The 57,671-nt window shown below is 48.5% G+C and carries 50 protein-coding genes and 2 rRNA genes (1 of these 52 running past the window's edge); 28 read left to right on the forward strand and 24 right to left on the reverse strand.

Annotated elements, in window-relative coordinates:
- Together BWI97_RS16620 and rrf are read left to right on the forward strand one after the other, a co-directional pair.
- Positions 1-266 (forward strand): 23S ribosomal RNA (locus tag BWI97_RS16620); the annotation flags it as partial.
- A gap of 100 nt (positions 267-366) precedes the next feature.
- Positions 367-478, forward strand: a 5S ribosomal RNA gene (rrf, locus tag BWI97_RS16625).
- A gap of 201 nt (positions 479-679) precedes the next feature.
- On the opposite strand, the gene BWI97_RS16630 is transcribed toward rrf, so the two are convergent.
- The 4 genes from BWI97_RS16630 to BWI97_RS16645 all read right to left on the reverse strand — a co-directional run bounded on the left by BWI97_RS16630 (position 680) and on the right by BWI97_RS16645 (position 4,777).
- Complete coding sequence (locus tag BWI97_RS16630; RefSeq protein ID WP_233207879.1) at positions 680-1,693, reverse strand: glycosyl transferase; 1,014 nt, start codon at positions 1,691-1,693, stop codon at positions 680-682.
- A gap of 2 nt (positions 1,694-1,695) precedes the next feature.
- Complete coding sequence (locus BWI97_RS16635) at positions 1,696-2,487, reverse strand: methyltransferase, TIGR04325 family (RefSeq protein ID WP_094815280.1); 792 nt, start codon at positions 2,485-2,487, stop codon at positions 1,696-1,698.
- A 211-nt stretch (positions 2,488-2,698) separates the two neighbouring features.
- Complete coding sequence (locus BWI97_RS16640; protein WP_102201938.1) at positions 2,699-4,321, reverse strand: NADP-dependent glyceraldehyde-3-phosphate dehydrogenase; 1,623 nt, start codon at positions 4,319-4,321, stop codon at positions 2,699-2,701.
- A 150-nt stretch (positions 4,322-4,471) separates the two neighbouring features.
- Positions 4,472-4,777: a DUF4286 family protein gene (locus BWI97_RS16645; RefSeq protein ID WP_094815276.1), complete on the reverse strand. Its 306-nt coding sequence runs from the start codon at positions 4,775-4,777 to the stop codon at positions 4,472-4,474.
- A 228-nt stretch (positions 4,778-5,005) separates the two neighbouring features.
- On the opposite strand from BWI97_RS16645, the gene BWI97_RS16650 reads away from it, so the two are divergent.
- Entirely contained in the window at positions 5,006-6,322 is a 1,317-nt protein-coding gene (locus tag BWI97_RS16650; RefSeq protein ID WP_102201940.1) for a deoxyribodipyrimidine photo-lyase, read from the forward strand.
- On the opposite strand, the gene cdaA is transcribed toward BWI97_RS16650, so the two are convergent.
- The 4 genes from cdaA to BWI97_RS16665 all read right to left on the reverse strand — a co-directional run bounded on the left by cdaA (position 6,319) and on the right by BWI97_RS16665 (position 8,749).
- A complete protein-coding gene (gene cdaA, locus BWI97_RS16655) occupies positions 6,319-7,116 on the reverse strand; it encodes a diadenylate cyclase CdaA (protein ID WP_094815272.1) in 798 nt (265 codons plus the stop codon). The genes BWI97_RS16650 and cdaA overlap by 4 nt on opposite strands.
- A gap of 153 nt (positions 7,117-7,269) precedes the next feature.
- A complete protein-coding gene (locus tag BWI97_RS16660; protein WP_102201942.1) occupies positions 7,270-7,611 on the reverse strand; it encodes a hypothetical protein in 342 nt (113 codons plus the stop codon).
- Positions 7,608-7,769, reverse strand: a complete 162-nt coding sequence (locus BWI97_RS27695) for a hypothetical protein (protein ID WP_158242777.1) — start codon at positions 7,767-7,769, stop codon at positions 7,608-7,610. The genes BWI97_RS16660 and BWI97_RS27695 overlap by 4 nt, the downstream gene beginning before the upstream one ends.
- A gap of 68 nt (positions 7,770-7,837) precedes the next feature.
- A complete protein-coding gene (locus BWI97_RS16665; protein ID WP_102201944.1) occupies positions 7,838-8,749 on the reverse strand; it encodes a hypothetical protein in 912 nt (303 codons plus the stop codon).
- 193 nt (positions 8,750-8,942) lie between these two features.
- Here BWI97_RS16665 and dnaA point away from each other — a divergent pair, with 193 nt between their 5' ends.
- Together dnaA and BWI97_RS16675 are read left to right on the forward strand one after the other, a co-directional pair.
- Positions 8,943-10,382 (forward strand): chromosomal replication initiator protein DnaA, encoded by a 1,440-nt coding sequence (dnaA, locus tag BWI97_RS16670; protein ID WP_102201945.1) that lies wholly within the window; start codon positions 8,943-8,945, stop codon positions 10,380-10,382.
- Positions 10,383-10,417: 35 nt separating this feature from the next.
- Positions 10,418-11,380 (forward strand): GNAT family N-acetyltransferase, encoded by a 963-nt coding sequence (locus BWI97_RS16675; protein ID WP_102201947.1) that lies wholly within the window; start codon positions 10,418-10,420, stop codon positions 11,378-11,380.
- Positions 11,381-11,386: 6 nt separating this feature from the next.
- Here BWI97_RS16675 and BWI97_RS16680 read toward each other — a convergent pair whose 3' ends face one another.
- Entirely contained in the window at positions 11,387-12,199 is an 813-nt protein-coding gene (locus tag BWI97_RS16680; protein ID WP_094815262.1) for a DUF3108 domain-containing protein, read from the reverse strand.
- A 94-nt stretch (positions 12,200-12,293) separates the two neighbouring features.
- Complete coding sequence (locus BWI97_RS16685) at positions 12,294-13,319, reverse strand: aminopeptidase (protein WP_233207880.1); 1,026 nt, start codon at positions 13,317-13,319, stop codon at positions 12,294-12,296.
- A 231-nt stretch (positions 13,320-13,550) separates the two neighbouring features.
- Between BWI97_RS16685 and recA the strand changes: the two genes are divergently transcribed.
- Entirely contained in the window at positions 13,551-14,621 is a 1,071-nt protein-coding gene (gene recA / locus BWI97_RS16690; protein ID WP_094815260.1) for a recombinase RecA, read from the forward strand.
- Between the two features lie 49 nt (positions 14,622-14,670).
- Here recA and BWI97_RS16695 read toward each other — a convergent pair whose 3' ends face one another.
- Genes BWI97_RS16695 through BWI97_RS16705 form a run of 3 tightly spaced genes read right to left on the reverse strand, consistent with a single transcriptional unit; the run spans position 14,671 to position 17,115 of the window.
- On the reverse strand, positions 14,671-15,441 hold the full coding sequence (locus BWI97_RS16695; protein WP_233207881.1) for an SDR family NAD(P)-dependent oxidoreductase: 771 nt from the start codon (positions 15,439-15,441) through the stop codon (positions 14,671-14,673).
- Between the two features lie 33 nt (positions 15,442-15,474).
- A complete protein-coding gene (locus BWI97_RS16700) occupies positions 15,475-16,083 on the reverse strand; it encodes a DUF4230 domain-containing protein (protein WP_102201951.1) in 609 nt (202 codons plus the stop codon).
- 12 nt (positions 16,084-16,095) lie between these two features.
- A complete protein-coding gene (locus BWI97_RS16705; RefSeq protein WP_102201953.1) occupies positions 16,096-17,115 on the reverse strand; it encodes an acyl transferase in 1,020 nt (339 codons plus the stop codon).
- Positions 17,116-17,303: 188 nt separating this feature from the next.
- Between BWI97_RS16705 and BWI97_RS16710 the strand changes: the two genes are divergently transcribed.
- Positions 17,304-17,828: a hypothetical protein gene (locus tag BWI97_RS16710; RefSeq protein ID WP_094815255.1), complete on the forward strand. Its 525-nt coding sequence runs from the start codon at positions 17,304-17,306 to the stop codon at positions 17,826-17,828.
- 118 nt (positions 17,829-17,946) lie between these two features.
- Here BWI97_RS16710 and BWI97_RS16715 read toward each other — a convergent pair whose 3' ends face one another.
- Entirely contained in the window at positions 17,947-19,182 is a 1,236-nt protein-coding gene (locus tag BWI97_RS16715) for a PAS domain-containing sensor histidine kinase (RefSeq protein WP_233207882.1), read from the reverse strand.
- Positions 19,183-19,433: 251 nt separating this feature from the next.
- Between BWI97_RS16715 and hemA the strand changes: the two genes are divergently transcribed.
- Positions 19,434-20,702: a glutamyl-tRNA reductase gene (gene hemA, locus BWI97_RS16720; RefSeq protein ID WP_102201955.1), complete on the forward strand. Its 1,269-nt coding sequence runs from the start codon at positions 19,434-19,436 to the stop codon at positions 20,700-20,702.
- A gap of 80 nt (positions 20,703-20,782) precedes the next feature.
- On the opposite strand, the gene BWI97_RS16725 is transcribed toward hemA, so the two are convergent.
- A complete protein-coding gene (locus BWI97_RS16725) occupies positions 20,783-21,646 on the reverse strand; it encodes an AraC family transcriptional regulator (protein ID WP_094815251.1) in 864 nt (287 codons plus the stop codon).
- Positions 21,647-21,780: 134 nt separating this feature from the next.
- On the opposite strand from BWI97_RS16725, the gene BWI97_RS16730 reads away from it, so the two are divergent.
- From BWI97_RS16730 to BWI97_RS16740, 3 genes are all read left to right on the forward strand, one after another.
- Complete coding sequence (locus BWI97_RS16730; RefSeq protein WP_233207883.1) at positions 21,781-22,638, forward strand: sugar phosphate isomerase/epimerase; 858 nt, start codon at positions 21,781-21,783, stop codon at positions 22,636-22,638.
- 34 nt (positions 22,639-22,672) lie between these two features.
- Positions 22,673-23,797, forward strand: a complete 1,125-nt coding sequence (locus BWI97_RS16735) for a Gfo/Idh/MocA family protein (protein ID WP_094815247.1) — start codon at positions 22,673-22,675, stop codon at positions 23,795-23,797.
- Positions 23,798-23,864: 67 nt separating this feature from the next.
- Complete coding sequence (locus BWI97_RS16740) at positions 23,865-27,617, forward strand: PVC-type heme-binding CxxCH protein (RefSeq protein WP_102201957.1); 3,753 nt, start codon at positions 23,865-23,867, stop codon at positions 27,615-27,617.
- 93 nt (positions 27,618-27,710) lie between these two features.
- Here the strand turns inward: BWI97_RS16740 and BWI97_RS16745 are convergent, their stop codons facing one another.
- The 3 genes from BWI97_RS16745 to BWI97_RS16755 form a co-directional block, all read right to left on the reverse strand.
- Positions 27,711-28,313: a thymidine kinase gene (locus tag BWI97_RS16745; RefSeq protein ID WP_094815243.1), complete on the reverse strand. Its 603-nt coding sequence runs from the start codon at positions 28,311-28,313 to the stop codon at positions 27,711-27,713.
- A 103-nt stretch (positions 28,314-28,416) separates the two neighbouring features.
- Complete coding sequence (gene gmd, locus BWI97_RS16750; protein ID WP_094815240.1) at positions 28,417-29,529, reverse strand: GDP-mannose 4,6-dehydratase; 1,113 nt, start codon at positions 29,527-29,529, stop codon at positions 28,417-28,419.
- A gap of 121 nt (positions 29,530-29,650) precedes the next feature.
- Positions 29,651-30,196 carry an SPOR domain-containing protein gene (locus tag BWI97_RS16755; protein ID WP_158242778.1) on the reverse strand — a complete coding sequence of 182 codons (546 nt, stop codon included), beginning with the start codon at positions 30,194-30,196 and terminating at the stop codon, positions 29,651-29,653.
- A 185-nt stretch (positions 30,197-30,381) separates the two neighbouring features.
- Here BWI97_RS16755 and murB point away from each other — a divergent pair, with 185 nt between their 5' ends.
- On the forward strand, positions 30,382-31,392 hold the full coding sequence (gene murB, locus BWI97_RS16760) for a UDP-N-acetylmuramate dehydrogenase (protein ID WP_102201959.1): 1,011 nt from the start codon (positions 30,382-30,384) through the stop codon (positions 31,390-31,392).
- Between the two features lie 99 nt (positions 31,393-31,491).
- Here murB and BWI97_RS16765 read toward each other — a convergent pair whose 3' ends face one another.
- From BWI97_RS16765 to BWI97_RS16775, 3 genes are all read right to left on the reverse strand, one after another.
- Positions 31,492-32,280 (reverse strand): PhzF family phenazine biosynthesis protein, encoded by a 789-nt coding sequence (locus BWI97_RS16765; RefSeq protein ID WP_102201961.1) that lies wholly within the window; start codon positions 32,278-32,280, stop codon positions 31,492-31,494.
- Between the two features lie 84 nt (positions 32,281-32,364).
- On the reverse strand, positions 32,365-34,371 hold the full coding sequence (locus tag BWI97_RS16770; RefSeq protein ID WP_102201963.1) for a helix-hairpin-helix domain-containing protein: 2,007 nt from the start codon (positions 34,369-34,371) through the stop codon (positions 32,365-32,367).
- Positions 34,372-34,503: 132 nt separating this feature from the next.
- A complete protein-coding gene (locus tag BWI97_RS16775; RefSeq protein ID WP_199182025.1) occupies positions 34,504-36,504 on the reverse strand; it encodes an OmpA family protein in 2,001 nt (666 codons plus the stop codon).
- Between the two features lie 430 nt (positions 36,505-36,934).
- Between BWI97_RS16775 and BWI97_RS16780 the strand changes: the two genes are divergently transcribed.
- Positions 36,935-38,374, forward strand: a complete 1,440-nt coding sequence (locus BWI97_RS16780) for a pseudouridine synthase (protein WP_233207884.1) — start codon at positions 36,935-36,937, stop codon at positions 38,372-38,374.
- Between the two features lie 60 nt (positions 38,375-38,434).
- Here the strand turns inward: BWI97_RS16780 and BWI97_RS16785 are convergent, their stop codons facing one another.
- Positions 38,435-38,749, reverse strand: coding sequence for a DUF721 domain-containing protein (locus tag BWI97_RS16785; RefSeq protein ID WP_102201967.1), 315 nt, complete (start codon positions 38,747-38,749; stop codon positions 38,435-38,437).
- 265 nt (positions 38,750-39,014) lie between these two features.
- Here BWI97_RS16785 and BWI97_RS16790 point away from each other — a divergent pair, with 265 nt between their 5' ends.
- From BWI97_RS16790 to BWI97_RS16815, 6 genes are all read left to right on the forward strand, one after another.
- On the forward strand, positions 39,015-40,229 hold the full coding sequence (locus BWI97_RS16790) for a glycosyltransferase family 4 protein (RefSeq protein WP_102201968.1): 1,215 nt from the start codon (positions 39,015-39,017) through the stop codon (positions 40,227-40,229).
- A gap of 111 nt (positions 40,230-40,340) precedes the next feature.
- Complete coding sequence (locus BWI97_RS16795; RefSeq protein ID WP_102201970.1) at positions 40,341-40,880, forward strand: AAA family ATPase; 540 nt, start codon at positions 40,341-40,343, stop codon at positions 40,878-40,880.
- 118 nt (positions 40,881-40,998) lie between these two features.
- Positions 40,999-41,631, forward strand: coding sequence for a DUF4136 domain-containing protein (locus tag BWI97_RS16800; protein WP_094815217.1), 633 nt, complete (start codon positions 40,999-41,001; stop codon positions 41,629-41,631).
- 66 nt (positions 41,632-41,697) lie between these two features.
- On the forward strand, positions 41,698-42,387 hold the full coding sequence (locus tag BWI97_RS16805; protein WP_094815215.1) for an OmpA family protein: 690 nt from the start codon (positions 41,698-41,700) through the stop codon (positions 42,385-42,387).
- 196 nt (positions 42,388-42,583) lie between these two features.
- Positions 42,584-43,435, forward strand: a complete 852-nt coding sequence (locus BWI97_RS16810) for a UDP-2,3-diacylglucosamine diphosphatase (RefSeq protein WP_102201972.1) — start codon at positions 42,584-42,586, stop codon at positions 43,433-43,435.
- Positions 43,436-43,438: 3 nt separating this feature from the next.
- Complete coding sequence (locus BWI97_RS16815; RefSeq protein ID WP_102201974.1) at positions 43,439-44,527, forward strand: glycosyltransferase family protein; 1,089 nt, start codon at positions 43,439-43,441, stop codon at positions 44,525-44,527.
- Here BWI97_RS16815 and BWI97_RS16820 read toward each other — a convergent pair.
- Positions 44,524-45,417: a polyphosphate kinase 2 family protein gene (locus BWI97_RS16820; protein WP_102201976.1), complete on the reverse strand. Its 894-nt coding sequence runs from the start codon at positions 45,415-45,417 to the stop codon at positions 44,524-44,526. The genes BWI97_RS16815 and BWI97_RS16820 overlap by 4 nt on opposite strands.
- 193 nt (positions 45,418-45,610) lie before the next feature.
- Here BWI97_RS16820 and msrA point away from each other — a divergent pair, with 193 nt between their 5' ends.
- The 4 genes from msrA to BWI97_RS16840 all read left to right on the forward strand — a co-directional run bounded on the left by msrA (position 45,611) and on the right by BWI97_RS16840 (position 47,993).
- A complete protein-coding gene (gene msrA / locus BWI97_RS16825; RefSeq protein ID WP_094815209.1) occupies positions 45,611-46,291 on the forward strand; it encodes a peptide-methionine (S)-S-oxide reductase MsrA in 681 nt (226 codons plus the stop codon).
- Between the two features lie 145 nt (positions 46,292-46,436).
- Positions 46,437-47,255, forward strand: coding sequence for a 3-methyl-2-oxobutanoate hydroxymethyltransferase (panB, locus tag BWI97_RS16830; protein WP_094815206.1), 819 nt, complete (start codon positions 46,437-46,439; stop codon positions 47,253-47,255).
- A 13-nt stretch (positions 47,256-47,268) separates the two neighbouring features.
- Positions 47,269-47,493 carry a DUF2905 domain-containing protein gene (locus BWI97_RS16835; RefSeq protein ID WP_094815204.1) on the forward strand — a complete coding sequence of 75 codons (225 nt, stop codon included), beginning with the start codon at positions 47,269-47,271 and terminating at the stop codon, positions 47,491-47,493.
- A gap of 83 nt (positions 47,494-47,576) precedes the next feature.
- On the forward strand, positions 47,577-47,993 hold the full coding sequence (locus tag BWI97_RS16840) for a Dabb family protein (RefSeq protein WP_094815201.1): 417 nt from the start codon (positions 47,577-47,579) through the stop codon (positions 47,991-47,993).
- A gap of 67 nt (positions 47,994-48,060) precedes the next feature.
- On the opposite strand, the gene BWI97_RS16845 is transcribed toward BWI97_RS16840, so the two are convergent.
- The gene (locus BWI97_RS16845; RefSeq protein ID WP_102201978.1) at positions 48,061-50,373 is read right to left on the reverse strand and encodes a TonB-dependent receptor; all 2,313 of its coding nucleotides are present in this window, start codon (positions 50,371-50,373) and stop codon (positions 48,061-48,063) included.
- A 349-nt stretch (positions 50,374-50,722) separates the two neighbouring features.
- On the opposite strand from BWI97_RS16845, the gene BWI97_RS16850 reads away from it, so the two are divergent.
- The 5 genes from BWI97_RS16850 to BWI97_RS16870 all read left to right on the forward strand — a co-directional run.
- Entirely contained in the window at positions 50,723-51,235 is a 513-nt protein-coding gene (locus BWI97_RS16850) for an RNA polymerase sigma factor (RefSeq protein ID WP_094815197.1), read from the forward strand.
- A 119-nt stretch (positions 51,236-51,354) separates the two neighbouring features.
- On the forward strand, positions 51,355-52,833 hold the full coding sequence (locus BWI97_RS16855; protein WP_094815290.1) for an NAD(P)/FAD-dependent oxidoreductase: 1,479 nt from the start codon (positions 51,355-51,357) through the stop codon (positions 52,831-52,833).
- A gap of 56 nt (positions 52,834-52,889) precedes the next feature.
- Complete coding sequence (locus BWI97_RS16860) at positions 52,890-53,720, forward strand: phytoene/squalene synthase family protein (RefSeq protein WP_102202045.1); 831 nt, start codon at positions 52,890-52,892, stop codon at positions 53,718-53,720.
- 599 nt (positions 53,721-54,319) lie between these two features.
- On the forward strand, positions 54,320-57,520 hold the full coding sequence (locus BWI97_RS16865; protein ID WP_102202046.1) for a TonB-dependent receptor: 3,201 nt from the start codon (positions 54,320-54,322) through the stop codon (positions 57,518-57,520).
- A 14-nt stretch (positions 57,521-57,534) separates the two neighbouring features.
- Positions 57,535-57,671: the start of a RagB/SusD family nutrient uptake outer membrane protein gene (locus tag BWI97_RS16870; RefSeq protein WP_102201980.1), read on the forward strand. 1,318 nt of this gene lie beyond the right edge of the window; the window shows 137 of its 1,455 coding nt (coding positions 1-137); its start codon is at positions 57,535-57,537; its stop codon lies beyond the right edge, outside the window.

Below are 57,671 nucleotides of genomic sequence, written 5' to 3' on the forward strand. Positions count from 1 at the left end.
GGTGGGCGTTGGAATTTTGAGAGGGCTTGACCTTAGTACGAGAGGACCGGGTTGAACCGACCGCTGGTAGACCAGTTGTTCCGCCAGGAGCACCGCTGGGTAGCCACGTCGGGTGAAGATAAGCGCTGAAAGCATCTAAGTGCGAAACTTGCCTCAAGATGAGAATTCCTATGAGAGCCGTCAGAGACGATGACGTTGATAGGCTACCGGTCTAAAGCGAGTGATCGCAAAGCCAAGTAGTACTAATGCCTCCAAGACTTCTTATTTACTTTTATTATCGCTTGAATACGACTATTGTCTTTTCCACATCACATCAAAAACCTTGAAGGTATTGATTGTTGCGTTCGGGCGACAATCTGAAAGACCAAGGGCGATCATAGGGCGGGTGTTCACCCCTTCCCATCCCGAACAGGGCCGTTAAGCCCCGCTCCGCCGATGATACTGGGTTCACCCCCGGGAAAGTAGGTAATCGCCTCCCCTTTACTCCAAAGAAGCTCCCCCCAAAGGAGCTTCTTTTTTTTGCTAGCTACCCTACACACCAAAGCTGTAGCTAAAGAATGCAATAGCTAAAAAGAAGCCTTCTGATCACTCAGAAGGCTTCTCTTGTTTTATGCCTCCAGCCCGAAGATGGGCTTGTTCGTCTTCCACTTGCCCCGTGTAAAATCAGTAGACTTTTTCGTTACCTCGAAATGATTAAACCATGCATGAATCGAAATTGATGGTAGTGATTCGCATAATGCCCCTTAATCCAGAATAAAATCGTCTTCTTCCAGGATCGGCCTAGCCAGGAAATGTTATTGGCTATTTCATGGCTTACTGCTCGTTCATTAACCCATCTAATGTTCTCGTATGATTGTATTAATGCCTTGATATAGAGGGCGTAGATATGTTTAATGCAGCTATCGGGTAATAGATACGATGAATTGCATAGTCTCAAAATATTACTCTTGCTATAGCTAAAGGAATGAAAGTGGTAAAATATAACATTGAATGATTCATCCGTTAGTAGATCCTTACCGTGAATCAATCCCTCTTTTTTAGTAAAAGCGTATTGTTGTACATTCCAGGGAGCTACGCCTCCACCTAAATGCTGAAGTTCATGCACGCCCGAAAACCGCTCAAGCCAATCGTCCAGGTATTTTTGGTCACCAAACTTCCCCTCTTCGAATCGATTATAACACCAGTCGATACAAGCCTTCTTCCACCAAGCTAGTGCCTCTAGACCCTGGGCATCCCGTTTAAACGTGACGAACTGCACACAGTACTTGCCGCTCGTTTCTGTTTGATCATAGGCGGGCGTATACCGATGGGGCGTGATAAGAACCGATGCTTCCCCCATTTCTTTAATCAAGACGTCTGGATTACTCAAAAAGAGTAAGTCAGCATCTACATACGTACAATGGGGTAGGTGGTACGCCTGGATGGTGTGCCAGATTGTCGCTGGTGTACAGGTCCAGCAATATTCTCCTGCCGTTCGGACTGTCTTTACCTGAAGCAATTCGTCATCTTCCCATTCGTCGAAGCTAATTATTGTTGCCTGCGAAAGATTTAGCCGTTGCAGTACTTCGTAGCTATGGTCATCAAAGGCGTAGATGTACAGATGAAACCTGGGACAGTGTTTTTTGAGCGATTCATACATCGCGACGCCACGCGTCAGATACGTGGCATTGAAAAGCGTACAGAAGTAAAGCACTGTTATTTTTTGGTTAGGTAAAATCCCTTATCGTAGCCAACGGGTTGTTGATCAATTCGCATAATTTCTTCTCCGGGAACATAGGAAGTGAAATCCGCTACAACCGTGTAGGCTTTTTGAAAGTGAGCAAGAAATGTGGGTTCGTGGAAAAACCAGGCCGGATAAGAAGCCAAATAAATTTCAGCAGGAACCTGTTGTAAGGTCAACCGATCCTGGTTTTCCTGAATAAATGCTGTACGATCAAAAAGAATAAATTCAAAGTCCCAACGTACCAGTTCATCCAAAAAGGCATGCGGCTCGGGTAGATACTGCACTACACTGGAGAGAATAATAAAATCAACCGGATGTGCCTCTACGCAGGCCTCGATGGAAGGGAAAAAGTGCAGAAGATCATCCGCGAAGTTTTCGCTTCCACACGCAACGTAATGCGATTGCTCAACGACGTTCCAGCTTTGACAGACTTCAGAGGTCAAAAATTCCTTAACCTGATAATACGTGCTTCCGAGCGAGCCGCCAAAGTCAAGCACGTGCAAAGGCCGTTTCTTTTGATGAGCACTGTGCAACAGAAAGGTTAAAAGTGGGAATGGATACTGCTTCTGATTAAAAAGAACGGAGTCCCGCTCATACACTGCTTTACCATTTTTGACCTGTAACAACGCCTGTTTCGTCTTTTCCAGAATAAGCTCAGCGTCGTATCCCGTGGTTTGTTGAAGTACCTGATTCCAGGAATCATAACGGCCAAACCACCCAGCGGCCTGAGTAGCGGCTTTCTTTTTGAACAAGCCTTGAAGCATATTGTAGTTAAAGTTGGGGGCGTATCGACATTAAAGATAAAAGGTAAGAAAAGACTATAATAATAATTAGATAATTTTAATTATTGATGAAACGTAAGCAAGAATGCCAGCGATAGGTAACGAATATATAGCGATGGAATTAGTTAAAAAAGCGAAGAACACCCTCCTGGATTAGAAAGGTGCTCTTCGGTGTGGATGCGAAAAAGGATGCTTACAGAATATACCGGGTTGACAGGAAATTCGATTCGTTTTCCCGTAAAATTTCGTTAACAATGCTCTTGTTTTCCATAGTCTCTTTAGTAGCGACAATCGTGCGGATGGAGAATGAGCGTAGGGCATCGTTTACCGAAAGGGTACCTTCCGCCGAATCTTTGCGGCCCGTAAAAGGGAACATATCCGGTCCCCGCTGACACTGGGCGTTAATATTGACCCGGGAAACCTGATTGACGAGTTGATCAACCAAACTGGCAATTTCCAACGGATTTGTACCGAAAATACTGACCTGCTGCCCGTGCTGCGAATCAATCAAATACTGAATCGGTTCTTCCTCACTTTTAAAGGTAGCTACCGGAATCAACGGGCCAAACTGCTCTTCCCGGTAGACTTTCATACCTTCCGTAACGGGGTACACAATAGCCGGGTAGACAATCGATTTGTAATTTTCGCCACCGTGGGGATTCACGACCCGGGCTCCTTTCAATTTTGCATCTTCAATACACTCAATGAGATACGACGGCTTATTGGGCTCGGGTAGGGGTGTCAGGTTTACGCCTTTTTCCCAAGGCATGCCTAGTTTCAGATGACTAACGGCTTCGCTGAGCTTACTTAAAAATTCCTCGGCCCGACTTTCGTGTACCCAAAGCATTTTGAGAGCAGTACAACGTTGACCATTAAAAGATAAAGCTCCCAGCACGCATTCTTTGACAGCTAGATCCAGATCAGCGTTTTCCAGAATAATACCTGCGTTTTTGGCATCCAATCCCAGAATAGCCCGCAGGCGATTCGTCTTAGGGTGCATCTTCTTCAAGTCCGAAGCTACCCGGCTGGAACCAATCAAGCCCAGAACGTCAATTTTACCGGATTGCATCAGGGTTGGGATTACCGTATTTCCCCGACCGTATACGGTATTGACGACACCAGCGGGGAAGCTCTCTTTAAAGGCTTCCAGTAAAGGATAGTGCAGCAAAGTTCCGTGCTTGGGAGGTTTGAACAGGACGACGTTACCCATAAGAATCGCCGGAATCAACATCGTATACGTCTCGTTGAGTGGGTAATTAAACGGCCCCATACAAAGGACGACGCCCAGCGGCGAACGACGAATTTGCCCAATGATTCCCTCTTCAATGATGAATTTTGAATTCTCCCGGTCAATTCGTTTCAATTCATCCATCGTATCATGAATGTATTGAACGGTACGATCAAATTCTTTTTCGGAATCAGCCAGTGATTTGCCGATTTCCCACATGAGTAGTTTCACCACCTCCGCTTTCTTCTGCACCATTTTCTTGGTGAACGTTTCCATACAGGCAATGCGATCGGCTATAGACATGGTTGGCCATTCGCCCCGACCATTGTCATACGCTTTTACCGCTGCGTACAGCACTTCCATCGCATCGGGAGCATCTACTACAGGATAGCTACCAATGCGAATTTGCTGTGATCCTTCGGCCGTACGGGTATAAATAGGTGAATACACGGCCTGCGTGTTGCCGTTCCAGGCTTTCATAATACCGCCCACGAGGTATTCCCGTTGTTCCAGGGGTTCAGTAAGGGCGTATTCCGCAGGAATTTGGTCGGAAAGGGGAAATAAGGACTCCAGTTGTAGAGAACTCATGAAAAGGGATAGTTGAAGTGAGCTACGAAGAAACGCTTTATTGTGACCGTTTCCAGAAGATAGACGAAAACTTCGAGGTGTTTACCTCATTAATCACAATGCCAGCTGAATAGCCAGGCAGAAAACGAAAGTTCGGCTCACTTAAACTAGTTACACGACTTCCTGAAGAAGCGTACGGAAGACTACATACTGATTGCCGTATCGCCGGTCTACTTCGGCAGCAAGACGGGACGAATGTTCAGTAATATACGTATTGTAATCCTCCTGATCGGCGAAGAAGAATTGAAACGAGTACGTAACTCCTCCATTGTCAATTTCGGTAAGCAGTTTGAAAATACGATTCCCGATGGGCAGATTCGTGGCCAGTACCGCTGGAACATGGGTATGTTTCATCCAGTGAATCCATTCATCGTGAGCGGCATGTTCGATATTATACGTGATGTTATAGAGAAACATAAGATTAAAATAAAGCAGTGTGCTGCGAATAAAAATTTTGGTGTAAAGTGCGTTCGAATCTATACCTCGAAAGAACGGGCAGCGAAAAACAGATTCGGAAACTGATTCAATAAATCAGGCAAAAACATAATGCCATTTGCGAACGTATCAGGAAAAGCTTACAAAGCCAAAGGAATAATAGATTCTTTCCCATCTTCTCTGGCCTGTTTTTTGTAAGAAAAGTCCGTTATGAAGGAAAAAATTACCATTTGTTGGCTCCGTCGGGATTTGCGTCTAAACGACCAGGCAGCCCTGTATCATGCCCTGCGGAGTGGCCACCCAGTGGTTGTACTCTTTATTTTTGACCGGGAAATTCTGGATGATCTGGAAGATCGCCGGGACCGCCGGGTAGAGTTTATTCACCAGACCGTTACCCAACTGCAAGCCGATTTACATCAGCATGGTTCGGACTTGCTGGTCTACTATGATCGGCCCTTGCCGGTATGGAAACAGATCCTGAAGCAGTACGAGGTCGCTCAGGTACATATCAATCACGACTATGAACAATACGCGATTGCTCGCGACGCAACGGTTCAGGAGCTATTAGAAAGTCAGGATATACCTTTGTATACGTACAAAGACCAGTGCATTTTTGATCGGGATGAAGTACTGAGCAAAGCAGGCAAGCCTTACAGCGTTTTTACGCCGTACAGCAAGGCCTGGAAAGCTAAAGTGAATGATTTTTACCTTCGTTCGTATCCTACTGAGAAGTATTTCAAACAATTCTATCAGGGGTCATTTTCCGGAATTCCTACGCTGGAATCCATGCATTTCGAAGCAGTAGGTGAACCCTTCCCCGCTCAGGAAATCCCTGCGGACAAAATCGAAACTTACGCCGAAAAACGCGATTATCCAGCCCTCGATGCCACCTCCCGCATGTCCATTCACCTGCGATTTGGAACCGTATCGATTCGTGAGCTGGCTCGGGAAGCACAGCAGTTAAGCCCGACCTACTTGAATGAATTAATCTGGCGGGATTTTTATTTTCAGGTTCTTCATCACTTTCCACACATTAATACGGGCCATGCGTTTCGGATGGAATATGACCGTATTCAGTGGCGGAATAATGAAGCTGAATTTGAGGCCTGGTGCGAGGGGCGTACGGGGTATCCGCTGGTCGATGCAGGTATGCGGCAAATGAATGAAACTGGTTTCATGCACAACCGGATCCGAATGGTAACGGCCAGTTTTCTTTCCAAGCATCTGCTCATTGACTGGCGTTGGGGAGAAGCATACTTTGCTAAGAAATTACTGGATTATGACTTTTCTGCCAATAATGGGGGCTGGCAATGGGCCGCCGGAAGTGGTTGTGACGCCTCGCCTTATTTCAGAGTATTCAACCCAGCTTTGCAGGCGAAGAAGTTTGATCCGAAAGGAGAGTATGTGCGGAAATGGGTACCCGAGGTAGATCAGGTTGATTATCCCGCCCCCATCGTAGAGCACGAAACAGCCCGAGAGCGGGCCATACAGACCTACCGCCGAGCTGTGAAGAAAAATGCCGATTAGTGTTGGCGTAAGTAAGCGACCAGGTGATTCTGTAGTTCATGAACTGGAAGGTGGCGACGGAGTTCACCACCTTCCAGAGCGAGTGAAATTTCACCGCGTTCTTCCGAAACAATAATAATCGCTGCGTCGGAGTGCTCGGAAAGACCGATAGCTGCCCGATGGCGAAAGCCCAGAATGGCTGGCAAATCCGGGTTTTCGGAAATGGGTAGCATACAGCGGGCCGCTTTGATCCGATGATCCGAAATAATGACGGCTCCGTCGTGCAAAGGTCCGTTTTTCTGAAAAATAGCCAGTAAGAGCGAACGGGATAACTGAGCATCCAGGGCATCGCCTGACTCAATGTAACGCTTCAGCGAATCTTCTTTTTTTATGACAATCAATGCTCCGGTACGCGTAGCGGCCAGCTTCTTCACTGCATCAATCACAGGTTGTAATTCCCAATTGCTCTGCTTTTCGGATTTCTGATTAAAAATACGGTGGAGAATAGGGTACTGCTGCAAATTGGTCGAACGACCAACGAAAATGAGAAACCTTCGAATTTCGGGCTGAAAAATAATCACCAGAGCCAGTACTCCGATTTCCATAAATTGCCCAAGAATGGTGGATAACAATTCCATTCTTAAAGCCCGTACAATCAGATAAATCCCGTAGACCAGCAGATAACCCAGAAAAACGCGACTCGCAATACTTCCTTTAATGAGAAAATAGACCTGATAGAGTAGGAATGCTACCAGTCCAATATCAATCAGGTCGAGAAAACTAATATCTAGAAAACCAAGCCTTAATCCCAGCATTTGATCTACGTAAACGGTTGAAGTACGCTTCAATAAGGTAAATTAGAAAACTCAAAAATAAAAAAAAGGCTGCCAGTTCCTGCGTTTTGAACTCTAGTTTACTTGAAATGATATAAAAAAATATAAGAATAGTTATTGAATGAAAACGAGTTTTTAGCGATTAGCAATTGACTGCTGCAGTATACCGTCTTTAGAAAGTCGTTTAAAAATAGCCGTCACGGGTACTGCACCATTACCTTCGGCTTTGATCTCTGCTTTCCAGAATGGTTGGAGTGAAGGGAACTGTTGCAGCTCGACCTGATATACCTGTCCGGTCACCCGCGTACGATTGTAGGAATCGGTTCGTAAAATCGGACGGGTACGACGAACCACCATAGCAACGTCTGCCTGACAGGTCTGATTTTCCTTCGTGATAAAGGCTGACAGCGAATCAAACGCCAGAGCCGATTGAAAGGAAGCCGTACAAAGGGTATAACTGGGAGGACATTCCTTCAAAAATCGTCGAGCCTCTGCCTTTCCCGGGGCGTATCTTCCAGAACTACTAGCAATCGCTGAAATGCGGGCACATTACCCGCTTTGGTATTAGACCGAACCGATACACAATTCGAGAATAAGACGGTGAACAACAATACTACTAATAAGAAGCGAAGCATAGGATACCGTTTAAGAGGTTAAAACTGTGTCGTTGCCGACGTATGTATAACGCCTATAAAAATCGGCATCATTCCAATGGAATCATCACTTGAGCCCATACTTTTTGAGCTACATACCAGGTTAGGGCCTGTAAAAAAGCTTCTGCGTACGCATCAACGGGTTCAGCCTCTTCCGTACCGACCGTATAGGAATTGATTTGAGCCAGCAACCAGTCTGGATAGGGACCTTGGGATACGTGAATGAACAGAGATGTTGGAGTTTCCTGTTCGAAGGCCTCCTGCCACTGAGCCAGCAGTAGGCGGAAGGCCCGGATGCAAACGCAGTCAAGCAGAATATCGGCACTGCGTTCAAAGGAAAACTGGACTTTCGAAAGGAGTTGTGCCGTCGGGTAGTCTGTATCCGTAAAAGCCTGTAACCAGCGATGTATACTTAGGAACCCATGACTCAGGCCCGCAATACCATCCGCAGTCACCATTAACCGAAAAGGACGGAACTCCGGCCAATGGTCGGTTTTGCGTAATAGTCCTAACTCGAAACCGGGAAACTCAGGTTGGGGCTTGGCAGCAAAACCGCCGTGGATAGGATAAGGGAAAGAAGCGTCCAGGGTTTCGCACAAAGCCAGAAAATCGACATTACCTGAAAAATAAAGAGCGAGGCGTTGAGCATCGATGGGTTGCAGATACGTTTCGATGGGGTCTTGCAGGGGCTGATCCATGCGTAATTCCAAAGCGTCTACATATTCCAGATCGCTTGGCGGCAGGGCGGGCGTATGCCATTCCAGTCGTTTTTCGCGGGCCAGAATGGGTTCCTGGGCCAGCACCTCAAAGGGAATACCCGCCTGCCAGGGGTCGGTATCCGGCACCAGTTGCCACGCAAACAAGGTTTGGTTCAAGGTTGCCTGAAGAAAATCAGGTACGGGCTGTAACGAACGTCGGGATGCGGGAAGTTCGGTAAAAAGTTCGCTTGGGCGATTTTTCATAGGGCTAGGTTGTAAATCCAGAGAATCAATAAAAATATTCGTTCGTATACCCGAAATTTTCTAATTTGTGAAACGACTTTCCCAAAAAGAGTATGCTTAAAATTTTTTAAGGAAATTGCTCGAAGACTACCCGAGGCAGGATGGGTTTTTTTATCTTTGCCTCCCCTTATGAAAAATCCAGCCTGAAATAGCCTTGCAGACTGTCGTTCGTGATGCCAAATCCGTTTGGCAAGAGTGTTTACGGATCATACGTGAGTACGTGCCTGAACAAAGTTTCAAAACTTGGTTCGAGCCGATCGTGCCCGCACGTCTGGTTGGAAGCACGCTAACGATTCAGGTACCCAGTGAATTTTTCTACGAATGGCTGGAGGAAAATTACGTTCACGTGCTCCGTCGGGCGATTGATCATGCCATTGGTCGTCAGGGGATGCTGGAGTATTCGGTGATTGTAGACCGGGGTGATGACAAGAAGCCACCCATGGGCTATACCGTACCGAACCAGCGGCCTGCTCCCCAGAATTCGGCTCCTCCTGCCAAGAAGGCTTCGGAACCGGAACAGCTTCGCAATCCTTTCGAATTACCGGATCTGGATGGTCTGGAACTTACTTCCTATCTCAATCCGATTTATACCTTCGAAAATTACGTCGAGGGTGACTTTAATCGACTGGCCCGTTCAGCAGGACAGGCTGTAGCGAGTAAGCCCGGCGTAACCTCTTTCAATCCACTGATGATCTACGGTGGCGTAGGTTTGGGGAAAACGCACCTCGCCCAAGCCATTGGTAATCAGATCAAGGCTTCTAATTCGGGGAAATTTGTCCTATTTGTTTCCACGGAGAAATTCATGAATCAATTCGTGATGGCCGTGCGGAACAACTCGATTCAGAACTTTACCAATTTCTACCTCCAGGTGGACGTGTTGATTCTCGACGACGTTCAGTTCCTGGCCGGAAAGGAACGTACGCAGGAAACGTTTTTCCATATTTTCAATCACCTGCACCAGACGGGTAAGCAGATCATCATGACTTCTGATCGCCCGCCTAAAGATTTGCAGGGCTTACAGGATCGTCTGCTGTCGCGGTTCAAGTGGGGTCTGTCGGCGGATTTGCAAATGCCGGACCTCGAATCCCGGATTGCCATCATCATGAAGAAATTGCATGGTGACGGCGTTGATATTGATTACGAAGTGATCGAGTATCTGGCTCATTCGATTGATACCAACGTACGGGAACTGGAAGGAGTCGTCGTGTCGCTGATTGCTCAGGCCACGTTACTGCGGCGGGAAATTGACATGAATCTGGCCCGGCAGGTACTCCGCAACATTGTCCAGGATTCCGAACGGGAAGTCACCATCGAAACCATCATGGAGACGATCTCCCAGCATTACCGAATCAGTTTGCAGGATATGAAAGGCAAAAGCCGGAAGAAAGAGATCGTCTTTCCCCGGCAGGTAGCCATGTATTTTGCCAAAGATTACACTGATTTATCCCTCAAATCCATCGGATACCATTTCGGCGGCCGCGATCACTCAACGGTCATTCACGCCATTCAGACCATCTCCGAACTTAAGGAGCACAATGCTGAGGTAAAAGCACAACTGCAGGAATTACAGAAAAATTTCGGCAAGAAAAGTTAAGACTGCTTTTCTTTGTGGCTTTCAACCCTCATTGAATGATTCATCATCTTCGCCGTTCCCAGGTCGATGTGTATGCCTACGATGCCTGCGTTGAGCAGTCTGAATGGGGCACCATCTACGGACTTTCCTGGTGGCTGGATCAGGTCTCGCCCAATTGGGAATGTCTGGTCTGGCAGGAACAGCCCACTACTCCGTACCGGGCTGTTTTACCCGTACCCGTCCAGCGACGCTATGGCCTATACCTGGTGCATCAGCCGCTATTTTGTCAGTTCCTGGCTCTGTATTCGGCTGAATCTCTTCCAGTAGCCGTCCAGAAGGATTTTATAAAGGCCCTTCTAGCAAAATACGCTCTGATTGCCAGCTATCAGCTCAATTTTCCTGAAGCTTCGGTATTGAGCAGCTTCACAGAACTAAACCTTCGTCAGATGCATACGCATGTTTTATCGCTGGATGCTCCGTATGAAACCCTTCATCAGGGCTACAACCGGGATCGTAAGATGAATGTCAAGCGGGCGTATCAGGCGGATTGGACCTGCCGGAAAGGAAGTGATATTATTCCATTAGCGGAATTTTTCAGACAGCATCACGCCCATCAGATCGAAGGTGGGGCTCACCCAGGAGCCTATGCATTACTGGAAAGCTTATTTCAGGCCTGTGAAGAACGGGGCTACTCGGATTTGTGGTACGCTGAAAAGCACAATCGGGTAGAGGCAGGAGCCTGGTTTGTCACCTTCCGGCAACGGACCCTGTACCTCTTTAACGCGGCTACGCCGGAAGGCAGGAAAGGAAATGCCCGGACGTTTTTAATCGATCAGTTTATTCGGCAGCGGGCAGGGACGCAGGCGTTGTTTGACTTTGAAAGTGCCAACGTAACCAGCATTGCTGAGTTCTACGCCAGTTTCGGAAGCCAGGTGGCAGCCTATTATGAACTGCGGAGCAATCGGCTACCGAAAATCATTCAATGGCTATGGAAACTGAAAAATCGCCTGTTACGGTAGGGCTCGTTACTGCCAGTTAAAGGTCTCTTTCATTCCCCGGTAATCTTTCAAATCCATGGCTACCGATCCAACCACTAAATCGAACTCTACTTTAACCGGTACTTTATTGGCGTCATCCGACACCCAGATGCGGATGGCTTCTTTACCATCAAACAACTGATTATTGGGCATCTGAGGGATAATTCGGTGCGTATTGAGCTTGCCGTATTTCGTCTTGATGACTTCTTTGCCGGCGTACCGAATTCGAAGATCGATAAACTCATTGTCATAAAACATCTTGACGGCCGTCAGCTGTCCGGTTTTCATTTTGTTGAAATCCAGACCCCGTACGTAGAAATACGCACTCACTACATCGTATACATCTCCCGGTACTTTAAAATCTTTAACGACTTCGGCTGAGTTTTTCCCTTTGGAAACCGAAGTAAGTTTATTGCCTTCCTGATCAAAAGAGACGCGTTGCTCCTTGTAGTAGCGACCCTCCTGTTGTTTCATGGCAAAGTCAATCGGCAGCATGGTCTGGGGGTCCAGGTACGAAGTCCAGCTATCACGGATTTTAGTAACCAGATCAAAAGCCCCCGTCGTTCGTCCGGTGGCCGTTACCCGGTAACAGGCTTTTCCCTTCACCCGGTGAAATTTATCACTCACATCCACGATGGCCTCGGCGGCATTGATAAACCCGTAATGCACCCGATATTCCAGATGTTCGCCCTGATTGATAACCGAGTCTACCTTAGGCTCTGGTTGTCTGAACGCCAGTAAACACCCTACGAGACAACTACCTACCAACGTAAAAAATGTATAACTACGGAACCTCTTCATGCAATAGTGGGGATAGGATCAAGTCGTCAGGTTTCTGGCCTGCAACTTTAAATCTTTTCAGTAGGGTTTCAAAGTGGCACGGCGATGTTCTTGCTTAGCGGCCGTATTTTGCTTTTAAATGCTGTAAATAACGTTTAAAGTCGCTATTAAATTTTTCCCGGAAGTCTACTTCGAATTCATTCCTTCGGGAATTATACGTTGCAAAACCAACGAAAAAAGCATTGTTCACGTCTCTGGGCCAGGTTCGCTTTTTCACATGGGACAAATTCTGATACAGAGAATCCGACTGCTGTAGGATTTCCCCGATCAGCGTTTTTTTAAGCTGATCCTTACGGGCCTTGGGCAGGTTGTCCGGAAAGCTTTCGTATAGACGATCCAGCAGTACTTTTCCGCGATTGAAATGCTGGATATACCGTTCACGAAATACTTTTCCTTCCTGATAACTGCGATACTGCGGTGAATCGGTTCCAAAACGCTGTGCCAAAAAACGTACGGCTCCGTAATCGCCAATAAAGTTGGCCAGGTTTTCATTGAATTCATGCTGATTCTTGATGAATAAGGTAGAATGCGTCATTTCATGCATAATCAGGCTTGCCAACCGTCCTTCCGACAATTGAAGCATACCCGAGAGAATGGGATCATGAAAGTAGCCCAGTGTACTGTAAGCGGAAACGGGACTAATTTCGGTATCATATCCCTTCCAGAGCTGGGCTTCCTGTTTGGCTTTTTCCAAATCGAAGAAACCTTTATACGTAAACGAACCGATGAGTGGAAACGAAAACTCAACGGCTTTAATCCGATACGGTTCTGCTACCGTAAGTACGTAACAGATGGGCTTATTTTGCTGATCGTAGTAGGTCTGGTAGTTGGGAGTAGCGTTGAGGCCGAGGGAATCAATGGCAAACTGCCGAATTTCCTCGATGAAGCGAAGTTTGGCTTTTACCGAATCCGGTATTGCCGGATCCGTCAGGACTTCTTCGACGGGCTTGGCCTCAAGGATAACCCGGGCTCCGCCGCTGAGCTGGCCATAGCCATACCGAACCCAATCCCATTGCCAGATGATCAGTATCAGCATTAATAGGCTTAAAATCAGAAAGACTCGTTTCAAAATACGTTTCATGGAAAAATTCTAGGGGAAACCGGAAAATCAATAATATTTCTTTTTTTGTAAACGGTTATGGCCGCAATGGTGTTTTGAAAGTAACTATGTTTCTGGATTAACGAAGTAGCGAAGTATCTTTTGCGGATTGATTAAAAAAATACAACAATTTTTAGTCAATGGTTAGGATATTTGCCCGAAAAGCAGTAATTTTAGATCATATTCTTCACCCAATAGCTCGTTTTTTGATACATGGCACAAGCAACCGGTACTGATGCAGGACAGAAATTGAAAGCTCTGCAAACGACCATTGAAAAATTAGACAAAGCCTACGGTAAAGGTACGGTCATGCGTCTTGCTGACGCTAAAGTGCTCGATATTCCCGTGATTTCAACGGGGTCACTGGGCCTTGACCTGGCCTTAGGCATCGGTGGCGTGCCCCGGGGACGGGTCGTAGAGATCTACGGACCTGAATCATCCGGTAAGACGACCATCGCCATGCACTGCATTGCGGAGGCACAAAAGAAAGGAGGCCTAGCCGCTTTCATTGATGCTGAACACGCCTTTGACCGTAGCTATGCGGAAAAATTAGGTATTGACACGGGCAATTTGTTGATTGCTCAACCCGACAACGGGGAGCAGGCTCTGGAAATTGCCGAGCATCTGATTTCTTCAGGTGCCATTGATATTATTGTGATTGACTCCGTAGCCGCTCTGGTACCCAAAGCCGAAATTGAAGGCGACATGGGAGATTCCAAAGTGGGTCTGCAAGCCCGTTTGATGTCGCAGGCGTTGCGTAAAATGACGGGTATTATTAATAAAACGTCCTGCTGCTGTATTTTCATCAACCAGTTGCGGGAAAAAATCGGTGTGATGTTCGGGAACCCCGAAACGACTACCGGTGGTAACGCTTTGAAGTTCTATGCTTCGGTTCGGTTGGATATTCGCCGGGCTGGACAAATCAAAGAAGGAGCCGATAGTATCACGGGTAACCGTACTCGTGTGAAAGTGGTGAAAAACAAACTGGCTCCTCCATTCAAAGTCATCGAGTTTGACATCATGTACGGTGAAGGTATCTCCAAGGTAGGCGAGGTGCTTGACTTAGCCGTTGAACTGGAAATCGTTAAGAAATCCGGTTCCTGGTTTAGCTACGGTACCAACCGTTTGGGTCAAGGCCGTGATGCCGTGAAAGAATTGTTGAAAGACAATCCGGAACTGCTCGACGAGCTGGAAGCCAAAATCAAGGATAAGGTGAAAGGGGATGACGAAGCACTCGTTGATACGCTGGAGCCGAACGTAGTAGATGATGGCAAAGAAGAGTAATATGTTAATAAAAAACCCGCTGACTCAGTTAGCGGGTTTTTTATTGAATTTACACGTAAATCATTTTCCGGGTCATACCGCCGTCCACGAAGAAATTCTGACCCGTGATGAAAGAGTTGTCGGGGTTGAGTAAAAAGAGAACCATGCGAGCAATGTCCCCGGCTTGTCCCACGCGGCCCGCCGGATGCTGCTCATGATCGGCTTCGCTAAGTTTTTCAGGTTGACGGACAGATGATTTCTTCAACGAAGAAACATCAATCCAGCCCGGAGAAATGCAGTTCACCCGTACATCAGGACCTAAGCTGATAGCTAAGGAATGGGTTAGGGCGAAAATACCGCCTTTCGACGCGGAGTAGGCGAAAGTCCCTGGCTCCGACTGAAAAGCCCGCGTCGAACACAAATTGATAATTGATCCTTGGGTCTTTTTCAGATGAGATGCTGCAAGCTTGCTGGCATAAAAAGGACCCGATAAATTGATTCCCAGGCCCTGATCCCAGTCTTCGAACGACCATTCTTCAATGGGTTTAGCTTCAAAAACAGCTGCATTATTGATAAGGACGTCCAACTGACCATAGTGGTTGAGAGTAGCCTGAAAGGCCTGTTCCACTTCGGCTGCCTTCCCTACATTGCAACGTAACGCCAGTAAGGGGCCGAGTGGTTGCAAAGTCTGTTCCGTTTCGGTAAGAGCTTCCTGGTCCGAATCCCAAATCGCTATCGAGTAACCTTGTTGTAATAAGGTCTGAGCCAGTTCCCGGCCAATGCCCTGAGCTCCACCGGTTATAATTGCTACTTTTTCCTGCATGCTTGATTCATTAGTCATGAAAGAGAGGGCTCAAAAAAGTATACGATGCGTTTAGCGGGGATCGTCAATCTGCCCTTTCATGCGATACCGAAGCAGTACCTTTTTGCCGGAAACTTTTTCCAACATCGGACGAAGGATTTTAGTAGCGTTCAGTTTGGTTTGTTCCAAAATGCCCTGCTGAATAGCGGAGGTCTGTACCTGCTCTTCTGCCTTTTTGAATGCCTGATCAATCAAAAGAGCTTCATCATTGAAAGCAAATTCAGTATTGTATACCTTGGATTTGGAGTGATCGACCCGGGCCAGGCAGATTTCCGGATCGGGCAGGCGTACAATCAGAGTGTCTCCCATTTCTCCGAGATCGGTAACCGTCATTTTGGTTAGATCCAGACAACCGACGGCTTCGCCCTGAATAATGAGCAATGCTTTTGCATCCGGTAGAAACTGCCGGGTAATCTGCTGATCAACAACATCACGAAAATTGTATTTAACCAGCTCCAGTTTACCCAGCGAAGTAATTTCGCGTAGCACAATATTGTGATTGGAAATCACCTCAGGCTCTGCTCGTTGTAAAAAGAACTTTTGCGATTTAAGTTTTTCCCAGCCGTAAATGGCAGCAGCCAGGAGCAGAACCAGAAAAAGAATACGAATCAGGAAACGCATAGACTTATCGTGCTAAAGTACCATCAGATTACAACCTCGAATATCGGAGTTATCGAAGCGACCGAGAACCCGAAAGCTATTCGCCTCGGAACCATAACTGCCTAAATCTTTCGTTTCTAAAAAACTGCACGAGTCAATATTAGCCAGGTCGATTACATTGAGTCCGCCCGAACGCCGCGAAGGTTCATTGCGGGGATAATACGTAAACGGATCATTGACATCCCGCAGACTGATCTGCAAACTGGGCGGTAAATGAAAAATACCTTCACCAAAAGAGTATCCCTGTGACAGTAATTCCGTCATGCCGTATTCGGAGTGAATGACAGGAACGTGAAAAGCTTTCGTGAGCAATTGGTGTACTTCTTCCCGAAGCAGTTCCTGTCGCCGGCCTTTCATACCGCCCGTTTCCATGACAATCAGTTGAGGCATATCTTCCAGAAACGATAAATCGGCAGTTTCCGCCAGATCAAGCAATGCAAACGTGACTCCGATTAGAAGTACTTTACGCTGCCGATCCGGCTGGAGGGCCCGAAGGCGTTCGAGCAGTTCATTCGTATTGTTCAGATAAAAACCCGAATACGCCGACTGATTCTTTTCCACAAAATGCCGGACCATATGGACCAGCGAAGAGTTACTCCTTTCGAGGTAGGAGGGTAACAGAGCCAGTAGGTGGAAATCCTGCAGGGAACCGTAAAAGCGTTCAAAAATCTGCTCACTAATCTGGTCATAAAAAGCCGGATCCGCCACGTAATGCTGACTCGTTACCTGACCGGTAGTACCGCTACTGGCAAACACAAGGGGTGTGGAAGCCTGGGTAGAAAGTACTCGATGAGATTTGAAAAACTCGATGGGCAGGTATGGAATCTGTTCTACCGCTTTCACCTGAGCGGGGGAGATTCGCAAATGCCGTAAATATTCCTGATAAACCGAATTCTGGGCCGCCTGAAACTGGAAAACTTCCAGGGCTAGGGCTGGAAAAGAAGCCTCTTCCAGCGACAATACGCGGTCTTTAAGCTCCTGCTGAATGGACATGATGATTACTAAATAGCAGTACGTAGGTAAAATGCTACGGGTGTGATCGAAGACAAGGCCGGACCAAGCGATTGGAAAAATTCCTTTCTGAAAGGCAAAATGCAGAGCAATTTTAATTTACCAAAGGGCTTATGTAACTTTCCGCCCGTCTCGTCGTTTATGACAGAGACGAAATGATTTAGGTTCCTATGAAACGATTATTATTTATCTTTTCCATAACGACAGCCGTACTGGCCCTAGCCAGCTGTACGGCTGAGCCGGATTTTTCGGACGTCCCTTTTATTTCGGATGCCACCCTAACGAAATACGCGAGTGGTAGGGATCGTTTGGGCAACGTCAATGATTCGCTGGTTGTGTCTTTGAAGTTTCAGGACGGGGATGGTGATTTAGGCGTATCTCCCACCAGCTACCCGGAAGACGATACCCTTTCTAAAATCAACAATAATTACGAGGTTCGAACCTTCCAGCGGAAAAATGGACAGTTTCAGGATATCACGGGTTCGCAAACCGTATCGAATTCCGGTAACTTTCCTCGCTTGCGAACGGATAACAAACGGGGACCTATTGAAGGTACGCTGACTCGATCCATTACGGTATTTCGCATTCCACAAAATAGAAACGATACGCTAAAATTTATGATCAGGATCCGGGATCGGGCCATGAACGTTAGTAATGAAATCGAAACGCCCGTTGTAGTGGTAAATTCGAACTAGAAGCGGTAACGCCTGTACGCCTCTATCGAATAGCTCAAAAAGGCCCGTTTTGTAAGGGATAAATGTCTTGGACGATTCCTTACTGAAACGGGCCTTTTCTATGGTAGGGATAGAAGGTTTAGGAGGGCAGCGTAATCCGAAAGGTAGTGCCCTTGCCGGGTTCTGAGGCTTTTACGAATAGACGACCCCGGTGGTAGTTTTCGATGATGCGTTTGGCCAGCGTTAGACCTAAACCCCAGCCGCGTTTCTTGGTACTAAACCCGGGATTGAACACCTGTTTCCACTGCGATTTTGGTATGCCTTTACCCGTATCGCTAATGTCGATATACGTTTGTCCCGCTTTTTCCCAGAGGTGGATCCGTAGTTCGCCTACGCCTTCCATGGCATCAACGGCATTTTTGCAGAGATTTTCAACCACCCATTCAAATAGGTTCCGGTTTACGGGGATCATCTTACCAGCGGGGATTTCATTATTGACGTTCCATTTGATCTTGGAAGAAACCCTTCGCTTCAGATAATCCACAAACTGCTCGACGTGCTGAGCCAGGGGTTCGGGATGTAGCGTAGGTACGGAACCAATGTTGGAGAAACGGGCCGTAATAGTTTCCAGCCGTTCCACATCCTTTTCCACTTCCAGTACAAATTCGGTTTCGTAGCGGTCCGGGTCCGTTTTGAAGTATTCCACCCAGCCTTTCAAACCTGAAAGCGGCGTACCTAGCTGGTGAGCGGTTTCTTTGGCTAAACCTACCCAAACCCGGTTTTGCTCCGAGCGACGAGAGGCACTGAACGCCAGATAAGCCAGATAGCCAAAGACCAGTAAGCCCAGCAACATCATTACGGGATAGTACTGAAGCTGCGTAAAGAGAAAGGAGTGACTGAAATAGATGTACCCTTTGCCTAACCCTCCGTCGATTTCAATAGGGGGGTGAGCCGTTTCAAACTCCTGAGCCTTTTGTTTAAGAAAAGCTATTTTCTCCGCTGGGTTTTCAGGCTCCGCGATGTTCTTAGCCTGATATTGACCTTGATATTCATAAATAACAGGAATCTCGGTATTGATCTTTACTACCTTATCAAAAAAGAAATTAACGTCTGTTTCCACCGGACTAGTCAAGGCGTACTCTAAGCTTTCCGCATATAAACGCACCTCTTCTTCTTCATGAGCTTCCAGTCGGGCAATGAGAGTGTTGGTATAATAAAACCAGGCTCCTGAGAAAGCCATCAGTATTAGCAAAATACCAATTTTAACCTGATTTTTTTGCTGGTATAAATCACCGGAAAGCATCCGGGCGGGTAGACTTCCCAGACGATTTTCGGAACGTAATTTGGGGGGGGCAGGAGCCGTACTGTTCTTCATTTCATAAGTGCCAACGTCGAAACAATTAACGTCGGTATACAGAAGGGATGCAAAAATTAAAGACGAGTTAAAACCGTGGAGATCAGACTACAAATCTCGACTATTTCAATGATTTTCATCAGCTTTTCCAATGAGTAAATTGGAGATTTCAATCAGTAATTTTGATCGATTCTAAATAAAAAAGAATGGGATTTATTACGACCTAGTGTAAGTTATCCTGACGTATTTTTGTGTGTTTTTAGTGAAAGCAGATGGCTAATACGTTTCGAGCAATCAGTTTATCGTACAAAACCGCTCCACTGGCAGTCAGGGAGTTGGTAGCATTAGATGAGAGCGAGGCCAAAACGTTTTCCTTGAAATTGAAAGAACTCTTCGGTTTTCAGGATATTTTGGCAGTATCAACGTGCAACCGTACGGAAATATACTACACGGCTGAGGCAGACTATGCCGAGTCGATCATTAAGTTACTGGCTATTGAAAAAGGTCTGGAAAAACCCGCAGACTTACCGGATTACTTCGTCAATCTAAACGATCAGACGCAGGCCATTCGGCATTTATTCGAAGTGGCTACCGGATTGCATTCGCAGGTGGTCGGTGATCTTCAGATTCCTAATCAGGTAAAACATTCATACCAGTGGGCAGTTGATGCCGATGTGGCGAGTCCCTTCCTGCATCGCCTGATGCACACGATTTTCTTCGCCAGCAAACGCGTATCTCAGGAGACCAGCTTCCGTGACGGAGCGGCTTCGGTATCGTACGCAACGGTGGAGCTGATCGCTGACTTAACGCAAAATCATAACTTACCCAAAGTGCTCGTTGTAGGCCTGGGTGAGATCGGTACGGATGTGGTGAAAAACCTGGCCGACAAAGGGTTTGCCCAGATTACACTACTCAACCGTACGTATGCCAAGTCAGTAAGTCTGGCAGAAGGTACCGATTTTCGGGTAGCGGATTGGGAGAATTTGGAAGCCGAAGTAGCTCAGGCGGATGTGATTGTTTCGTCTCTTCGCGTAGCGACTCCTCTATTTACCAAAGCGTTTGTGGAGCAACTCAATATTCTAACCTTCAAGTACTTCATTGATCTTTCCGTGCCGCGTAGCGTAGCTCCGCAGGCGGAAGAAGTGCCCGGAGCTCTGGTATACGCCATCGATGACATTCAGGCCAAAGCGAACGCAGCTCTGCAACGCCGTTTGGAGTCCGTTCCGCAGGTACACCGCATCCTGGACGAAGCTATGGCTGGTTTCCAGGATTGGTCGAAAGAAATGGTGGTATCGCCCACGATTCAAAAATTCAAACAGGCCCTGGATCAGATTCGTAAGGAAGAACTGGCCCGTCAGCTCAAACATCTGACGCCTCAGGAAGCCGAAAAATTCGATAAATTGACGTCTAACATCGTGAATCGCATTTTACGTTCACCGGCCGTCAATCTGAAAAACGCCTGTCGTCGCGGCGACGCCGATCAGTTGGCCGATGTGCTTTCGGAACTATTTGATTTAGAACGGCAGGCTGAACATAAATAAGAGTACACTCTCTTTCAAAAGTGTCATATCAACGAGCGAAAAACGGAAGGGCGGAGATTTCTCCGCTCTTTTTTTGTGCCTTATCGGTAAGCTTTCTGATACTGGGCAGGGGTGAGGCTGGTCAAATCTTTAAACTGACGGTTGAAATTGGAAATGGTATTGAAACCGCTTTCGTAACAGATTTGCGTAATCGTCAATTTCCCTTCCATGAGTAGTTTGCAGGCGTAGCCAATCCGTACTTCACTGACAAACTCGGAGAACGTACGGTTGGTCCGGGTTTTAAAATACCGGCAGAAAGCGGAAGCACTCATACCCGCCAGCGAAGCCATCTCGTCCAGGCGAATCTCCTGCTGAAAATGGTCCAGTACATAGTCGTGTACTTTCTGCATGCGTTCGGTTTCCGAGACTTTGTGGGTATTCACGTAGCCCAGACTGGCAATGGCCTGACATTCCTCACTATGGGCCAATTCGTCCAGCAACGTCAGGAGGTGTAAAATAGCCTGAAAGCCCGTCGCCCGGAGTAGTTGCTTCATGCTTTCCCGAATCTGCTCCCGCAGGCGGCCTTTGATTTCCACGCCGCGAACCGCGTGCTGAAAAAAGCTCTGGAGTACGTGCATCTCCGGCCGCTGGAAAAAATCAGTACCCAGAAAATCTTCCGTGAAGTACACGACGATCCCTTTGGTTTGCAGCTCCGAATGCGTTTGAAAATACGGCGGGTCGCTTCGCCAGAGGTGCGGAATGTTAGGTCCCAGAAATACCGTATCACCCGGTTCAAAAGGTTGTATATTGTCTCCAATGAATCGTGTACCGGTCCCTTCCTCTACTGTGAACAACTGGTAATGCGGATGGAAATGCCAGTTCGGGTCAAAGTGAGGTGAGACCAGTTCCTGCATCGTAAACGAAGCAACGGGGTTCTCAATGGTCTTCCGAAGTGCAGATTTCATACGGTCGATCTAATCTGTATTTTGCAGAATAAATAATCAGAAATACAAAATAGGTCAAAATTCAGTAGATGTTGGTCAAAGATGACGGAGTTTTTATCATTTTCCCGACATAAAATTGTACCATGATCTACAGCATGAATCTGCTCCTGTGGGGGCCTACTCTGGACGAATCGTTTTTTCCCACCCTGGAAGAAATCAGAAGCATTGGTTTTGGTGGCGTAGAAGTGCCGATCTCTTCAACCAAACCCCAATTTTACCGTAGCTGGGCCAATCGCCTGGATGAGCTGGGACTCAAGCGGCAGGCCGACGTGATTTGCGGACCGGACCAGAATCTGATCAGTCCGGACGCAGCCATGCGGAAAGCTACGCTGGAACACCTGCACCGTAGTGTGGATTGTGCCGTAGAGCTGGGAGCCACGCACCTGATGGGACCGTATCATTCGGCCCTGGGCGTATTCACGGGTCAGCCCGCTACGGCCGATGAGTGGAAATGGGGGGTAGAAAGCATCCAGATTCTCGCGGAGTATGCTCAGCAACAAGGCATTCGACTGGGTTTGGAATACCTCAACCGTTTTGAAATGTATCTGACGAGTTGCGGCGAAGAACTGGCTCGCTTTGTCGATGATGTGAACCATCCCAACTGCCAGATCATGTTCGATACGTTTCATGCCAATATTGAGGAGAAAAACATCGGCGATACCATCCGGCAACTCGGCGACCGCATCACCTTTGTACAGCTTTCGGAGAATGATCGTTCGACGCCCGGTAAAGGAAACGTAGCCTGGGATTCTGTATTTCAGGGTCTTCACGACATCAACTACCAGGGTTGGCTGAGCATCGAAGCATTCAGTACCAAATTAAGTGTAGCCAATATCTGGCGAAAAATGTTCGATTCGGAAGAGCAATTGATGCGGGATGGACTTCAATTCATTCAAAGTAACTGGGAAAAGCAAACTGCCCCCTCTTTTGTAAGCAATGGCCATACGGCCTAAGGTCTCATTGTATATCCTCTAATCACTAGTACGCATGTCAAAACCCGTTAACATTGCTATTGTAGGTCTGGGCTTCGGAGCCGAATTTATCCCCATTTATCAGCGTCACCCTCATGCAAATATGTACGCGATTTGTCAGCGTACGCCCGAAAAACTCAACGCCGTAGGAGACGCTTTTGGCATTGACGTTCGTTATACCGATTACGATGAATTGCTGAAAGATCCCAACGTCGACGCCGTTCACATCAACTCACCCATTCCTAACCACGCCGAACAAAGCCTGAAAGCCTTACGGGCGGGTAAACACGTAGCCTGTACGGTACCCATGGCAACAACGGTAGAGGAGTGTCTGGAAATTGTGAAGACCTGCCGCGAAACGGGTAAAAAATACATGATGATGGAAACGGTGGTGTACAGCCGCGAGTTTCTGTTCGTGAAGGACTTGTATGAAAAAGGCGAACTGGGTAATGTACAGTTTCTGAAAGCCAGCCACCAGCAGGACATGGACGGCTGGCCTGATTACTGGCCCGGCTTACCACCGATGCACTACGCTACGCACTGCGTAGGCCCCGTAGCTGGTCTGCTCAAATCCAGTCCGGAATATGTATCGTGCTTTGGCTCAGGAACCATTCGGGAAGAGCTGGCTCAGATTCATAATTCGCCTTTTGCCGTTGAATCCGCTCATATCAAATTCAAAAACAGTGATTTGTCAGCGTATGTCTACCGCTCGCTGTTTGATACGGCCCGGCAGTACCGCGAAAGTTTTGAGGTATACGGTTCAAAAAAATCGTTTGAGTGGCCGCTCATCGAAGGCGAAGAGGCCGTAATCCATACCGCCAAGAAAGAAGAACACGAAATTCCGGAACGCGTCACCGTGCCCGATTTCGCTCATTACTTACCCGAAGAGATTCAGGATTTTACCACGAAAGGCGTATACGACGTCGCCGAAAACACGCACCTGAGCTTTACCCAGGGCAGTGGTCACGGCGGTTCGCACCCGCACCTGGTGCATGAATTCCTGATGGCTTTGGTTGAAGACCGCGAACCCTTTCCCAATGCTGTGCAGTCGGCCGAGTGGACCAGTGTGGGAATTCTAGCTCATGAATCAGCTTTACAGGGCGGAAAACTCCTGTATCTGCCTGATTTTGAGAATGCGTGATTGTGGAAAGAACCCTGCAGGAACACCCGTTCCTGTAGGGTTAATACAGAGCTAAACCTTTTTATGAATGAAAAAAATTCTTGCGGGACTAGCCGCCCTGAGTATGCTTTCGCTGACGTATTGTACGCGGCAGCCGGGCTCGTCGGCTTCGACGCCCAAGACCGAGGGGCGGAGGATTGAGATTCTGTTTCTGGGGGACAATGGGCACCACCGACCCATGCAAATGGCTCCCATACTGATGGAAGGATTGGGTGATAAGGGCATCAACCTGAGTTATACCGATCGGCTGGAAGATTTGAATCCAGAAAACCTCAGCAAATACGACGGTCTATTGGTGTTTGCCAACTGGGACAGTCTGCCACCGGCTCCTGAAAAAGCTCTGGTCGACTTTGTGAAAGGGGGCAAAGGACTGATCGCCGTACACTGTGCTTCCTGGTGTTTCCGTAACTCCAGTGCCTTCGTCAATGACATGGTAGGGGGGCAATTCTGGAAACACGGCTGGGATACCATTCAGCCCGTGTGGGCCAAGCCCGATCATCCGGCCATTTTTGGCACCAAGCAATTCAAGACGGTAGACGAAACTTATCTGCACAAAAAACTGGCGGCAGATAACGTAGTACTTACCGAGCGAATCATCGATGCCAAGCAGGCGAAAGACAAACCCGGTCAGAAAACCGAACCCTATACCTGGGTTCGTAATTTCGGCAAGGGCCGCGTATTCTACACGGCTTACGGGCACGACGAGCTTACCTGGAAGCAAACGGGCTTTCATGATCTGATGGAAAAAGGGATCAAATGGTCCGTAGGCGATAAGGTCGCGGGTGAGTTGCAGAAGCTGAATCCCAAGCCCTTTGTTTATCAGGAAGCGAACCTTCCCAACTACGAAAAACGGCCTGGCCCCCAACTTAAGCCCGATCCGCTTTCACCGGAAGAATCGATGAAACACTTGCAGGTAAATCCGGATTTCACGCTGGGTTTATTTGCTGCTGAACCCAACGTACAGCACCCCATCGCCCTCAGCTGGGATGAGAAAGGACGCATGTTCGCGATTGTTACCCTTGATTACCCCAACGAACGGAAAGAAACGGGTGGCCGCGATTACATCCTTATGCTGGAGGATACCAATGGCGATGGAAAGGCCGATAAGTTTACCAAGTTCGCGGACAATCTGAGCATTCCAACGAGTCTGGTGGCTTACGATGGCGGTTTCATCGTCTCGCAGGCACCGGACATGCTGTTCTTAAAAGATACTGACGGCGACGGTAAAGCCGATGTCCGCAAAGTATTGATGACGGGGTTCGGTACGATGGATACGCACGCCGGTCCGAGTAACCTGCACTATGGTTTCGATAACTGGATTTACGGATCGATTGGCTATTCCGGCTTCAATGGTACCGTCGGTGGCAAGAAACACCAGTTTGGTCAGGGCTTTTTCCGTTTCAAACCCGATGGTTCGGAACTGGAGTATCTGACTTCCACCTCCAACAATACCTGGGGGTTGGGCTTCGATGAAACCGGAAATCTTTTTGGCTCTACGGCCAATAACGATCACGGTTGGTACATGGCCATTCCGAACCGATACATGCTGGGTTGGGACAAGCTTCGCCTCCGCGGCGGTCGCAGTACGGATACGCACAAAGACATGAAAGTCCTGACCCGGATTCGTCAGGTCGACGTCTTCGGCGGATACACGGCGGCGGCTGGTCATAATTTCTACACGGCCCGGAGTTTCCCGCAGTCGTACTGGAACCGCGTCGCCTTTGTCAGTGAACCTACGGGCCACATCATCCACCTGAATACGATGGAAAAAGATGGGACGGACTATCACGATAAAAACGATTTCAACCTCGTGGCCGGAGCGGATGAGTGGTTTTCACCCGTATTCGCTGAAGTAGGTCCGGACGGAGCTGTATGGTTTGCCGATTGGTACAGCTTCATCATCCAGCACAATCCGACGCCGAAAGGTTTCGAAAATGGGGACGGGAACGCGTATGTAACAGACCTTCGGGATAATACGCACGGACGGATTTATCGCATTGCTTACAAAAAAGCTCCGGCGTATCAGCCACTTGCCCTTTCCAAAGATCAGCCTGAAGCGTTAGTCAAGGCCCTCACCAGCGACAACATGTTCTGGCGACAGGCGGCTCAGCGATTACTGGTCGAACGCGGAAAGTCAGACGTCCTGCCGCAGTTGTATGCTCTGGTGAAAAACCAGTCACTCGATGCAATTGGTTCAAATCCCGGAGCTATTCATGCGTTATGGACGCTGCACGGATTAGGAGCGTTGAATGGTTCGAATGCGGAGGCTTTCCAGATCGTTACGGCGGCTTTGAAACATCCGGCGGCTTCCGTTCGTAAAACGGCGGTTCAGGTATTGCCCAAAAATGCATCTACGGTAGCCAGTTTGTTACAGGCCAATACGCTGAATGATTCGGAACCACTGGTAGGCTTGAACACGGTACTGGCTTTCACGGAAGCTCCTATGACGGCTGAAGTCGAAAAAGCAGTAGTCGCAGCTTTGGGAAATCCGAACTTTGTATCCGATCGCTGGATGCCCGATGCATTCACGACCGTATTCAATGCCCGTGATTCCGAATTACTGAAAACGTTTTTAGCGAAAGCTCCCCGACAGGGACAAGCTTCGGCATCCGCCAGTACCTCCGCCGCGATGGATCATTCCGCTCATCAGCATGGTATGACGGAAGAAAAAGCCGCTACGAGTACGGGTCCAAAAGCCGATATTGTCGTAACGCAGGTAAAACCGTCGACGCCCATGCCGACAGTGCGGGAAGGTATTTCGTTCTCGGTAGAAGTAGAAAACCGGGGTTCCGCAGCGGTTCCCTCAGGTACACCGATTACGCTGAAAATCCACGCCGAAGGCCCAAACTTGAGCCGGGATTGGTTGAGCTATACGTTCGTTAAAGGTCTGAAAGCCGGTGAGAAAGCGTTCATTACCGAATCCAATAACGGTCCCTGGGTAGGTCCCATGGGTCTGAGCTCAGATGTACCGGGGAACTTTACCATTTCGGTAACGGCTGATCCGGATAACAAGATTCCGGAAAACCGGGAAGACAACAACACCTTCCGTTACGTGGTCAAGTACCAGCCGCTCAAAAACCTGACGGGTTTTGTGCTTGAAAATGCCACCCGTGCCTACACGGCTACGGCTACCGAAGCCGAGCTGTTGTCCTTCGCTGGCTTGCTGAAAGGCTTGAATGATACGGATGCGAAAGCGGTGCTGGCCGGTATGCGACGCGGCTGGGATCCCAAACGTAAGCTGACTCCCTCGGCAGCAACGGAACAGGTGCTGGCCAGTCTGGATAAAGATCTCTCCAAAGACAATCAGAAACTGCTCAATAACTGGGCCGAACTGACCGGCTTACGCAAATCTGCGGAGAACGCAGTCGATCCCAATGTACAGACGGTGAAGATTAAGACGGTTACGGAAAAGCTTCAGTTTAGCCTGAAAGAGTTTACGGTGAAGGCTGGACAGCCGGTAGAGATCATTCTCGACAATCCCGACCAGATGCAACACAATCTGGTGATTGGTAAACCGAAATCACTGGAAGTGATCGGAAAGGCCGCTGACGCCATGATTACGCGACCCGACGCCGTGTACAAAAGTTACGTACCGGAGATTCCGCAGGTGATCATTGCCACGAAGCTGGTCAATCCGGATGATAGTGCTCACCTGAAGTTTGTTGCTCCGGCGGAACCAGGCGACTATCCCTTCGTGTGTACCTTCCCCGGTCACTGGCGAATCATGAATGGGGTAATGCGGGTAGTGAAGGAGACGGCAAGTAGCAACTCAAAAAAATAACAAAACCCTAATACGTTAAAAAAGTCGCTTTTCTCGCTGTAGAAAAGCGGCTTTTTCTTTTTCTGCAAAAACCCGGAAACATACGTATGCTGGTTAATTCCCTTCTCCGGTGTTTCTTCCTTCGAGAAAATGCCGACGGCAACGGGCTTCGTAACTGTCTTTTTCACCGAGTAAAATCTGTCCGGGCGTAGCTACTTTACGGTAGGAATAATTCGCTAGTTCCCCGCAGACCACGCAAATGGCGTGTACTTTCGTTACGTATTCGGCAATGGCCATCAGCGAGGGCATGGGTCCGAACGGACGACCTTCCGAGTCCATATCCAGACCCGCAATGACCACGCGTTTACCTGCATTGGCCAGTTCGTTACAGACGGCTACAATCTCGTCATCAAAGAACTGAGCTTCGTCAATGCCAATCAACTCACAATCTTCGGCCAATGCCAGAATTTCCCGGGCCGAAGCCACGGGCGTTGACTGAATCGAAGTAGCATCGTGGGAAACGACATTTTCGGCGTGATACCGCGTATCCAGGGCGGGTTTAAAAATGCGTACGTTCAGTCGGGCAATGATGGCCCGGTTCACGCGGCGGATTAATTCTTCCGTTTTCCCCGAAAACATAGAGCCACAAATCACCTCAATCCAGCCCATGTGGCAGCCGTCGGGCGTACGAAGTCCGTTGGTACGTTCAATAAACATCTGCGAATGATTTTGAGCCGGCCCTACCTCCGGCATCCTGAATCTGCAAAAATAACAAAGCAGCGACGAAACCGCCGCTGCTTTGGTCCAGGAGTCTGGTAAATTATTCGAAGTAGTTCATCGTCCGATAGCCACCTTTGTTCAGGTGCAGATCTTTTTTGAACAGGTCCAGATCAGCCGTCATCATATCATTGACCAGTGCAGGGAGGTCATATTTCGGCTCCCAGCCCAGTTGGGTTTTCGCTTTCGTTGGATCGCCGTGCAGCAGGTCTACTTCCGTCGGACGGAAATAACGCGGATCAATTGCTACGACTTCTTTGCCGATTTCAATCTGGTATTCCGGATTGTTGCAAGCAGTTACGTAGCCTTTTTCCTCGAGTCCTTCTCCTTTGAATTCCAGCTCAATACCTACTTCACCGAACGCCATCCGGATGAAGTCCCGTACTTTCGTCGTTACGCCGGTAGCAATCACGTAATCTTCAGCTTTTTCCTGTTGCAGAATCAGCCACATGGCCTCTACGTAATCTTTGGCATGGCCCCAGTCACGCAGTGAATCCAGGTTACCCATGTAAATTTTGTCGAGTACGCCCAGAGCAATACGCGAAACGCCACGAGTAATTTTCCGCGTTACGAACGTTTCACCGCGTAAGGGAGATTCGTGGTTGAACAGGATACCATTCACCGCAAACATATCGTAAGCTTCGCGGTAGTTCACCGTAATCCAGTAGCCATACATTTTTGCTACGGCATAAGGTGAACGGGGATAGAACGGGGTCGTCTCCGATTGAGGGACGGCCTGTACCAATCCGTACAGTTCTGAAGTAGAAGCCTGATAAATTTTGGTTTTGTGGGTAAGGCCCAGCAGGCGTACGGCTTCAAGGATACGGAGCGTACCTAAGCCATCCACCTGAGCGGTGTATTCGGGTTCGTCAAAGCTAACCCGTACGTGTGATTGAGCTCCCAGGTTATAAATTTCGTCAGGTTGGGTTTCCTGAATCAGCCGGATCACGTTGGTAGAATCGGTTAAATCTCCGTAGTGCAGATGAAAACGGACATCCTGTTCATGGGGGTCCTGATACAAGTGATCAATCCGCTCAGTGTTGATGAGCGAGCTGCGGCGTTTGACGCCATGCACTTCGTAACCTTTTTTGAGTAAAAATTCTGCCAGATAGGCACCATCTTGGCCGGTGATTCCGGTGATAAGGGCTTTCTTCATTCGGTTGTATATCTAATCCACAATAATAGGGACTGCTATGTTGCTAAACCACTGGTAAGTATTGTTGTTTACAAAAAACTGATAAAATTCTAGAGGTACAAAACAATATTGGCAAAATCCTTTACGGCTCAGTACTTTCATCCTTGTCTGTAACTCGGTTGTCTATGATTTTCAGAGCGTCCCGAAGGCTTACGCGGTCCGAAATAAGGGTAGAACCCGGGTACTCGTTCCTGATTTTATTAAAGTAACGTTCCGCATCGAGGCGGGTAGCAAAGTCACCTACACGTAGGCGATACGTTGGATGGTTGTAAGCAATATACGTGTTTAATTCTCCGTAATTTTGATAAACGTATAACTTGGCCGCTTCCATGTCGGCACGCTTGGTTCCTGTATACAGCTGAATGCGGTAGCCCGCCAGATACCGAACCCCTTTATTTCGCTGAGCCAGCGTATCCAGCGTCGAATCTAATTTTTTGTTGATTGTTTGCGTACTGCCGGGAGCTGTAACAGGTGTTACAGGCTTTTTTTTCTCTTCTACCGGAGCTTTTTTGACCTCACTTAACTCATACCGGGGGCGGTACGAAGCCAGATCCAGGTCGTAAGGCCTGGATGAATTAGACGAACGGGTCGGAACAACTTTAGAAGAACAGGCCGTTAAGAGGCTCATTCCTACCAAAAAAATAAGTAGTGTGGAGGGTTTCATAACCATATCAAAGCGTGGGTTTAGGAAGAAAAGCTAAACCAGTGACTCGTTGCGATTTACGTTTGGGGAAACAAATTTTCAGGGAATTTCCCGGAAATCAAACGTATTTCTGATAGAACTTTACCGAAGTTTGAAAAGGAATCCGGTTTATGCACATGCAGCAAGATATTTCTCTAAAGCCCTATACCACCTTCGGTATTGAGGCGAAAACCCGCTGGTTTACTGAAGTAAGCTCAGTAAAGACCTTGCAGACGGTTTTGCAAGCCCATCGGGATACGCCCAAGCTCATTCTGGGCGGGGGTAGTAATTTGCTCTTAACGCAGGATTTCCCCGGTCTGGTGATTCGAGTGGCTATTCCGGGCATCGACATCGTCGCGGAAGATGCGGAATATACCTTCGTCAAGGCCGGAGCCGGTGTCGTCTGGCAGAAACTGGTCGAAGCCTCGCTTGAGATGGGCCTGTCTGGGCTGGAAAATTTATCCCTAATACCGGGTTCGGTCGGAGCGTCGCCCATGCAGAATATTGGAGCGTACGGGGTAGAAATCAAGGACGTCTTTCATGCACTCGAAGCCCTGCACATCGAAACGGGAGAAATCCACAGTTTTAACGCGGCTGATTGCCGGTTTGGTTACCGCGAAAGCGTATTCAAGCACGCGTATAAAGGTCGGTATGTGATCGTAAGTGTCACCTATAAACTTTCAAAAAAGCCTCACTACCAGATTAGTTACGGCGATATTCAAAAAACGCTGGAGGCAATGGGTGTCACTGAATTGTCCAGTCGGGCCATTAGCCAGGCAGTTATTCAAATTCGCCGATCCAAGCTACCCGATCCGGCAGAACTGGGCAATGCGGGGAGTTTCTTCAAAAACCCCGAAATTCCCGTGGCTCAATATGAAACCCTGAAAGCTCAGTATCCTAACCTGCCGGGTTATCTCACTACGCCGGGACAAATCAAAGTGCCCGCGGGTTGGCTCATTGAACAGGCGGGCTGGAAAGGCTATCGCGAAGGAGACGCGGGCGTACATACACGGCAGGCGTTGGTACTGGTCAATTACGGCCAGGCTACGGGCGAAGCGATTAAAAATCTTGCCGAAAAAATACAGGTTTCCGTGCTGGAGAAGTACGGGATCGCTCTTTCAGCGGAGGTAAATTTTATCTGAGGAAGCGAGCGTGACTATGGCCCAGAGCATACCTTAGGTCTATAAAAGCTAATCCCATGAAATGGTTAAAAATAGCCCAGCTCTTATGCCGGGCTATTTTTATATCATAATCTCACCTTTCAGATAAGCTACGGCTTCACCGGAAATTTCGACCCGGTCGCCCAGCAATTGAAGCCACAGCTCACCACCCCGGGCTGAAATCTGACGGGCGAACAATTCGGTTTTCCCCAGTTTCTCTGCCCAATACGGTACGAGTACGGTATGGGCTGAACCCGTCACCGGATCTTCATCTACGCCTGAACCGGGGGCAAAAAAGCGACTGACAAAATCCGCGTCCGTTCCTACTGAACTCACGATGACGCCCCGGGCTCCGATGGTGCGTAAGTGACGATGATCGGGATTGAGTCCGGCAATCTGTTCTTGTTCTTCCAGAATCACTAGATAATCATTGGTCCGGCCCCGTAGTACTTCCGAGGCCCGGCTCAGGCCCAGGCTTTCCAGCAAACCTTCGGGAATCTCCGTCGCCTGGGGTGGGTTGGCCGGAAAATTCAGCGTCAGCCGGGAGCCCTGCCGACGAACCGTCAGCAAGCCCGAATTGGAATGAAAGCGAATCTCGTCCTGCGTGTAACCCAGAAATTCGTACAATACGAAAGCCGAAGCCACCGTCGCATGACCACACAAGTCAATTTCTACCGTCGGCGTAAACCATTTTAATTCATAATCATCGACTTTCTGAACGAAAAAAGCCGTTTCCGCCAGATTGTTCTCGGCGGCAATCTTGAGCATTGTTTCTTTGGGCAGCCATTCCTGTAAGGGAACCACCGCAGCGGGGTTTCCTTTGAAAAGGGTATTCGTGAAGGCATCCACCTGATAAATGGGAAGTGTCATGGCTTATGATTGGTTAGAACGCGAAGTAAGAACTTGCTCGGGACTGGTCGTATCGTTAGATCAAAAAAACTTCTGGTGGTAAAGTTACCAGCGGTAACGCAGCTGTACTTTCACATCCGTGCGATAGGGATACGGAATTTCATCAAATCCCGAACCGACTGTGGGTTGATTAAGCAACTGCGTACGCGAGAGTCGAAGCCAGCCATCCCAGCGTTTGGAAAATCCGTAATGAACCAACAGATAACTACGCCAGCCGACATCGGCATACGCCGGAATCGAAAACGCGGCCAGTACATCGGATTCGTACACATAAATGCGACTGTCGTAATCGTTGGTGTGAAAATAGGCCAGGCGGCCGGTCACGGAAAGTTTTCCCGAATGAAACTTGGCATCCTGTACCAAAGCGAACCCCTGGGAAGGAGCGAAACTTCGATACGAAAAACGGGCGTATAGAATACGGGAATTCAGGGACCACTTTCGGTTCAAATCCTGATCAAAACCCATCCAGAGGCCACTACGGGCAATGGTGGTAACCAAAGGGGTTTTAGACAGGCGAGCAGGCAGATTCTTTTCTTTTTGTTCGTAAAATGCCTGAACGGTCCATTGAGCCGTTTTACGAGGGCGGTACGTACCCCGAATGAGCGTGCCGAAGCCCTGGGATGGCTGATCTACCAGATACTTTAGCCAGGGAAAACGGAAATAATCCAGGTAAGCTCCCACCTGCCAGCGGCGGTTAGGCGTATACTTTCCACCGAGATACAAACCCGTTTCATTGATATTCCGGGAGTTTTCGCTGAACGCATTTCCGTAAAACGAATGAAAGTTCCGGTCGTACCGCCGGAAGATCAGACTGCCGTCCCAGCGTTTACTGAAACTGGCCAGCACGCCCGAAACCAGTCCGACACCACCCGAGCTGGAGCGACCTGCTTCCCCGAAGAAATTCATATTTCGCCAGAGATAGGTATAGTTAATGCCTAGGACAACATTCGTCTGACCCGCAAATTCGTAGTGATTATACGCCCGATCCGCCCGCTGAAGCCGTTTGTCGTAGCGGGTCTGGAGATACGTAAGACCCAGACTGGCCTCTCTGCCCTGCCAACGAAGATGTCCACCCCAATCCTGACTAAGCAAACTGGCTTTGTCGTTGATTTCGGCCGTAGTCCGATGCAGACCCGAAGTTTGGATACTACTAACCGTAATCGAATCAACCTGATTCGCATCCCGTTTAATTCGCGAATAAAAGCCAGTTAATTCCCACTGCCGGGCGAGTTGCAGGGTAGTCGCCAGGCCACGAAAGAAACCGTATTCCGTGGCAGAAGTATACGGACGAATCCCCAGCTGGCTACGCCGAATGCTGAGTACGGGTTCGGAGCCTTTGCCCAGATAAAAGCCTCCAGCCGTAAGTAAGCCCTGACCTAACTGTAGTTGGTAATCACCAAGGGCTAGGCGTTTAATCTTTCCGTAGTTCTGTACGAAGCCATGAAAGGAAACATAATCTATGCCGTAGCTACGGGTGGCTGGTTTCCAGGTCCAGGGTTCACCCGCGTCGTGTTTGGCGGTAAAGCCGAAACTAAACTGCCGATTGGCGTAACCTTTGTAGCGGGTGAACAATCGGTACGGCTGCCCCTGGTAACGGATATTCCCTTTAGCATCCGGGATAAAGCCCCGCCGAAGCTCCAGTGAGCGATCATAGCGAAGGAGTACATATTGAGCGGCAGAGCCGTTTACTTGCTGGTTTTGTATGCGTACGAAAGGAAGCAGCCGCTGAATGGTTTGAAGGTCGAAGTCGGGGATAGCCTGTAATTCGTACAAGGATAGGAGCGAGCCGGCCCGTTGGCGATAGGTAAAAAAGCTGGTTAGTTGCTTTTCGGACAGGATATACAAGGCCGAAAGTTCTTCATACGTCGCGGTATTCAGATCGATTGGTTGCTGAAAAAGCTGATACAGATTGTCCAGAACATCTTCGGTTACGTTTTCGGATTGGTTGGGTAACAAATGTTCAATCAGCGTACTCGGATCCAGCTCGGGCCGGGCGGGTTCCTGTGCATAACAGCTCAAAGACAAGAGACCAAAAAAGATAAACCATTTCATCGGCTAGGTGGGTAGCTGACGAAATTGAGTATTTTGTCTTAAATAAGGATGAGGTATTTAGGAAGCGGTAGGGCGGTACACAAAAAAGCCCGCCACACGGTGCGGGCTTTTTTGTGTATGATCGAGCTGAGTTTAATCTAAGCCGACTACTTTAAATTCCGTACGACGGTTTAACTGGTGCTGTTCTTCCGTTTGTGCATTCGGAATTAGTAACTGACTTTCACCGTAACCTTTGGCAGTAATACGGTCAGACGAAATACCGCGGGAAAGAATATAGTTCACCGCTGATTCGGCCCGTTGCTGGGAAAGCCGCTGGTTATACGAATTGGTACCACGTTCATCCGTGTGCGAACCTAATTCTAGTTTAATATCCGGGTTATCCTGCAGAATACGAACCACTTTATCTAGCTCCGTTGAGGCGTCGGCCCGAATGTTAAATTTATCAAAGTCGTAATAAATCGTTTCGATTTTAAATGACTTGGAAAGCTCCGTACCCACTTCTTTCTTCAGCATGTCTACCGTGGCGTACAGCGTTGTATCCGTAACGGGTTTGGTCAGTCGTTCCTCCGGAATCTGTTTGCCTTCCGTGATGAACAGCTCCTGTTTTTTCAAATAATCCGGCTTTTCCACGACGATATTGTAATCCCGGCCAATCCGGATGGGGTAAACGCCGAACTTACCGTCAGGGTTCGTAACGGCTTCCCCAATGGTGGTTTCGTTATCATCGACGACCGTCACTTTTACACCGTCGAGCGGCTGTTGCGTTTTGGCATCAATGACCGTTCCGGCAATGAAATAACGAACCGATTTACCAGACTGTGTACCGGGAATCCGAGGCGTCGTAGGCGGCGTTTGGGTGATCAGTACGGGTTCTTTCGAGCTTTCGAAGTAGTAAATGTCGTCGTCGCCCTTACCGCCTTCCCGATTGGAAGCAAAGTATCCCCGCGTCGAGTCCGCCCAGATCATTCCAAAATCATCGGCTTTGGAATTGAAAGGCTGGCCCAGGTTTCGTACCTGAATGACGCCTTCGTTACGCGTCGCTTCAAACAGATCCAGACCACCAAAACCGGCGTGTCCATCTGAGGCAAAATACAGTTTGGCGTCGGGAGATACGTAGGGGAAAAGCTCGTTGCCCGGCGTGTTCAGGTCCCGACCCATATTAGCCGGACGACCAAAGCGGCCCGCTTTATCAATATTTACCCGCCATAAATCCAGTCCACCGGAACCGCCGGCCCGGTTGGAACTAAAGTACAGCGTCGAACCATCGGCTGAAAAGGCTGGTGAGCCATCCCAGGAAGCTGAATCACTGAAGGCCAGACGCTCGGGCTCTCCCCAGCCCGTGCCGGTGTTGCGGCTGACATACAGATCTACGTCGGCGGAGGTATTACCGGCTCCTTTGCTACGACCGGTATTGCCCCGGGCAAAAACCATCATCTTGCCATCGGCGGAGAAGACGGGCGTGCCTTCGTTCATGTTTTCACCGAAAATATTCTGGCTGAAGAGTTCGGGCGTAGCCGTTTCCGTAGGGGAGGTGAGCTTGGCCTTGTACAAACCCAGCATGGGCTGACCATTGGCTTTATAAATCCGATCCTTACGAGAAGCCGTAAAGACAAGTTCATCTTTCATCAAAACGGGCGAAAACTCGGCTGAAGCGGAGTTTAGATTCGAAATGTTCGTCAGCTTGTAATTACTAACCATCTGGCTTAGCGAATCGATGAGCGTCAGGTTGTCGAGTTCCCGGCGGGCCAGCGTCAGTAGCGAACGGTTCGTGACTGAAAGCCGGGTGAAATTCCGCAGTTGTTCACCAGCCGCCGCGTAATTACCCTGCGACTTGAGGGCATAGCCATAGTACAGACGTAGCGTAGGTTCTTTACTGCCCGCTTCCAGAGCTTTCTGGTAAAATTCAGCCGATTGGGGGAGACGATTGGAGCGGCGGTAACTTTCAGCAATAAGCATATTGACCCGGGCAGGTTCTTTGCTGACGGCTTTCTGAAACTGTTTAATTGCTAATTCGTATTCACCGTTTTCATAGTATTTTTCCCCTTTCTTCAGCGACTGCAAGGCCGAATTACAGGCCGTCAGACAAAGGCTGAGCAGTAAGATGGAAAGACGAGAAGTAGTAATCAACTTCATAGTAGATGCGGTAGTTTGCGGGTTCAAGTTAGGCAAAATCCGGTGAACGTGGTTTGAGACTTATTCCTGAACAGGCGTCAGGGAATGCAACGTCTGAAAAATCCGGGTTCTCCGATCCGGAAAAGCTTTCCAAATCGGAGGAAACTTTTCTGTGCTCTAACGGATTATTCATCCATTCGGTACATTCGTACAGAGCATTAACCTAATAATCGGGAAATTTATTTTACCTTTGCCGCCCCTATTTACTGATTTTTAGTAATTCATTTGAAATCAGGAGGTTACAGCAGGGATGTTGCAACAAAAAAGTTTAGGGCCACGGATACGGTATCGGCGTGATTATTCAGTAGTAAAACGAGGGAACGCTTTAAAAGTTTTACCTGAATCGCCCGGCCAATCGAATAGCCTGAACTTCTTACCAAAGACCACGAACATGGCTAAGCAAGAGGAGTCTTCACGTAGACCCCGTAAAAACAGTACTGAAGGCAAACCCTTCTCAGAAAGTCGCCCGGAACGTCGGAATGACGACTCACGCCCCCGCCGCGAAAATGACCGTTCTTTCGACAAACCCCGTGGCGAGCGTAACTTCGATAAGCCCGAACGTCGGAACGATGAATTCCGCCCCCGTCGGGAAAACGACCGCTCCTTCGATAAACCTCGTGGCGAACGTAACGGTAATAAACCGGAACGTCGCAGTGATGAATCCCGGCCTCGTCGCGAAACTGACCGACCCTTCGATAAACCTCGTGGGGAACGCTCGTTTGACAAGCCTCGTGGGGAACGTAGCTTCGATAAACCGGAACGTCGCAATGACGAATTCCGGCCCCGCCGAGACAACGACCGTTCGTTCGATAAACCCCGCGGCGAGCGAAAAGAAGGAGAATCCCGGTTTGAAAAAGGATCGGATCGTCCGGGTAAACGTAGTTTTGACAAACCCACGTTCCCGAAAGGAGAAAGACCCGAACGCTCGGGCTCCGATAAAAAAGAGTTACCGTCGCGGTACGGCAAACGGGCCGATCATGATCCGACCCGTCGATCAGGTCGCCGAGGTCATTCCAACGAGAATGAAACGGTAAAAGCTACGCCGAATTATAACATCGACAAGTACAAGGAAAACGCTCCTGAGAAAATCAAGAAAAAGATTGAGCGGAATGAAAAGAGCAGCGATACGACCCGCCTGAACCGTTACATAGCTCTGTCAGGGGTGTGTTCGCGGCGGGATGCGGACGTATTGATCGAAGCCGGAGAAATCTCGGTGAATGGGAAAGTAGTAAAAGAACTGGGGTATCAGGTGAAACCCGGTGAAGTGGTTCGCTACGGACGCCGTGTGCTCAATCCTGAGAAAATGGTCTACGTACTGCTGAATAAACCCAAAGATTACATCACGACGGTAGAAGACGATATGGATCGCCGTACAGTGATGGAACTGGTGAAAACGGCTGCCGAACAACGCATTTATCCCGTGGGACGTCTTGACCGGAACACGACGGGGCTGCTGTTACTGACCAACGACGGTGAAATGGCTGAAAAGCTGACGCATCCCTCGCACCAGATCGAAAAAATCTATCAGGTTGAAATTGATAAACCCATTACGACGGAAGATTTTGAAGCCATTCGCAAAGGGGTTGAACTGGAAGATGGTCTCATCAAGCCGGATGAAGTAAGTATCATCACGCCCGACGCTCAGGTGATTGGTATTCGCATTCACTCGGGTCGGAACCGGATTGTACGCCGGATTTTTGAGAAATTCGGATACGACGTAACGAAACTCGACCGGACTTCTTTTGCCGGATTGAACAAGAAAGAATTACCCCGCGGACAGTGGCGGTATCTGACGGAAAAAGAAGTAATCCGCCTGAAGTATCTGGTATAAAGTAAAAGGCCGTTTGAATGGAAGTTCAAACGGCCTTTTACTTTATAAGAATAGCTGCGGTTAGATGAAAATCACGTCCCGAACCACCTCTTCGCCCATTTCACGGTTGAGTAGCTCGATGAGCTTGGTTTTAGCCAGCACCAGTTCCTGCCGCAAAGGAGCCGAAAGAATCTGTACGTATAACGTACCTTCGGCTACGTATAGTCGTCCCGTACGGCTGGCAATGGATTTCCCCACGAGCTTTTCCCAAAAAGCCACCAGATACGTCTCGCTGTACTTATTTTTGAGCTGATACGCCCGCAGCATTTCATCAATAGCTGCTTTCAAAGTGGTAGTGCCGGGCTTGCGAGCCTTCTGCTCTCGAATAAGGGGCATGATTGGTGTTGTTTGAAACAAAGGTAGGGAGGGCAGGTTAGAAATCAACGGCATCGTAAGTTTTAACGGCTCAGAATTAGTTGATTCTGTCATTTTTTATGGATAAAGTTTAACTTTGCTAGACCTTTTCTCCACCGCTCTTGAATAAGAAGGAAAATGTAACCTTTCCTTCGTGTTACATCCGTTCGGAAATATCTTATGCAGTCGTGCGAATAACTTCTTTTGAATTGTTAATTTAGCAGTACTGCCCACTAGTTTTTACCCGATGGTATCCCAAAAAATCGTATACGTCTATCAGTTTTTCAGAACTCCGGCGGAAGGCGGCATCATTCGCTCGTACTATCTGTCGAAAGCTCTGTCCGATGCTGGTTTCGAAGTAGAGGTAATTACGAGTCACAATGAAAAAACGTATCAGCGAAAACAGATCGAAGGACTGACCGTCCATTACCTGCCCCTTCACTACGAGCAACGGTATGGGACGCTTCGTCGCTTGTACGTATACGCAGCCTTCGTACTGAAAGCTATTTTTTGTGCCTTACGTATTAAGAATGTCCAGACCTGTTATGTGGCTTCGGTACCTTTAAGCGTCGGTTTCATTGGTTTGGCCATGAAATGGTTTCGGGGCGTTCCGTACTATTTTGAAGTAGGGGATCTCTGGCCGCTGACGCCCATTCAGATGGGTTATTTTAAAAATACCCTGCTTCAGAAAATGCTTTATGGATTGGAACATCTGTTCTATCAGCAGGCCGAAAAAATCATTGGTCTTTCGCCGGCCATTCAGCAGAATATTCAACAGCGAATCGGTACACCTTCCAAAGTACATTATATTTCGAATATAGCGGACTGCGAGTTTTACCAGCCCCATGAAAAAGATGGGTCTCTGGAAGAACGCTGGCAGGTAACCGGGAAGACAGTAGTCACCTATTTTGGCTCCGTTGGGAAAGTAGTAGACCTGGACTCCCTGATTAACATCGCCCGGTACGGAGCCAATCGTGCAGAAGTAGCTTTCCTGATTGCGGGTACGGGCTCAGAGCTGGCTCGTTTGAAGCAGAAAGCCGTAGGTCTGACGAACGTACAATTTCTGGGACATCTCAATAAAGGGCAATTACGGGAAGTACTTAACGTGACCGACGTTGCTTACCTGTCGTACCTCGACGTACCGGCTCTGGGCACCAACTCACCGAACAAACTATTCGAGGCTCTGGCCGCGGGCAAACTCAGTGTGATCAACATACGGGGCTGGCACTGCGACCTGATCGAGCGGGAGGGCTGTGGATTCTACGCAGACCCGCGTAAACCAGCGGATTTCTTCGAAAAACTGGAGCCTTATCTGCACCAGCCCGAGCGATTACGTCAGGCAAGTTTGCAGGCCCGAGGTCTGGCCGAAACGCAATTTTCCCGTCAAAAACTCGGAGCTAAACTGGTTACTCTCTTTCAACCGGAGTTGGTAGAGGAACGGGTACGCATGGCCGTAGAGTAAACGTTATCGACACCATTGCTGGAAAGAGAAAAGTCAGGGTAGAGGAAATTTTTCTTCTACTTTGGCTTTTTCTCTTTTATTTAGCCTTTCATCCAAAGTACTGATGACTTCATGCGTAAAAAGATTGTATTGATGGGACCGCCTTCAACGGGGAAAACCACGTTGGCCCGTCAACTCGCCGAACATTTTGGTACCAACTGGATTGAGGAATATGGTCGGTTGTACTGCGAACGCTTTGGCAACGACTGCGATGCGATGGATCACTGCCACATTGCTGCCGGACAATTGTATTATGAAGAGCAGGGAATGCTCGCTTCCACGCATCCCCTGTTGTTTTGTGATACCGATGTGGTTGTCACTCAAACCTTCGCTGAGCTTTATCTGGGCGAATGTCCGGCCATCGTGCAGGAATGGGCCGCTCAGTACAACTATCCGCTTACGCTTTTATTAAGCCCCGACGTACCCTGGATTCAGGATGACCTTCGTTTATTTGCGGATCGGCGGGAATGGCACTTCAACCGGCTTCGTGAGTTACTGGAATGCTACCAGCGTCCCTACGTTCTCATTTCAGGGAACTATGAGCAACGGTTGCAACAGGCCATTCAGGCCGTAGAAACGCTATTGCGTGAGCCATCGGCTAACATCGGTTAAATTTTAATAACCCTCATCTAAACTTGAAGCCGAAAAAAGGGGTCTTACTTAGTAAATGGAAAATTTAAGGCCCAGTTTTTTCGTTACATCATTGTGTATTTGAACGGTATCTAAAGACATGAAACGCATCTCAAAATCACTTTTGCTCCTAGTGCTTAGTGTGGGGATCTGGACGGCTTGTGAACGCGATCCAGTGAAAGATCTCGACCCGAACGACTCGAAGGTATTCATTACCAACCACAGCAACGTCGATTACAAATCCTATAAAACGTTTTCGATTCCTGACTCGGTTCTGATCGTTGAAAACGACCGGAGTGGCCGGGGAGCAGCCGTACAGGATTTGGTCTACATTGATCGGATTGCGAGAAACCTGATCGCCAATGGCTATACGCGAGTGGCCCGTACGGCAAAGCCGGATCTGGAAGTAACGCCAGCCCGGATTTCGTATACGCAATCGGGTTATGTACCAACGTACAATCCCTGGTTCGATCCCTATTGGGGTTATGGTGGATACGGCGGGTTCGGAGGTATTGGCTACGGTTATGGATATCCCGTATTCTATAATTACTATTCGTACAACGAAAATTACTGGTACGTACGGATTGCTGATCTCAAGAACATAAGTGCGGATAATAAGGCCAACGTCATCTGGGATGCTCAGATTCGGGGTGACGGAATCTATCAGGAATCGCAGATTACGAGTCTGGTGGATGCCATTTTCGCTCAGTCGTCGTATTTAAAAGCCAATTAGCAGAATCTGCCGGAAGTATTCAGGCCGATTCTTTCCTAACATTCTCACATTAATCCATTTGTACGTATGAGACGCTTGCTTTTGCTGGCATTGGTTGGACTAGCCTCTGGGGCGTACGCTCAACAAAACCCAGACTACTATAATAAAAAACAGGATTATGAGTACCGTAGCGTACCAACCCGGACGATGGGATCCCCCTTCGAACGCTACACGCACTATCAGATTTCCGCCCGGTACGGTGTCGCTTCTCCACTGGGTAGCCTGAAAGACTATACGAACGCAACTTCCAAGTACCACTATAACGTGTCCGGTGAATTTATCTTTCCCAAGAACTTCTCGCTGGGCTTACAGTTTAATTATTCCTACTTCAAGGAGCGTTCAGCCCGTCAGGTTTACACGGAAGGAGACCAGGATATTTCAGCGGTTCAGACGCGTTCGCTGGGAGCCACTTCCCTGCACGTCTTCGGTAAATACCACTTCACGGGTTCGAATGCTCCCATACGACCGTATGTGTTAGCGGGACTCGGCGGTACGGCCATGCGGAATCTCACGTATTTTGGCTATCTGGAAGAAGGGAAGAATTCAGTGGCGTTAAGTGGACAGGTTGGCCTGGGGGCTCGGTTCCTGTTTGCCAAAAATGGCAACTTTGGAGCCGATGTACAGGCTACTTACTTCTATTCGCCCTTCAAGAGCGATTACCTTTCGAATGTTACCAACGTTTCGGCATCGGCCGGACTATTCTATCGCTGGTGGTAAACCGCCAGAAGTATTGATAGACAAAAAACCGCTGAACGTTTTTTCAGCGGTTTTTTTGTGGACTAATCCCAAGTGATTCCCACTTGCACGTACAGATTTAATAATGTGAACGTATTGTTAACCAGCGTCTTGTATTCTTCTTGAAAGCGTAAAATGCCATTGAAAAAGGGATAATTTTTATAAAATATCTTGCGATATGGAAGTACGCACCCATTTTCGCACGATTGTCCTTTCGGATATACATTTAGGCTCAAAAGGGTCGAAAGCCCGCGAAGTAACCGCCTTTCTCAAACAGTACACTTGTGACAAGTTGCTGCTGAATGGTGACATCATCGATGGCTGGCAATTGAAGAAGTACGGCAATACCTGGAAGAAAAAGCATACGGGCTTTTTTCGGCAGGTACTCAAAATGATCGAGCAGTACGATACAAAGGTCATTTATCTGCGGGGTAACCACGATGATTTTCTGGACCACGTCTTACCCCTACGCGTGGGCAAATACTTTTCCATCCGCCGCGACTACATTCTCAAAACCCACCTGAACCAGCATTATTACGTCACGCACGGGGATATTTTCGACCGCATTACCACACATCTGAAATGGCTGGCTTACGTGGGCGACGTCGGGTACAATCTGCTGCTGGGCATTAATAAATTCTACAATCACTGGCGAGCCTGGCGGGGGTTGCCGTACTATTCGCTTTCGCAGGAAATCAAACACAAGGTGAAAGCGGCGGTCAACTACATTTCGGATTTTGAGGAAAAACTGGCGGATCTGGCTCAATCCAAAGGTTGTACCGGAATCATCTGCGGGCATATTCACCAGCCCTCCATCCGTATGATCGGAAATGTGCAGTACCTGAACTCGGGCGATTGGGTAGAATCCCTAACCGCTTTAGTGGAAGATCACGAAGGCGTCTGGAATCTGCTGTACTACACGCCAACCACCGTGGATAATAAAGAAGAGGAAACTTCTACCGAAGAAGAAGACGATCAGCAGGAAGACCTATTAAAAAGCCTTATATCTTTGAGTGCGATGAAAGCGTAAGGTATGCGAATTCTTTTTTTTATTCAGGGCGAAGGCCGTGGCCATCAGACGCAGGCGGTTGCTCTGTACGAAATCCTGCGAAATCAGGGGCACGATTTAGTAGGGGCCATCGTAGGCGTTGCTCCGGATCGGGAGATTTCTTCCCTGCTTCGGCAGTACCTGCCCACGGATTTTAAAGCAGTCGAAAGCCCGGCCCTGCTGTATAGTGACAAAACTAAAGCCCTTGCCGTAGGGCCTACGCTGCTGACGAACGCCCGCAAAGGCACTCGTTTCTGGCGGCAGGCTACGGAAATCAATACCTTTATCCAGGAAAAAAAGCCCACCGTCATCGTAAATTTTTACGAAATGATGTGTGGGGTCTGGCAGTGGCAATACCGCTCGCCGATTCCGGTGGTCTGCATTGCTCACCAATATTTGTTACTGCACCGCCGCTTCGAGCTACCCGCCGAAGGCGTACTCAACCGGCGGATTGTCAACACCATCACCTGGTTGTCGGCCGTCGGAAGCCGCCGGAAACTGGCCCTGTCTTTCTACGAAATGGCGGATGATGTGGCCGCCAATATTTACGTCATTCCTCCTTTACTCCGACAGGACGTATTGGAACTGGAAACGACTGAAGAACCTTTCCTGCTGGCCTATACGACCAATTACCGCTTGGCCTCGGATCTGGAAGACTGGTGTCGTACGCACCCCGATACGCACGTGCAGGCCTTCTGGGATCGCCCGGGAGTCGCAGCGGTCGAGCAGCCTTTACCGAATCTAACGCTTCATCAGGTGAATGCTACGGCTTTTCTGGATGCCATGCGTCGCTGCCGGGGGCTGGTGAGTACGTCCGGCTTCGAATCGATCTGTGAGGCCATGTACCTGGGTAAGCCGGTCATGTTATTCCCAACGCCGGGGCATTTTGAACAGGCCGTGAATGCCCTGGATGCCGTACGAGCCGGTGTCGGCATACGGGCCACTTCGTTTCTGGATCTGGATCGCTTTCTAGCCTACCTACCTACGCACCAATCCATCCAGACCCGTTTTCAGGACTGGCACCGACGTGGGTCCGAGCTAATCGTACGGCATCTGGAAGAACTCAGTCGTTAAGCTTTGGTTTGATCGTTGATACGATCAATCAGCTTCTTCAGCTCTTTTTGACGTTCTTCACTGCTTTCGGGATAATGCATAAAGAGGCTGCTGAGTTTTTCCAGAATCAGCTGGCTTACAATCAGCCGCATGTTCTTTTTATCATCCGCCGGGATGATGTACCAGGGCGATTTTTTCGTTGACGTTTGGTTGATGGTTTCTTCGTAGGCCTGCATGTAATCGTCCCAGTAGTCCCGCTCATTAACGTCGCTTTCTTCAAATTTCCAGTTCTTAGAAGCATCTTCAATACGACTGATGAGGCGACTGGCCTGTTCTTCCTTCGAAACGTTCAGAAAGAATTTCATGACCTCAATGCCGTTATGCCGCAGGTATTTTTCGAACGCCTTGATGTCTTTATACCGATGTTTGAAAAGCTTATCCATGTCTTCGGTGAGCTCATGGGGTAGCAGTTGCGTATTCGTAATAATCTCGGGATGAACTTTCGTGACGAGGACTTCTTCATAATAACTGCGGTTGAAGATACCAATGGTACCCCGTTGCGGGAGTCGCAGGCTCGTACGCCACATGAAATCGTGTTCGAGTTCGAGCGAAGAAGGCTTCTTGAAATTATGAATATTGACGCCAAAAGGGTTGACGCCGGTAATCACGTGGCCGATGGTTCCGTCTTTACCGGCGGCGTCCATGGCCTGGAAAATCAATAAGAGTCCGAAACGATTATGAGCATACATCAGGCTTTGTAAATCGTCGATTTCCTGACGATACTGCGTCAGCAGTTCTTCGTATTCATCTTTGTTCTGATACAGATCTTTAATTTTCGTTGCGGCTTCCTTGATTTTGAAAGAACCCTTGCCTGTGAACCGAAAATCATCGGAGTTGAGTGATACATTCATAAAGAGTGTGGAACAGAAGTCTAAAAAATAGGGTGTTGCCCCTACGGGCTGGTACAGTAGTGGGCAGTATTAACAAAAGATGTGCCCGCCGGTCCAATACATAGCGACAGGCAATAATCAAAAGATAAGAATGGCGTGGAATATTCCTGGGTGTAAGCAAACTATCCTGACACGCTTGATGTTATTACAACACATGAAAACATTCATTCAAACGCTCAAATGGAGTCTTCTGTCGGTGGCAACGCTTATGGCTTGCCAATCGCCCGCACAGGAGCAAAAGAAAGCTATGACAACGGACAAACCTCTGCCTAAAACCACTGTAAACGTACCTGCGGGTCTGGAAGTAGCCACCTTAGGATCCGGCTGTTTCTGGTGTACTGAAGCGGTGTTTCAGCGGCTGGAAGGCGTCGTGAAAGTAGAATCGGGTTACTCGGGTGGTTTTGTGGAAGACCCTTCCTATAAAGCCGTCTGCACGGGACAAACCGGTCACGCGGAAGTGACGCAGATTACCTACGATCCCAAGAAAATTAGCTATGCCGATCTGCTGGCCGTATTCTGGCGTACCCACGATCCGACCACGCTGAACCGTCAGGGCAACGATGAAGGCCCGCAGTACCGCTCGGCGGTTTTCTATCACAACGAAAAGCAAAAAGAAGAGGCTGAACACTGGAAAGCGGAAGTAGACAAGGCGAAAATCTACCCCGATCCGCTGGTAACGGAAATTACGCCCTTTACCAACTTCTACAAAGCCGAAGCGTACCACCAGGATTACTACAACCAAAATGGTCGTCAGCCCTATTGTTTGTTTGTGGTACGACCCAAAGTTGAAAAGTTTGAGAAAGTATTTAAAGATAAACTCAAACAAACGCATTAATTGAATACAAGGCCTGGCCTGCGAAAGTCTCCGTCCTACGGGCGGAGACTTTTTTGTTTTGCCCGGACAAGCCCTAATTTCGCACTACATAGACCGAAAGGCACTGGTGTTTGAACACCTACTTGAGGTCATTAATCAACGAGCCATGTCCGTACATAATCCCGATATCAAGCGAGTGACGACGCATACGTTACAGGAATTAAAAGCAAAAGGGGAGAAGATCAGTTGTCTGACCGCTTACGATTTTTCGATGGCCAAGCTCATCGATGCGGCTGGCGTAGAAGTAATTCTGGTGGGCGATTCCGCTTCGAATGTGATGGCGGGCCATGAAACCACCCTGCCCATTACGCTGGATCAGATGATCTATCACGCTCAATCCGTGGTACGCGGCGTGAAACGGGCTTTGGTGGTAGTCGACTTACCTTTTGGTTCCTACCAGGGCAATTCACAGGAAGCCCTGCGTTCGGCCATCCGGATTATGAAAGAGTCGGGAGCCCACGCTGTGAAGCTGGAAGGAGGAGCCGAAATTCGGGAATCCATCGAACGCGTACTCAGTGCCGGTATTCCGGTGATGGGCCATTTGGGCCTTACGCCCCAGTCGATTTACAAGTTCGGAACCTACGCCGTGCGTGCCAAGGAAGAGGCCGAAGCCCAAAAGCTGAAAGACGATGTACAGTTGCTAGAAGAACTCGGCTGCTTTGCGTACGTACTCGAGAAAATTCCGGCGACTCTGGCAGCAGAAGTAACGGCTTCCGTTCATATCCCAAGTATCGGCATTGGAGCGGGAGCAGGCTGCGACGGGCAGATTCTGGTGATGCACGACATGTTAGGAATCAACCAGGAGTTTAAGCCGCGTTTCCTGCGTCGGTACGCCGATCTGGCCGGAGTAATCCAGGAAGCAGTATCCCATTACGTAGACGATGTAAAGACAAAAGATTTCCCTTCCGAGAAAGAAGGCTACTAAACGCTGGAAAGCTATGAATCCTCAAGTAGGCAAGTGGCTGATGGGGCTGGGCGGATTCCTGGTCGGTGCCGGATTGCTGATTTATTTGTTTTACGATAAATTGCATTGGCTGGGCCGGTTGCCCGGCGACATCCGAATCGAACGGGAAAATTTTCGAATGTACCTGCCCCTTACGACCTGCCTCTTGGTAACGGTACTCATTAATGTCGTTCTTTGGCTCATGCGGAAATGGTTTTAGTATCAGTAAATGATAATGCACCATCGGTTCTTTTCCGGTAACCCTTTTACTTTTGAACGGTCTCTTTCAGAACATTTCAATCAATGAAAAACGTATCTCGCAGAAAATTCCTGACGACTTCTGCCGTAGTGGCGGCAACCCCCGCAACGGTATTACCCGTGGCCGCGGCTCCATCCAAAGAACTCTTCGTACACCACGTGTACTTTTTCCTGAAAAATAAAGGAAATGAAGCTGACCGGAATAAATTGATGGAAGGTCTCGAAAAGCTTCGGAAGGTTCCGACCATCCGCCTGAGTCACATTGGTGTTCCGGCTCCTACCAATCGTAGTGTGATTGAAAAAGGCTATGATGTTTCATGGATGTTGTTCTTTGATAACCTAGATGAAGAAGAAATTTACCAAAAGCACCCAATTCACCTTAAATTTGTGGAAGATTATTCCCATTTGTGGGAAAAGGTAATTGTTTACGATTCCATTGGTCCTGCTCCCAAAAAAGCTTAACGATACCATAATATAAAAGCCCCTTTGATCGAACCGACCAAGGGGGCTTTTGTTTTATACCGCTGAATTAAAAAATCCATTTGGCTCGCAGACTCAGGTTACGGCCTTGATCATCAGCGTAATACCGAAAGCGATTGAGGTAATCGCGATAGCGGGTATTGAAGGCATTACTGACGCTCAAGCTCAGTTGCAAGGGGTGATGATGGATGGGAATAGAACCGCCAATGGCCGCATTCCAGAGCCAGTAGGCCGCTGGGGGAGGAGCAAAGTCACCGTTTTCGGGAGCCCGGATTTGTTTAGCTACGTAAGAATGCCCGGCTTCCACAAAGAAATTCGTCAAGCCCAACACAGCCTTCTCGGGTTGCCATCGCAAAGAGTTTTCCAATCGATCCGGTGGAATTTGGACGAGTCGGGCCTCGTGTTCAACATCCTTTGCCCGTACTACGGCGTATTTGGTTTGCCAGCTTAGTGGTTTGGTTATCAGGTACGTAAAGGAGGCATCAATTCCCTGGAAAACAGCATTCACCTGCGTATACTTGAAATAAGGGAACGCTCCGCGAATGGTCAGGATGGGTTCGGACTGCGGCTTCAGATAAATGAAGTTCTGCATGTAATTGCGGTAAACGGAAACCTCCGCCCGGAGCCGCTTACCTGTATACTCAGCTGTATAGTCCAGATTAAAAGCGGTTTCGGGGTTTAGAGTCGCATCACCTTCCTCGTAAGCGGCGGCTCCGTGGTGAACACCGGCACTGTACAGTTCATTGACATTGGGTGGTCGCCAGGCCATTCCACCGTTCAGTCGCATGGACCAGTGTGAACCCAGTCGTCGAAGGACGCCCAGACTACCCGAGGCATTGCCAAATTGCAAGTGTTCATAGGTACGAACGCCCCGGCTGGGAAAAAGAGTAATGCGTTGATAACGAAAGTCATAGCGTACCCCCGCTTCCAGCTCCCAGTCCTGATGCGTATACTTTTCCAACCAGAAAAGTCCTGCCGTAGCTTGTCGGAAATTAGGAATCAGCGGACGACCGTATACCAGGTTCCGTTGATACGAAAGACTCAGTCCGGCTGAGCCCGTAATTTTCCGGGCAATGGCAGGATGCTCCCAAACCAGATCGGCCGTAAAGCTGGTCAGCTTGAAATTTAATTCCGGTCGGTTCAGATTGGCTAAACTATCGTTACGGGGACGGTGTAAGTCGTACTCGGCCCGTTCATTGATTTGCCGGGCCAGTGTAAGGTTCCAGACGCCCCGCTGAGCCGGAGCGTAACTAATTTTCAGCTTCTGTAGCGTATGAGAAACGTCCTGAAAAGGGCGATTAATCTGGTAACTAAAGCCACTTTTAATGAAAGGTTCGCCGTTTTTCAGTACGTTTTCCAGATCACTCACACTGCCAATGTGTGAACCACTAAAAATGCCCAGTTCCGTCGAAAATTGAGTCATGAAACCTTCCAGTTGCCAGTTTCCCCGCCGATAGCCCAGTGTTATGGAATAATTACGTTCAGAGATACCCGTATTATCCAGAAAATAACCGGGTGTACGAATGTTACCCCCGCGTTTGAGGGTGCCCTGTACCCGCCAGGCCAGACCAGGTACTATGCCCAAGCCTCCCTGTAGCTGTAAAGAGCCGACGCCCTGCCGTCCATTACTGAAACCAACTAAGTTTAATTCGCCCTGAAAGTCAGGCTGTTGGGGCAAAGGCTCGGGTTCTACCAGAACTACACCCGCCAGGGCCTCCGGTCCATAGCGAACGCCCGCTGCTCCTTTCACAACCGTTAGCCGTTTGGCCACAAAAGGGTCAATTTCAGGAGCGTGTTCACTGCCCCATTGCTGTCCTTCCTGGCGAATACCATTGTTGAGAATCAGTACCCGATTGGAATGCATACCGTGTATAATAGGCTTACCAATACTACTACCGGTTTGCAGGGTAGTAACGCCCGTCACATTCTTTAAAGCATCGGCCAAGGTCTGCCCGCGAGTTTGGTCAAGGACTATACCTTCGATGGTCGAGCGAGTGAGCAGGGAGCTCTCCAGTCGTTGGGCAGTTACGGTAACATTCTGTAAGTGAACGTCTTCCTCTCGTAAATGGAGGTCCTGCTCCAGCTCTTCGTGGCGTAATTCGATGGAAAGGGTGTCGGACTGATAGCCCAGCACCTGGCAGACAAGCTGGTGCTTACCCTGACAAAGGTTACGTAGTTCATACCGCCCGGCGGCGTTCGTTTGCGTTTGCCGCTTAGCCTGCGGCAACCAGATGACGGCACCCGCTACCGGCTGCCCGGTTTGCCGATCGTTGACTTCTCCTCGTAACGTACAGGAGCAGTTCTGAGCATAGAGCGAACCACTCATCAACAGCAATCCTAATCCAGTCAACCAGCGAATCATGTGATATCAATAAATCCCGAAAGCAAAGGTACGTCTTTCTTGCAATACTGTTGCAAAAGTGGCTGTTAGGCGGCAATTGATTATTAGAAATAGATTAGAGTTAAGATGAATTTGTTTAATTCTAAGTTCCCAAACCTTCCGCAAAGTACCGTGGCCCAATTTTTTAAGCATCTATGAGCGTCTTTGAGCTAAAATGATTATTTGTTCCAATCAACTCTTAAGGACCTTATAATCAATGATTAAAGCAGGAAAATTACCAGCCGCCCTGAATTTTTGAATTCAATCTGTTTTAAGCCATTGTTTAACCAAACAAAAAATTTCTTAAACATACCGTCGCCCTACACAGCCCATGACTGCTCTTGAATTTACTCATCACGTTGGCCATGTGTCCAAATCTCTTCGACCCTTTGCGTTACGGCTGACGAAAGATGCTGAAGAAGCCAACGACCTATTACAAGATACTCTACTGAAAGCTTTTACCAATCGTGATAAGTACGCTGATGGAACGAACATCAAAGCGTGGCTCTACACGATTATGAAAAATACGTTTATTACGAACTACCAGCGAATGGTTCGTAAGAACACCTTCATTGATACCTCCGACGATCTGTACTATCTGAATTCGCTGGAGAGCTCAACCGATAATCAAGCCTATTCAACCTTTGCTCTGGAAGACATTAACGCGGCCATTCGGATCCTCGATGATTCGCACAAGACGCCCTTTATGATGTATTTTCAAGGGTACAAGTACCACGAAATTGCCGAGCAGTTACAGATTCCTATCGGTACAGTAAAAAACCGTATTCACCTGGCTCGTAAAGAGTTGAAAGACCGACTCAGTGTGTATGAATATGCCTACTAGTCGTACTGTGTGAGCATGTAGTAAAAAGGCCGGGGCTAGCTCCGGCCTTTTTACTTACGTACGGCCCCCAAACATTTGTGGGTTTTTTGAGTTATTGTATTGATTTTTCACCTGCACCCATGGGCAAACGAGTAATAGTTATAGGAGCTGGATTCTCGGGACTGGCAGCCGCTACGGCTCTAGCTGATCGCGGATATTCTGTGACCATTCTGGAAAAAAATGATACGCCGGGTGGTCGAGCCCGGCAATTCGAAGCCAAAGGTTTTGTATTTGACATGGGACCCAGCTGGTACTGGATGCCGGACGTTTTTGAACGGTACTTTGCCCGTTTTGGAAAGAAACCTTCGGACTACTACGAACTTAAACGTCTGGATCCTTCCTATACGGTAATTTTTAATACCGAAGATGTTATTGATTTACCCGCTAATCAAACGGAACTGGAGCAACTGTTTGAAAGCATAGAACCCGGTAGTGCACCCCGTCTGCGGGCTTTTCTGGAACAGGCCTCTTATAAATATGACGTAGGGATGAATAATTTCGTCTGGAAACCCAGTCGGAGCCTTACGGAGTTTTTAAGCCTTAAATTACTGGCAGATGTTAGTCGGCTGGACGTACTGCAATCTTTTCATCAGCATATTCGGAAATACTTCAAGCAGGAGAAAATTCTTAAACTGATGGAGTTCCCCATCTTGTTTTTGGGGGCCATTCCACAAAATACACCGGCCCTGTATAGCCTGATGAACTATGCCGAAATTGCCCTGGGTACCTGGTATCCGATGGGTGGGATGCACGAAATCGTGAAAGCGATGGTGAGTCTGGCGGAGGAAAAAGGCGTACAGATCAATCTGGGTGAGGAAGTCGAACAAATCATTATTAAAGGGGGAAAAGTACGGGAGGTACAAACCAAGCTCGGCAGCTATCAGGTGGATACCCTGGTGGCGGGGGCGGATTACCACCATGTGGAAGATGCCCTGGTAGAACCTCAGTTCCGGAATTACACCGAAGAATACTGGAATAGCCGGACGATGGCTCCTTCTTCCATTCTGTTTTATCTGGGCGTCAACCGACGTATTGATAAACTTCGGCATCACAACCTGTTCTTTGACGAAGATTTCAGTCTGCACGCCCACGAAATCTATACGCAGCCGCAGTGGCCTTCTAAGCCTTTGTTTTATGCCTCTGCTCCGTCCAAAACGGATCCGAGCGTGGCTCCGGAAGGCTGCGAAAATTTATTTTTACTCATTCCGGTAGCTCCAGGATTGCCCGACGATACCGAAACGATACGCGAACAGTACTACGACCTGATTATGGACCGGCTGGAGCAGTACGTAGGGCATGCGATACGTCCGCACGTTGTTTACAAACGCAGCTACGCCCACCGGGATTTTATTGACGATTATCACGCCTTTAAAGGCAATGCCTATGGACTGGCCAATACGCTGCGGCAAACGGCTTTGTTGAAACCCACGCTGAAGAACAAAAAAGTCAGCAATTTATATTATACCGGTCAGCTGACCGTACCCGGACCAGGGGTACCGCCAGCCTTGATTTCGGGTCTGGTGGTCGCCGATGAACTCCACCGGGAACAGCAGGTATAGTGTGCCATTTTTTAAGTACCTTGCTTTACTAAACCTGGGTTACGTTGATGAAAGATATGCTGGCTTTATACGAACAAACCACGCTGGAATGCAGTCGCCTGATTACCCAGCGGTACAGTACTTCCTTTACTTTAGGTATCAAAACCCTGGATCCCAAACTCCACTGGGCCATCTATGCCATTTATGGGTTCGTTCGGTACGCGGATGAAATTGTGGATACCTTTCATGATTTTAACAAAAAGGAATTACTACTGCGGTTTAAGTATGACACGTATCAAGCCATCGAAGAGGGCATTAGCCTGAATCCCGTTCTGCATTCTTTTCAGAAAGTAGTCAACCAGTTTGGTATCGAACGCCCTTTGATTGAAGCCTTTCTCCGGTCCATGGAAATGGACCTCGATGAGACAAAATACAACGAAGCAGGGTACGAAACCTACATTTATGGCTCGGCTGAGGTCGTGGGCCTGATGTGCCTTCGAGTTTTTTGCGAGGGCGACTGCCAGCAATACGATCAGTTGTGCGAACCGGCCCGCCGGCTGGGCTCGGCCTTTCAGAAAGTGAATTTTCTACGAGATATCAAGTCCGATTTTCATGATCGGGGGCGGGTTTACTTCCCGGGCGTTGATTTCAGCCGTTTTTCTCCTCAGGATAAGAAAAGCATTGAAGCGGATATTCAGGCCGATTTTGATGCGGCTCTGACGGGTATTCGCCAGTTGCCACGTTCGGCTCGGATGGGTGTGTACCTGGCTTACTGCTACTACCTACGCCTTTTCGCTAAAATCAAGGCTCTTCCCATTGCCCGTATTCAGGAGGAGCGAATTCGGGTACCCGACGTACAGAAGCTACTCATGCTGGCTAAAATTTACCTCTCTTTCCGAACGATTTAACGCTCGCAGTTACGTATAAAGGAATCGGCAAAATCGTAAGACTTTTCAGAACGATTTTGTCATGCCTACGTGTGTTCTTCCCTGAATGTCATTATATTCGTCAAAATTATATTAATTCTATAGATTTTATATACTAATAGTAAAAATATGAATATACCCATAAAATACTAGTAAAAAGTTGTAGAAATAATATTTGGTAAAAGTCATAAATACATACTTTTAATAACATTATTTAAGGATTTTGTAAATTTTTATGTGTTTGATAGTTTATTATAAGCATATATTATTCTAATTTGTAATTTGCTTTTGAGAATACCTTATGACCTATACCTTTTGGTAAATTTTATTAGGAATTGGATTTAATTGATACCAGCTAATTTTTCAAGTTCTAGTTAATTGCCTAGTAAATAAAAAAACCGATAGCCGGCCAGGGCTATCGGTAGATGAATAAGGATTCGTGGGTAACGCCAATCACCTGTCACGAATCTTCTATTCGCGGTTTAATCCATCGTGTGCACCAAACCAATTTCAAAAGTATGAAAAAAAAGTACCTTACTCTTTTTCAGAGGGCTGGGCAAGGGCATTTTAAACGGAAATTAATGCTTCCGGCCTTGGTTATTACCCTAAGTGCTCCGCTGGCGGAAGCTGCTCTGACGAAGAAAGTGAAGCTGGAGCATGGCCCAGTGGCAACACTTGATCGCACCATTACGGGTACGGTAACCGACAAGGATAACAAGGAAGGGCTGCCCGGCGTTTCCATTCAGGTAAAAGGTACGTCGATCGGTACGACGACCGATGCTCAGGGGAAATTCAAACTCACCATTTCCGAGCAGGGTATACTGGTTTTTTCGTTTGTAGGTTACACAACGGTGGAGCAACCCATCGGCACACAAACGAGCTTCTCCATTGAATTAGCCAGTAATTCCAAAGAACTGACGGAGGTACTGGTCGTCGGTTACGGCACGCAAACCAAGAAGGAATTCACGGGTTCAGCAGCCCAGGTATCCGGCGAGGCAATTAAGGAATTGCCCGTCCAGAGTTTCGATCAGGCCTTGGCCGGACGGGCGGCTGGCGTAAGCATTGCCCAGCCCAACGGCGTATTAAATAATCCACCCGTTATCCGGATTCGCGGGGTGAACTCCATTTCGTTGAGTTCGTACCCGCTCATCGTGGTGGATGGTATTCCCATCAACACCGGTAATGTTTCTTCCGATTCGAACGTACCCAATAACCCTTTAAGTGACATTAATCCGGCGGATATTGAGTCGATTGATGTACTCAAAGATGCGGCTTCTACTTCTATTTACGGCTCGCGGGCGGCGGCGGGGGTACTCCTGATTACGACCAAACGCGGAAAAGAAGGCCGGGTGAAAGTAGGATACGAAGGCTGGGTAGGGGTGACCAATGCCGTACGTTTGCCGAAGCTGCTCAATGCCCAGCAATTTATGGACATTAAAAACGAAGCGGTACTCAATGCGAAAATTCTGAATGGGAAAGCCAACGACGAAAACGTACCCTCCCAGCAATTTTTCCCGATGTACAATGCCGACGGATCGCTGGTGGAAACCAACTGGTACGACGTCATTTACCGGACGGGCGTATCGCAAAACCACGGCGTAAACGTAACCGGCGGTTCAAAAACCACGAACTACTATTTCTCGGCCAATTACTCTGATCAGCAGGGTTTTCTGGTAAATAACAACTTCAACCGGAAAGCCGTCCGCTTTAATATTGATCATTCCGTTACGGATTGGTTCAAGCTACGGGGGAGTGTTAATTACAACACTTCCTTCAACCGTTCTCCCAACTCGGGTTCACTGCCCGGAAACGCTCAGCTGATCATTGGTGCCGCCCGGATGGCGATGACCTTGCTTCCCAATGTACCTGTCTACAATGCTGACGGCAGCTATAACTTACGCGAAGTAGTGGGCAACGGTACTATTGGGAATGGGAAAAATACGATCATCAGTAGTTACTACAACCCGGCCGCCCTGTTTGCTCTGAGCCGGTATACGTCCGAAAACGACCGGGTAATCGGTAGTTTCGGAGCCACCTTAAAACTGGCGAAAGGACTGGAATTTTCGACGACGTATGCGTTGGATCGCCTGCGTACGGATAATGTTGCCTTCCTGAGTGCTGAACGCGGTTCGAGTTCTTCCAGTAATGGAAACGTAACCAATGTAACGGCTCTCCGAAACAACTGGGACTGGACGAGCACGCTTTCGTATGACCGTCGTTTCAGTCACCACCATTTTGCGGCCCTGGCGGGGTATGACGTCCAAAAGTTTGACAATTCAGCCTGGGGTGCGGCTCAGTCGCAGGCGGCAGATAGCTACTTTAATGACTATCAGGGAAGCTGGGGAACGATTACGTCTTCGGGAAACCTGCTCAATAGTCGTTCGTACATTTCGTACTTTTCGCGGGTAACCTACGACCTCAAAGACCGATACTTCTTCACGGTCAACTTCCGCCGCGACGGAAACTCGGCTCTGGGAGCCAGTACGAAGTTTGGTAACTTCGGTGGTGTATCAGCGGGTTGGGCATTGTCTGAGGAAACCTTCTATAAGAACGCAGCTCTGGCCAATGTGCTCAACAACGTGAAACTACGGGCCAGCTGGGGTCGGGTTGGCAATGGTAACCTGACGAATGCGTACGGTTCGCTGGAATTATACAATTCTTCGCTGTACGGCTCGGCGGCTACCTGGCAACTGAACCAGGCCGGTAATACAAACCTGGGTTGGGAGACCAGTCAGCAAACTAATATTGGTGCCGATCTGGGACTGTTCAACAACCGGATTCAGCTGGATCTGACGTACTTCAACAACAACGTCGATGGCTTGATTCTGAATGCTCCGCAGTCGCCGTCAAAAGGGATTCCCGACAATGTAATTCTGCTGAACGTTGGTTCCATGTACAACCGGGGTTTTGAAATAGGTATTAACGCCAACATTCTTCGCAAAGGGGATTTCTCCTGGACGGCTAACCTGAACTACTCACACGTGCAGAACAAGGTAACGGCTTTGGGCGAAGGGAATGCCGACATTATCGGTACGACTTCGACAAGTTCCAACTCCTTCAACGTCACGCGGGTAGGTTATTCGGTAGGTAGTCTGTACGCGACGAAAACCGATGGCGTTAATCCCGAAAACGGTCGCCGTGTTTTCATCAATGCGAAAGGTGAACGCGTGCAATACAGCTCCGTAGTCGCTCCGGGTGAAAGCAATTACACCTATCTCGACGGTCGGGCTGCTCCGGCGATTTCTTCGGCGGATTCGTACCTAGTGGGAAATGCCCTTCCGAAATGGTACGGCGGCTTTGTCAATAACTTCAAGTACCGGGAATTCGATGTTAGTATCAACCTGACCTACGCGGGCGGTAACTATATCTACAATGGAACGAAAGCTACCCTGCGGGATCAGCGGTACTTTAACAACGGTGTGGATGTACTGAACCGTTGGACGACACCCGGTCAGATTACCGACATTCCCCGACTGGTTTACAACGATCAGACTTCCAATGGCAACACTTTTCCGATTGATGCCAACGTCGAAAAAGGCGACTTCTTACGCCTGCAAAACCTGTTAGTGGGCTATCGGATGCCTTCGCGTTTGTTCGGCAAAACGGGCCTGAGTTCCGTTCGCGTGTACCTATCCGGTTCCAACCTGTTCCTGCTGACCAAGTATACGGGTGCCGATCCCGAATCATCGTCCAACAGCAACAACAATACTTCACCTGGGGTGGAGCTGAACTCGGTTGGTTTGGGCAGAACATTTACGCTGGGACTTAATGTAGGATTTTAAGAAGGAAATTGAACATGAAACGATATACAACGATTCGCCGGGTTGGTACCTGCCTTTCCCTCAGTGTTTGGCTGGGCCTCACGGCATGCAGTGAAGAAAAGTATTTACAAACCGTACCACCTACCTCCATCGGTTCCGAGGATGTATTCTC

The sequence above is a fragment of the Siphonobacter sp. BAB-5405 genome, from assembly GCF_002872335.1.
Classification (GTDB): domain Bacteria; phylum Bacteroidota; class Bacteroidia; order Cytophagales; family Spirosomataceae; genus Siphonobacter.

Bases quoted from the DNA above. Each gene is read 5' to 3' on its own strand.
- BWI97_RS16635 (WP_094815280.1), bottom strand. From the start codon at position 2,487: ATGCTTCAAGGCTTGTTCAAAAAGAAAGCCGCTACTCAGGCCGCTGGG.
- BWI97_RS16640 (WP_102201938.1), bottom strand. From the start codon at position 4,321: ATGAGTTCTCTACAACTGGAGTCCTTATTTCCCCTTTCCGACCAAATT.
- BWI97_RS16645 (WP_094815276.1), bottom strand. From the start codon at position 4,777: ATGTTTCTCTATAACATCACGTATAATATCGAACATGCCGCTCACGAT.
- BWI97_RS16650 (WP_102201940.1), top strand. From the start codon at position 5,006: ATGAAGGAAAAAATTACCATTTGTTGGCTCCGTCGGGATTTGCGTCTA.
- cdaA (WP_094815272.1), bottom strand. From the start codon at position 7,116: ATGCTGGGATTAAGGCTTGGTTTTCTAGATATTAGTTTTCTCGACCTG.
- BWI97_RS27695 (WP_158242777.1), bottom strand. From the start codon at position 7,769: ATGCTTCGCTTCTTATTAGTAGTATTGTTGTTCACCGTCTTATTCTCG.
- BWI97_RS16665 (WP_102201944.1), bottom strand. From the start codon at position 8,749: ATGAAAAATCGCCCAAGCGAACTTTTTACCGAACTTCCCGCATCCCGA.
- BWI97_RS16675 (WP_102201947.1), top strand. From the start codon at position 10,418: ATGATTCATCATCTTCGCCGTTCCCAGGTCGATGTGTATGCCTACGAT.
- BWI97_RS16680 (WP_094815262.1), bottom strand. From the start codon at position 12,199: ATGAAGAGGTTCCGTAGTTATACATTTTTTACGTTGGTAGGTAGTTGT.
- BWI97_RS16685 (WP_233207880.1), bottom strand. From the start codon at position 13,319: ATGAAACGTATTTTGAAACGAGTCTTTCTGATTTTAAGCCTATTAATG.
- recA (WP_094815260.1), top strand. From the start codon at position 13,551: ATGGCACAAGCAACCGGTACTGATGCAGGACAGAAATTGAAAGCTCTG.
- BWI97_RS16695 (WP_233207881.1), bottom strand. From the start codon at position 15,441: ATGACTAATGAATCAAGCATGCAGGAAAAAGTAGCAATTATAACCGGT.
- BWI97_RS16700 (WP_102201951.1), bottom strand. From the start codon at position 16,083: ATGCGTTTCCTGATTCGTATTCTTTTTCTGGTTCTGCTCCTGGCTGCT.
- BWI97_RS16705 (WP_102201953.1), bottom strand. From the start codon at position 17,115: ATGTCCATTCAGCAGGAGCTTAAAGACCGCGTATTGTCGCTGGAAGAG.
- BWI97_RS16710 (WP_094815255.1), top strand. From the start codon at position 17,304: ATGAAACGATTATTATTTATCTTTTCCATAACGACAGCCGTACTGGCC.
- BWI97_RS16715 (WP_233207882.1), bottom strand. From the start codon at position 19,182: ATGAAGAACAGTACGGCTCCTGCCCCCCCCAAATTACGTTCCGAAAAT.
- hemA (WP_102201955.1), top strand. From the start codon at position 19,434: ATGGCTAATACGTTTCGAGCAATCAGTTTATCGTACAAAACCGCTCCA.
- BWI97_RS16725 (WP_094815251.1), bottom strand. From the start codon at position 21,646: ATGAAATCTGCACTTCGGAAGACCATTGAGAACCCCGTTGCTTCGTTT.
- BWI97_RS16730 (WP_233207883.1), top strand. From the start codon at position 21,781: ATGAATCTGCTCCTGTGGGGGCCTACTCTGGACGAATCGTTTTTTCCC.
- BWI97_RS16735 (WP_094815247.1), top strand. From the start codon at position 22,673: ATGTCAAAACCCGTTAACATTGCTATTGTAGGTCTGGGCTTCGGAGCC.
- BWI97_RS16740 (WP_102201957.1), top strand. From the start codon at position 23,865: ATGAAAAAAATTCTTGCGGGACTAGCCGCCCTGAGTATGCTTTCGCTG.
- BWI97_RS16745 (WP_094815243.1), bottom strand. From the start codon at position 28,313: ATGTTTATTGAACGTACCAACGGACTTCGTACGCCCGACGGCTGCCAC.
- gmd (WP_094815240.1), bottom strand. From the start codon at position 29,529: ATGAAGAAAGCCCTTATCACCGGAATCACCGGCCAAGATGGTGCCTAT.
- BWI97_RS16755 (WP_158242778.1), bottom strand. From the start codon at position 30,196: ATGAGCCTCTTAACGGCCTGTTCTTCTAAAGTTGTTCCGACCCGTTCG.
- murB (WP_102201959.1), top strand. From the start codon at position 30,382: ATGCACATGCAGCAAGATATTTCTCTAAAGCCCTATACCACCTTCGGT.
- BWI97_RS16765 (WP_102201961.1), bottom strand. From the start codon at position 32,280: ATGACACTTCCCATTTATCAGGTGGATGCCTTCACGAATACCCTTTTC.
- BWI97_RS16770 (WP_102201963.1), bottom strand. From the start codon at position 34,371: ATGAAATGGTTTATCTTTTTTGGTCTCTTGTCTTTGAGCTGTTATGCA.
- BWI97_RS16775 (WP_199182025.1), bottom strand. From the start codon at position 36,504: ATGAAGTTGATTACTACTTCTCGTCTTTCCATCTTACTGCTCAGCCTT.
- BWI97_RS16780 (WP_233207884.1), top strand. From the start codon at position 36,935: ATGGCTAAGCAAGAGGAGTCTTCACGTAGACCCCGTAAAAACAGTACT.
- BWI97_RS16785 (WP_102201967.1), bottom strand. From the start codon at position 38,749: ATGCCCCTTATTCGAGAGCAGAAGGCTCGCAAGCCCGGCACTACCACT.
- BWI97_RS16790 (WP_102201968.1), top strand. From the start codon at position 39,015: ATGGTATCCCAAAAAATCGTATACGTCTATCAGTTTTTCAGAACTCCG.
- BWI97_RS16795 (WP_102201970.1), top strand. From the start codon at position 40,341: ATGCGTAAAAAGATTGTATTGATGGGACCGCCTTCAACGGGGAAAACC.
- BWI97_RS16800 (WP_094815217.1), top strand. From the start codon at position 40,999: ATGAAACGCATCTCAAAATCACTTTTGCTCCTAGTGCTTAGTGTGGGG.
- BWI97_RS16805 (WP_094815215.1), top strand. From the start codon at position 41,698: ATGAGACGCTTGCTTTTGCTGGCATTGGTTGGACTAGCCTCTGGGGCG.
- BWI97_RS16810 (WP_102201972.1), top strand. From the start codon at position 42,584: ATGGAAGTACGCACCCATTTTCGCACGATTGTCCTTTCGGATATACAT.
- BWI97_RS16815 (WP_102201974.1), top strand. From the start codon at position 43,439: ATGCGAATTCTTTTTTTTATTCAGGGCGAAGGCCGTGGCCATCAGACG.
- BWI97_RS16820 (WP_102201976.1), bottom strand. From the start codon at position 45,417: ATGAATGTATCACTCAACTCCGATGATTTTCGGTTCACAGGCAAGGGT.
- msrA (WP_094815209.1), top strand. From the start codon at position 45,611: ATGAAAACATTCATTCAAACGCTCAAATGGAGTCTTCTGTCGGTGGCA.
- panB (WP_094815206.1), top strand. From the start codon at position 46,437: ATGTCCGTACATAATCCCGATATCAAGCGAGTGACGACGCATACGTTA.
- BWI97_RS16835 (WP_094815204.1), top strand. From the start codon at position 47,269: ATGAATCCTCAAGTAGGCAAGTGGCTGATGGGGCTGGGCGGATTCCTG.
- BWI97_RS16840 (WP_094815201.1), top strand. From the start codon at position 47,577: ATGAAAAACGTATCTCGCAGAAAATTCCTGACGACTTCTGCCGTAGTG.
- BWI97_RS16845 (WP_102201978.1), bottom strand. From the start codon at position 50,373: ATGATTCGCTGGTTGACTGGATTAGGATTGCTGTTGATGAGTGGTTCG.
- BWI97_RS16850 (WP_094815197.1), top strand. From the start codon at position 50,723: ATGACTGCTCTTGAATTTACTCATCACGTTGGCCATGTGTCCAAATCT.
- BWI97_RS16855 (WP_094815290.1), top strand. From the start codon at position 51,355: ATGGGCAAACGAGTAATAGTTATAGGAGCTGGATTCTCGGGACTGGCA.
- BWI97_RS16860 (WP_102202045.1), top strand. From the start codon at position 52,890: ATGCTGGCTTTATACGAACAAACCACGCTGGAATGCAGTCGCCTGATT.
- BWI97_RS16865 (WP_102202046.1), top strand. From the start codon at position 54,320: ATGCTTCCGGCCTTGGTTATTACCCTAAGTGCTCCGCTGGCGGAAGCT.